Below are 57,671 nucleotides of genomic sequence, written 5' to 3' on the forward strand. Positions count from 1 at the left end.
AACTTTGGCGATGGCCCGCACAATGGCATCCACCTGGCTCTGGCTGAAGTGGGCATAGGCGGCCTGGGCGCTGCGGGCTTTGTGCATCAGGTCTTGTAACTCTTTGCTGATTTCAAGGGTTGGCTCCATGTTGTTCCTCCTTAACTGCCATCTTTCAAATGACTGCAACTGCCATCTTACAAAAGACTGCCGTTTTGAACAGTACTCTTATTTTCTAATGATAGGTATTTTCAACACGCAAACGAACGGCAAGACAGCAACAGCGACCATAAAAGAATCGCTGTTGCTGCCACAGGTAATCCATTTAGCAACCGTTCGCTTTATTTGAAAACGGCTTTATACATTCAGGGACGCAACATTCTCCCAGGTAACACCAAAGTCCGCTTCCACTTCTGCCAGAGTTTCATCCAGAATGTTCAGCATTTTATCCATGGTTTCATAGGACATGATGCCTGGCGGTTCAATCCGATTGGTTTTCGCATTATTCAATGTACCACCGGTGAGCACGCCCCGCTTAAAGAGTCCCTTGGACACTGCCCATCCCATTTCAGGAGTGGGATAGTCAAGGCCAATGAGGAAGCCTTTTCCACGCACATCCACCAGTACAGGATGCTTGGCTTTCAGTTCCATGATTTTACCCAGCATGTATTCCCCTTTTTCTGCCACCTGTGCCGGCAGATCGTTTTCAAGCATAAACTTGATGGTGGCCAGCGCCGCTGCACAGGCAAGCGGGTTTCCGCCAAAGGTGGGCGAACCAAGAATCCAAGGATTCTCCTTAATGTCTTCAGTCCACAAATGGGGACGTGCAATGATGCCGGTGATGGGCATGACGCCGCCGCCAAAGGCTTTTCCATAAATCAGGATATCCGGCACAACCCCAGATTGTTCACAGGCCCACATAGTACCGGTACGTCCCATGCCTGTTTGAATTTCATCAAAAATGAGCACCACATCGTATTTGTCACAGATTTCCCGCACTTTTTGCAAATAACCCTCCGGCGGCAGAATAATACCCGCCTCGCCTTGAATGGGTTCAAGAATGACACCTGCAACAGTTTCACCAGTTTTAGTCAGATTGCTGATGGCTTTTTCAAGTGCTTCAGCATTTCCAAAGTCGACGTGCATCACACCAGGAATCAGCGGCTTGTACTTTTCACGATACGTACCTTTTCCATTCACTGAGACTGCGCCCATACTTTTCCCGTGGAAACCACCTGTCATGGAAATATACCACTGTTTTCCAGTGGCCAGACGAGCCAGCTTCAAAGCCATTTCAACTGCTTCAGCACCGCCATTGCAGAAGAACGCATATTGAAGATCGCCTGGGGTAATCATGGAAAGAATGTTAGCAAGATAGCCCCGCAGCGGATCAATGAGTTCCTGGCTGTGGAGAGCATAGCGGTCCAGTTGGGCTTTGACATACTTCAGAATCTCCGGATTTCGATGTCCACACATATAGATTCCGTAGCCGCCCAATACATCGATGAACTCTTTGCCGTATACATCTTTGAATGTTTCTGCACTGTCTTCCCACTCAACAAATGTGGCATCTGTGGAAACAGATTTTCGATAGAGCAACCAACCGGGGTTAACATTTTCGTTGAAGTTCGCCACAGAATCCTTAACGATGGCATCCTTGTCTTCAGGTGCAAGTTCCGGTTTTTCAATATAACTCAAAACCCGACTAACTTCCTGTAATGCTTTGGCTTTATCCGCTGCCATTTTTCTTCCTCCTTTATGATAGGTAATCAATCGAATCTCCATACTGTCTCTGAATTATTGCAAGACCCATGCCAGTTCAGGAGAAAATGTTGATTCATTTAAAATATTCGCACATCGCATGCTAAAAGCCTGTTTCCATCATCTTTCACAACATTTAAAAATGACACCACATCGATTGGCTAATATGTTTAAAATTTAACAATTCATTTAAAAATTCTTACAATTGAGAATTGCACCTCAAAGGATCTGGATGGTTGTGGTATTTTTCACTTATTCTTATTTTTGATATCAATCTCAATTTCGAGAATGAATTATTGGCAGCAACTGCCCGGTGATAAATGTCCTAACAATTGAGATGTAATTGACAACAGCTATTAGTACCTGGTATTATATTATTATCGACGTTATTTAGAGGAGTGATGATCATGTCATCCATTTTTGTCATTACAGACAGTACGGCCTATCTGGAGCAAGCCTACATTGATGCCAACCCCCTCAAAATTGTTCCACTTTCTGTTCATTTTAATGGTAAAGTGTCCAAGGAAGGTGCTCCCGGCTCTTTTGATGATTTTTTCGGCCAACTGGCCGACAGCAACTCATTTCCCACCACCTCCCAACCTTCAGCAGGAGAGTTTTTGGAAGCCTATGAACAGGCACTTTCCCAGGACATGGAAATCATTGTTTTAACGATTTCATCAGGTATCAGCGGTACTTACCAAAGTGCCTGCACAGCAGCTGAGCTTTCGGGTGCCTCTCATCGCATTTCTGTCATCGACTCCCAGACAACGGCGGGAAATCTGAAAGCACTTGTTCAAATGGCCGTTACTTTGGCTCATGAAAATCGCCCACGTGAAGAAATTGTCTCTTTTCTGGAAAAGCAAAAATACAACTCAGGTATCCGGCTGACCGTAAATACACTTGATTACCTCAAGAAAGGCGGCCGACTCTCCAATGCCGGCGCTCTCATTGGAAATTTATTCAATATCAAGCCCGTTCTCGGCCTGATAGACGGCACCGTTCAACCCGTGGATAAAACCAGAGGCAAAAAGAAAGCCCTTGAAAAAATGATTGCGTCCATTCCTGCTGATGCTTCGATGATCCATGTGGCCCATGCTATGGCTTCAACAGAAGCTGAAACACTTCGCCGTCAGGTGGCAGAGCAGTTTCCTGATGCAACGGTTGTTTTATCAGAGCTGGGGCCTGTCATCGGTGCTCATCTGGGCCCAGGCGCAATGGGAATTCTCTATCTCTGGCCAGTGACCGATTAAACCTTCAAAAATGAACCATATCGCCTGCAATGGGTTTGCCGTTGACAGGTCATAACTCATACCAAATACTAAAATAAAAAAGGGGCAGCGCTTGTCGAAATGACAACACTGCCCCTTTTTTATGGGCGACGGACCTCTAAAAACTGAATGGCTTTTTCCCGATGGGGCTGATCGATACTCAAGGAATCGTTGTATTCGATGGTGGCCGTAATACCATCACCGGCCATTAAATCAAATATGAACGTTCGATGGGCCACATACCGCTTAAACTCAGATTGATCCCCAATGGCCTGCACCAGGTATGGCGGTGCCACAGGCCGCCCATTCACCTGAATATGATTGCCTGCCAGTGCCATCTCACTTCGGCCGGTAATCCGATTGCCGTTGACAGCGATGACTTCCGCCCCGTTACTTCTCAGCTCGTTTACCAGCGTCACCAGATATTTGCGCTGATACACCAAAGGCGCGATATTCTCTTCAAATATGCCTTCCAGCAAGACGGTAATCCCCGGGCCCACAACCGCTTTATGGCCTGCCAGCATTTGATAGTGCTGCACTTCCTGCATCAACACCTGAAGTGTCACGTTACCTTCTGCCCGCTCCCCTTCCAGTGCATCCACTTCCAGCTTCAAGTTCTGAATACGCTGGCGCATATCTTCATTGGCCTTCATCAAATCTTCTACTTCCTGAACATTGGTTTCTGATGGAATTGAAAAAATACCGCCAGGCGGTTCACTCACCTGTTCAGGCCCCAGATTAATTCCAATCAGCACACCATAAACCAGAAAGAAGAATGTGATGACAATTTTCGATTTGAAGCTCACGTATTCACATCCTTTTACCCTTCAGTTAAACCAGTCCCAGTCGCAGTTTCACTGTTGCCACTGTGACGGCAGCCCTTTCCCGGGCACGGTCAGCACCACTGGAATAGACTTTTTTCAACAACGCTTCATCCGCCAGATAAGCTGCATACTTTTCACGGAATGGTTCCGTTTTTCCAGTAATCAGTTCTGCCACATCGTTCTTAAAGACTCCATATCCTTTTCCTTCATAATGGGCTTCCACCTGTTCCAGCGTCCACCCGGACAAAGTGGCGTGGATAGTCATCAAGTTCTGAATTCCCGGCTGTTCAGGCCTGTATTTGACAAGGTTTTCACTGTCAGTGACAGCCTTTTTCAGTTTCTTCAGAATGATATCTGCAGGGTCAAGCATATGAATGACACCGTTCTGATTTTCATCTGTTTTGGACATTTTTTTGTCCGGTTCCTGAAGACTCATGATTCTGGCACCAATTTTTCCAATATGTGCTTCCGGAATGCGGAAAGTGTCACCATACACATTATTGAAGCGCATGGCAATATCGCGACACAATTCCAGATGCTGCCGCTGGTCATCCCCCACAGGTACCAGATCTGTCTGGTAGAGGAGAATATCCGCCGCCATCAATACGGGGTACGTATAGAGCCCCACATTGATATTATCCTTATGCTTCTCTGACTTATCTTTAAACTGGGTCATTCGATTCAGTTCGCCCATGTAGGTGTAGCAGCTCAACACCCAGGCCAGCTCGGTGTGTTCACGCACATGTGATTGAAAGAAAAGTACATTTTTTTCAGGATCAAGCCCCGCTGCCAGGTATTGAGCCAGAAAAGACAGATTTGCCTGACGAAAAGCCTGGGGATCCTGTTTCACCGTTAATGAATGAAGATCGACAATGGAATAATAGCATTGATAGTCTTTTTCAAGTTCTTTCCAGTTTTGAATTGCACCAATGTAGTTTCCCAGCGTTAAGCTCCCCGTCGGCTGCGCACCACTGAAAATGACTTTTTGTTGTTTATCCATAAGCTGCTCCTTCCTCTTACATTCTATCCTTCTTCCAGACGGCGCACCCTCTCTTCCAGCTCCCGAATGCGCTCTGTCAGTCTGGCTTCCATTTCAACATGCTGTTCTTTGCGACTAAAATGCCGAAGCAAAAGCACTGTGATCAACACCGGAGCCCCCAGCAAAACCAGTACCAGCAAGAGATTCATCACCTGATATACGAGGATGTTCATATTGCATCCCGCCTTTGATTCAGAATACGACCTGTTCTTTCACTTCTTCTCAGTTGATTAAATTCTATTATACCACAGCCCGCCGGCTCCACAAGAAAAAACCTCCTGCAAGGTGTCAAGGAGGTTTCTTCTGATCATTCATTTAGTCAAGCAGGCTGTCAATTTTCGCCTTATCTACACCGACAATCATCTCGTCGCCAATTTTAATCACCGGCACCGCCATGATGCCTTTTGCCATCAGTTCCTTGCGAGCCGAAACATCAGACTGTACATTTTTTTCTTCATACTCAACACCTTTTTGTGCCAGATACTCTTTTGCCGTTACACAATGAGGGCAAGTTGTACTGGTAAAAACCACTACTTTTTTATCCATTTTGCTGCCTCCCTTCAAATAATCAATGACTCACCATACAATGATACCCATTTTCAAATCAGTCAATCATAAACTATCATATAATCAAGTGATATCTCACAGCCTGACGGCGCCCATCACACACCGGAAAATCTGGTGATGTCTGAGTTGTCAGTGATGACTGTCAGTCATGGACATCACAAATTATACCGGTTCCTGAACCGCTTTTCGACGACCACCCTCACAGTCGTGGGGCGCCAGTTTGTAGGTAATCTCTGTGCCTTGCATTAAATTCGCATCCATGAACTGGTGAAGTTGCCGGAATCGCTCCGGGTTCAAAGCATAGAACATCCATTTTCCACGTTTTTCAACACGTACCAACTCCGCTTGTTGCAATATTTTCATGTGATGAGAAATGGTGGGTTGCTTCAGATCAAAGTTTTCCTGAATATCACAGGCACATTTCTCACCATCTGCCAGCATCATCAAAATACTAAGCCGTGTCATATCCCCCAGCGCCTTAAAACAATCTGCCTGCTCTTTCATGGAAGCACCTCGCTTAATCATTATATAATAATGTCATTATTTCTGTACATACAAGTCTACCTTACCCAAGAACCCCTTGTCAATGCATCCACCTTTTGATAGGTGCATTTTTATCGTCACACTGTCATTATCCCATGTTTCCAGCAAAAAAGCAAAAATGATTCAAAAAAAACAACAACAAAGTCATTTAAATTACTTTGCTGTGGTTGAATACAAAGGATCCGGACCGGACAGCCGACGCCAAAAGCCGTCCCTGCCTGATCCCTGTCATATTTAACTATCTATTATATTCTCACTGACGTCTTTTGCAATTCTCCTGAGCCCGCCAGCAATAATACCCTTTGGACCTTTAGTTGATTTCCACCCGTTCACCCGTCACCATATAAATGACCCGTTCTCCGATATTGGTGGCATGATCAGCAATCCGTTCCAGGTATCGGCCAATGAAGAGCAGGTGAATGGCCTGATTCATCACACCACGGTCATGAATCATCATTTCCATCAACTCTGTATAGATCATTTCATAAATCTCATCCACAGCCTCATCGTCATGCGCCACTTCACGCGCCAGATTCACATCTTCTTTCATGAAAGCATCAAGACACTTTGCCACCATTTCCTCTGATAAACGTGCCATTCGGGGAAGGTCGACCAACGGTTTGATGAATGGCTCCTGCCCGATGAGTTTCGTCTGTCGGGCGATGTTCACCGCATGATCCCCCATGCGCTCCAGATCAGTAATGGCCTTGAGTATGGTGCCGATCACCCGCAGATCTTTCGCCATGGGCTGTTGCAGGGCAATGAGATTCATGCATTCCACTTCAATTTCCAGCTCCAGGGCATCAATGCGATCATCCATCAAGTGAATGGTGTCTGCTTTTTCCATATCCTGTTGCATCAACGCCTGCAGGGATTCTTCGATGACCTGCTGCACCAGACTGCCCATTTTCAGCAGTTTGATTTTAAGGTTTTTAAGACGCTCTGTGTATTCTGTACGCATGGCATTCCCTCCCTATCCAAATCGACCGGTAACATAGTCTTCTGTGCGTTGATCTCGCGGTGATGTGAAAATAACCTGTGTGTCATCTGCCTCAATTACTTCTCCCATGAGAAAAAAGACTGTTTTATCAGAGATACGGGCTGCCTGCTGCATGGAATGGGTCACGATCACAATGGTATATTCTTTTTTCAGCTGGTCAATCAGCTCTTCGATACGGGAGGTGGCAATGGGATCAAGTGCAGATGTGGGTTCATCCATCAACAATACTTCCGGCTCCATGGCCAGTGCTCTTGCAATACACAGGCGTTGCTGCTGGCCTCCCGATAGTCCCAGGGCAGAGCTTTTCAGGCGGTCCTTCACTTCTTCCCACAAAGCGGCTTCCCGGAGGCTTCGCTCCACAATTTCATCCAGTTGATTGCGGGATTTAATACCGTAGCGCCGTGGGCCATATGCCACGTTTTCATAGATGGATTTTCTGAAAGGATTGGGGCTTTGAAAGACCATTCCAACCCTTCTTCTTAAGGATACCACATCTACATCAGGCTGGTAAATGTCTTGATCTTCCAGGAACATCTCACCGTCGATTTTCACACCGTCAATGAGATCATTCATGCGATTCAAACTGCGAATAAAAGTGGACTTTCCGCAACCGGACGGACCGATGAGGGCTGTGACTTCCCGTTCACAGATATCCAGATTTATATTTTTCAGGGCATGAAAACTGCCATAGTGGAGATTGAGGTCTTTCACAGATATTTTAGACATTGATGAAGCCTCCTGTCACATTCGTCAATTGGAAACAAAAACACATCGCAGCAATCGAAATTCAGTTTTTCATGTTATACACCGTGCCCATTTTAGCAGTGTCATTGAAAACTGCTTAACGGTTTGCCATTTTAAATCGAATTCGAATGGCTGTTGCAATGGCAAAAAAGATGGAAACAATCCCCAGAAGTACCAGTGCGGTGCCATACTTGATGCTCTCCGGCATTCCCGGCACCTGGGTTGAAATGATATACAGATGGTACGGCAATGCCATCACCTGATCAAAAATCGATTGGGGCAACCGGGGAAGGAAGAAGGCTGCCACCGTTAAAAGAATGGGGGCTGTTTCCCCTGCGGCCCGGCCAATGGCCAGAATGGCACCGGTGACAATCCCTGGTGCAGCATGGGGAAGCACCACATGGCGAATGGTCTGCCACTTTGTGGCTCCCAAGGCCAGCGACGCCTGTCGGTAACTGAAGTCAACACTCTTCAGCGCCTCTTCTGAGGCAGTGATGACAACCGGCAACACGAGGCAGGCCAGGGTAAGGGCACCTGCCAGAATGGAGCTGCCAAACCCGAGAAAGAGAACAAATAACCCTAATCCAAACAACCCGTACACCACCGAGGGCACACCTGCCAGGTTTAATATGGCCAGTCGAATGGTGCGGGTTAAAAATCCCTGTTTGGCATATTCGGTTAAGTAGATGGCTGATCCCACACCCAGGGGGAGTGCCACAATCATGGTTCCCAGAACCAGGCTGACAGTGCCTACGATGGCCGGGAATATGCCGCCTTCACGCATGCCTTTGCGGGGCATGGCTGATAAAAATTCCCAGCTGATGGTTCCAATGCCTCTAAAGATGATGTAACCAATCATCAGCAGGGTGGGAATGACCACCAGGGCTGCTGTCAGGGTAAGCAGTGAAAAGACCAGTTTTTCCCGTTGTTCTTTCTTCATGTTAACGGTCTCCTTTCTGAGCACGCCGCAGTACATAATCGGCCACCAGATTGATGCAGCTGGTCATAATGAGGAGCACAATCCCTATGGCAAAAAGAGAATGGTAATGGGTGCTTTGACGAACCGTGTCACCCATTTCTGCCGCAATGGTGGCTGTCATGGTACGACCGGATTGCAGCAACGACGTGGGAATCCGCGCTGCATTTCCCGTTACCATCATGACTGTCATGGTTTCGCCAATGGCCCTGCCAATGCCCAGCATCACACCGGCAACAATGCCGGAGGAAGCCGCCGGTACCAGTACATGGAAAATGGTTTCAAGACGCGTGGCTCCCAAGGCCAGGGAAGCTTCACGGTATTCTTTCGGCAAAGAACTGATGGCATCATCTGAGATACTGATGATGGTGGGCATGGCCATAAAAGCCACCAGAATGGAACCGGTTAACAGCGTGAATCCCGATGAAAGGTCAAAAGACAGACGCACCCAGTTGGATAACACCATGATTCCGATGAACCCCAGCACCACTGATGGAATCGCTGACAAAAACTCAATGACCACTTTCAGGCTTGTCCGGGTTTTCGGCGGTGCCACCTCCGCAATGAAAATGGCACAGCCGACTCCGATGGGGACGGATATAAGGATAGCACCTGCCGTGACCCAGAGAGATCCCAGGATCAATGGCAAAATGCCGAATTGCGGATTCACCGAGTTGGGATACCAGAAACGCCCTGTCAGAAAATCTATCAGAGGTACGTCCTTAAAAACCGAAAACCCGGAACTGATCAAAAATATAAAAATCAGGGCCAAGATCACAATGGATGTCATTCCAAGAATGAAAATGATTTTTTCTATGATAAACTCGCTCAACCGATTGGTAAATTTCGATTTAAGATTCTTGCCATGGGCAAAGCTTCTGCTGTTGGTGATTGTGTCGGTGCTTTCATTCGTTGCGTTCTGGAGTGGTTCCTGTTTTGGCGGGTTTGCATGGCCACGACTAACCACCAGACGGTTACCGGTAGTAACTGATTGCTCTTTCAAGACTGACACCTCCCCGGGGTTACCCCCGAATTCAATAGATCCGTACGATCCCCATCGTTTTCGGATATACTTGCGAAATCTTTTGTGTAACATTTCTGATGGACCGGAGCAGAACGCCGGCCCATCAGTGTTATCTTAACAGTATGCTCTTGTATGTGTAACGTTCATACCACTTACTTATTCGCTGTTTTACTGCAGAGGTACGAATCCAAGATCTTCAACAATTTGCTGGCCGTCACTGCTTAGAATAAAGTCAACATACATCTGAAGAGCAGGAGTTGCTTCACCTGCGGTGTACAGGAACAGCGGACGGGCTACCGGATAATCTCCTGCATTGATGGTCGCAAGGCTGGGCAGGAAAGCTTCTGCGCCAGCTTCCTGGGCAACAGGAACAGCTTTCACATCGTCTGTCAGATAGCCCAGTCCAATATAACCGATACCGCCGACGTCCTGAATCAGTCCTTCTACAATTGCCTGGGTGGAAGGCATCAACATAGCTTCAGGAGAGTATTCCTCATCATCCAGTACAAATTCTTTAAAGAAGGCATAGGTTCCGGAACTGGTATCACGGGAGAAAAGTGAGATGTTCATGTCTGCCCCGCCTACTTCGCTCCAGTTGGTGATGACACCGGTGTAAATGCCCTTAATCTCATCCATCGTCAGCGCTTCAACAGGATTATCTACATGCACTGCGACAACAATCCCATCACGCCCTGCAACAATTTCTGTAGCAGGATTTCCAGCTGCTTCTGCTTGAGCAAATTCGTCCTCTTTCATAGCACGTGACATTTGGGCTAAATGTGCTGTTCCGTTGATCACCGCCGCTGCACCCGTTCCTGATCCGCCGCCGGTGACAGAAATCAGCGCTTCCGGATGTGCATCCATGAAGGCTTCCGCCCATGCCTGACCCAGGTTGACCATGGTGTCAGATCCCTTCACTTCAATCATTTCACTAAAATCGACTTCTGAATTGGAAGATGTTCCGGCTGCTGCAGGTGTTTCAGCGGGTGCTGGTGTCGAAGCCGGTGCTGGAGCAGGTTCAGATTGTCCACACCCCGCCAGCAGTGAAGCAGCGACAATTAACACCATCAACAAAGACATCATTTTCTTCATTCTTTTTAATCTCCTCTCATTCCTGAGTTGTTTTGTACCAGGTTTACAGCATCCTGTTACAGTTCACATTATACCCCCCCAGAACTCGAGAGTGGTTAAGCGGGCGTAAACGAAATGTAAAGATCAGGTAAAGAAAAAATCTCCAAAAAACAAAAGGAATGCCGGTTTTCGGCATTCCTCATATTGTAGACAAAATAAGATGAAGACAAGGGATCTGGTAAAGGACAGCCTTGGAAAATTGGAATCAGCTGGCCTGGCCAGAACCCTTTGTCTTCAACCTCAGGAATGCCGGTTTTCGGCATTCCTTCACATGTTGGTCGCTATGCAAGGGGCAGGGTAATGACAAACTCTGTTCCCTTTCCCACTTCACTGTTTACCCGAATGGTGCCGTTCATTGAAAGCACAATATGCTTTACAATGGCCAGGCCCAAGCCGGTTCCTCCCATTTTTTTGGAACGGGCTTTGTCCACCCGATAGAACCGTTCAAATAACCGGTGCAGGTCTTTGTCAGGAATTCCGATTCCTGTGTCTTTCACGCGAATCACCAGACTGCGGTACTTCTCGTAAGCACTGACAGTCACTTTGCCGCCTTCAGGCGTGTACTTAATGGCATTGTCAATGAGATTGATCACCATTTGCTTGAATCTGTCTTCATTCAGGGGCATCTCCGACAGGTTTCGGGCAATTTCCCGGTGAAGTGTAACCGCTTTATGGCGGCTGATGGTTTCCATCATGGAGATCACTTCTTCCAGCAGCTCTCCAGGTGCTGCCGGCACTTTTCGTTCATGTCCCCGAATATTTTCAATCTCAGAAAGGGTCAAAATGTCATTGATAAGCCTGGTCAGACGTTCTGTTTCAATTTCAATGATATCAAGAAACCGCTGCCGCGTTTCATCATCTTCAATCTCACCTGATTTTAGAGTCTCCACAAATCCGCTGATGGAAGTAAGGGGGGTTTTCAGTTCATGGGTCACGTTGGTGACAAAGTCAGATCGCATTTTCTCCAGCTTGCGAATTTCTGTCACATCATCCATTAGAATCACCAGCCCCGTCACCTTCAGCGGGTCTTCCGGTTCGCGAATCAGGCTGGTCATCATTCGCAGCGTTTTTTCTGCCGGCTCACGCAATGTTACTTCCACCTGCTGATCTAACTGGTTCTCCAACACATCCTGTATCACATCATCCAGCTCTGTATCTCTTACCAGTTCCAACAGGTGATGTCCCTGCAGTTCTGACGCTGTCACGCCGAAAAGATTTTCAGATGCGGCATTCATCAGTGTGATGCACTTTTGCTGGTCAAGGGCGATCATGGGGTTTTTAAGACTGGTTAGCAGTGCCATGAACCGGGCGTTGCTCTCCGAAAGCTTTCCGATGGTTTCATTCAACCTGTCAGCCATGTGGTTAAAGTGATCAGCCAGTTCTGACAGTTCATCATTCGATTCCAGATAGATGTGTTTATCATAATTCCCATCTGCCATCCGCTGAGTCATATTAACAATGCCCCGGATATTCTCAATGATCCGGTCGATGAGACGGAAACCCAGTACCACTGCAATGAGCAGTCCAAAGGCAAGAGAGATGGTCAGATACCAAACGATATGCTTTGTCAGGGCGTCGATTTCCTGCAAATCCATTGCCAGACGAACCACATAGGCAATGCCGTCACTTTCACTCATGAAGACAGGCACCGCCACATACATCATTTCCTGCCCGGTGGTATTGCTGTAGCGAATTTCTTTTCCGATACCATCCCGGAGGGCACTGATCACTTCCGGACGTTGGTGGTGCAGTTCCATCAGCCCCCAGTCTGCCCGGGAATCGTAAATGACGCGCCCATGGTGATCCATCAGCGTCATCCTGACCTGGCCCTGATCTGCAAGTTCATCCGCCAGTTTTGAAAAAGCAGGGTCTTCCGGCCGAATGCCATCCGTTCCAATAAAAGCAGCAATCAAACCCGCATTTGTCACCAACCGTCTTTCCAATTCTGTCGTATAGCTTTGCTTCACCAGATTAATGGACAACAGTCCAATGATCAGTACACTCACCATCAAGATGGCAACAAATGACAAGAGAATTTTTCGTTTCATCGGCTGCGCTCCTACCTGACTTTGTATCCCACACCCCGGACGGTTTCAATCATATCTTCCATGTTGAAATCGCCCAGTTTTTTACGGATATTGCGGATATGAACATCAACAGTGCGTGTCTCTCCAAAATAGTCGTACCCCCATATTTCATCCAGCAAAAAGTTGCGCGACATCACCCGTCCCCGATTCTGAAGAAGGAACCGTAATAATTCAAACTCTTTCAGCGTGAGGTCCACAGGCTGATGCTGAATCGTGACTTCGTGCCTGGCCAAGTCCATGACCAGTTGACCCCACTCAATAAGGGCAGTGGTTTCACCCACCTGATGCTCTGTCCGGCGAAGGACTGTTTTGATCCTTACCACCAATTCTTTGACGCTGAAGGGCTTGGTCATATAATCGTCTGCCCCCAGTTCCAGGCCCAATATGCGGTCAATTTCTTCAGACTTGGCCGTCAGCATGATGATGGGCAGCATCCCATATTTTTCTGATGCCCGAATGCGCTTGCAGATTTCAATCCCGTCAAGATCAGGCAACATAAGATCCAGCACCATCAGATCCATTTGATGCATTTCCAGCAACTTAAGTGCTTCCTGTCCATTCTCTGCCATATATACCTGATAGCCTGCCTTTTCAAGATTGAACTTGAGGAGTTCAAGAATATGTTCCTCATCATCCACCACCAGAATATTTTTGGGCTGTTTTTCCATTCCGCCAACCTCCGTTTCGCCTTCATCTGTCGAATATCTTCACATCTATTTGAGAAACTGGGCAATGCGCTGGATGGTTTTATTCACTTCATCTTTTGTCATGGGCTCAGCCATGAGACAATCCGCCGCATGATCCCGGATGATCAACCATCCCACTTTTTCAACAGAGGATTTGATGGCTGTGATCTGTTGCATGATTTCATCGCAGTTTTTCCCCTCATCAATCATTTTTTCAACACCCTGCAAATGCCCCCGGATGGTTTTCAGCCGTTTAATCACATCAGCCCGTTCCTGTTGTTCCATACGTTTCACTCCTTATCCGCTTTCACTTCAATGAATGTATCGCCATTATACCACATTTTTTTGCAGGAATGACGCTATTATTTGTTTAGCACTGAAATCAGCGGGTATCATGCTTGTTGAGTTGAATAAATTATCCTGGAGAGGAGATCAAACGATGGAAAAATATGTATGTATGCCATGTGGTTATGTGTATGACCCTGCTGAAGGAGATCCAGATTCCGGCGTAGCCGCCGGCACAGCGTTTGCTGATGTTGCAGAAGACTGGGTATGTCCTGTTTGCGGTGCTGGAAAAGATATGTTTGAACTGGAGAGCTAAAAAAACAGTCTTGTTGATTGCTTTATATGACAGTGATCATCCAGAGCAGAAAGCCGTCGCTTTCTGCTTTTTTGTGTGCTAATTAAAACTCATCTGCATAATTTCATGTCATTTCCATGAATTTCGTCATTTTTTTGGGTGATTTATTTTTTCTGCATTGCTTTTCTCCTGCCGGCCCGGTATGATGATGTCAGTGAGTATCCATTTTGAAAGGAATGTGACCCATGAATCGTCAAACCAAGGCCAACCTGGCACTACTGGGAGTCTCCATGCTATGGGGCTCTTCCTTTGTCATCTCCAAGAATACCCTGGATCATTTGCAGACATTCAATTTTCTGGCCATTCGCTTTATTTTATCCGGAATGATCTGCTCCATCATTTTTTATAAAAAGATGCTGACGCTGAACAGGCGTACCATGCTCCATGGCACTATTATTGGCACCGTTCTTTTCTTTGCCTATGGGCTGTGGGCTTATGGCTTGAACTTCACCACAGCCTCCAAATCCGGCTTCATCATCGGTTTTTCTGTGGTGATTGTACCACTGCTGTCTGCACTCATCCTGAAGAAAATCCCTCCTCGCGCATCCATTGCGGGCGCTTTGGTGGCTCTCATCGGGCTGGCGCTGCTATCACTGGACGGCAGTGCACCCCTGCAGAAGGGTGACCTGTTCACTTTGGCCGCCGCTTTCTTATTCGCCCTTCACATCATTACCATCGGCAAATTCACGCTAACCGCTGATTCTTTTGCACTGGCCATTGTTCAGATTTCTGTGGTGGGACTTCTCAGCCTTCCTGTCACACTGATCTGGGAGACGCCTGTTATTCCCACCGCAGGAACTGTATGGTTGAATCTGGCTCTTTTGATTGTTCTGTCGACTGCAGTGGCTTATATTGTGATGAATCACATGCAAAAATATACCACACCCACCCAAACAGCCCTTATTTTCACCACCGAGCCGGTTTTTGCGGCGGTTTTCGCCTTTATGCTGTTGGGCGAAACTCTCAAACCCCAGGGAGTGGTGGGAAGTATTCTGATTCTCTGCGGCATGATTATTGCCGAAACCAACTGGAACAAGATTTTACGCCGCCAGCAGAACTCACTTTAGAATTAGCTGCAAAAAAGAAACCCTCTGTTTCCCACAGAGAGTTTCTTTTTTTGTCTCAGGTATTGATGGCAGTCATCTGCCTTCATTATCTGTCTTGTTCGATTGTTTCAAGATCTCGATCCATTTCATCCGGTAAATCTGTCAGCGGCTTTAATTTATCTGCCAGGGCTTCCCACACCGCTTCACTGCCTTCTTTTTTAAGGGAAGAAACCGGCAGTATCACTGCTTCCTTGGGCATTCCCAGCTGATTTCGAATCCGGCGGAGCTGCTGTGTCAGCTTGGATCGGGATAGTTTATCTGCCTTGGTGGCAATCACCACGCCTCCAAAACCGTGCTGCTGAATCCATTCGTACATTTGCTTGTCTTCACCCGAGGGGTCATGGCGACAATCCACCAGGAGCACCACTTCCTGCAGGCTGGTTCGACGGGACAGATAATTGCCGATCATCCCTCCCCAGGATTCCCGTTCTTTTTTTGACACTTTGGCATACCCATAGCCGGGCAAATCAACCAGATAGAATGTCTGGTTGATTTTGTAAAAATTAATGGTGCGGGTTTTGCCAGGTGTTGAACTGGTTTTGGCCAGTTTTTTACGGTTTAACATTGTGTTAATCAGGGATGATTTTCCCACATTGGACCGACCCGCCATGGCTATTTCCGGCATATCCGGTACCGGGTACTGCTCCATCTTAACAAAACTTCCCACAAAGGCTGCTTCTTTAATGATCATCTTTTTCTCCTTGTACCAGCGCATGTTCCAGCACCTGGTCCATGTGTTCAACGAACACAAATTCCATTTTTTTGCGAACATTTTCTGGGATTTCTTCCACATCTTTTTCATTGTCTTTGGGCAGCAACACTTTTCTGATGCCAGCTCTGCGGGCTGCCAGTACTTTTTCTTTCACTCCACCGATGGGCAGTACCCTGCCCCGCAGTGTGATTTCTCCTGTCATGGCCACATCTTTACGAACGGGAATGCCAGCCAGTGCAGAAATCACCGCTGTTGCCATGGTGATTCCGGCAGAAGGACCATCTTTCGGAGTCCCTCCTTCGGGAATATGGATGTGAAGATCCTGCTTCGAATGGAAGTCAGGGTCAATGCCAAATAATTCCACTCGTGATCGAATATAACTGATACCGGCCCGGGCCGATTCCTTCATCACGTCTCCCAGTCGCCCGGTGAGTTCCAGCTTTCCGGTTCCTTTCATGGGTGTCACCTCGATGGAGATGGTATCACCACCCACTACCGTCCAGGCCAACCCTCTGGCAATGCCCACTTCATCCTTTTGAGCCGCCATTTCATAGCGAAACTGGGGGGTTCCCAGATACTTTTTAAGGTTGCCGGGTGTTACCCGCACGAACTTAATGTCTTCCTCAACAATGCGCCGCACCACCTTACGGCATATATTGGCCACCTGTCGTTCCAAATTACGCACACCGGATTCCCTTGTGTAGCTGTTGATCATTTCCCGCAGGGCTTTTTCTGATACTTTCAGATTTTCAGGTTGCAATCCGTGATCTTTAATCTGCTTTGGCAGCAGGTATTTTTCTGCAATGGCCAGCTTTTCATCTTCAGTGTAACCGGGAATTCGAATGACTTCCATTCGGTCAAGCAGCGGCCGGGGAATCGTGTCCAACGTGTTAGCCGTGGTGATGAACATCACCTTCGACAGATTAAAGGGAATTTCCATGAAGTGATCGGTAAAATCATTGTTTTGTTCCGGATCCAGAACCTCCAGCAGGGCTGATGCCGGATCTCCGCGGAAATCATTGGCCAGTTTGTCTATTTCATCCAGCAGGAATACCGGATTACGTGTGCCAGCCTGACGGATAGAACTGATAATTCGTCCGGGAATAGCACCGATGTACGTGCGACGATGTCCGCGAATTTCAGCTTCATCCCGCATTCCACCCAGTGACATGCGCACAAACTTACGATCCAGAGAACGGGCCACCGATTTGCCGATGGAGGTTTTTCCCACTCCCGGAGGACCAACCAGGCACAAAATGGGACCCTTCATCGATTTGGACAACTGACGAATCGCCAGGTATTCCAGGATGCGCTCCTTCACTTTTTCCAGCCCGTGGTGGTCTTCATCCAGAATCTCTGCCGACCGTTTCAGGTCCAGCCGATCTTTGGTTTCTTTGTGCCAGGGTAAGTTCAGCACCCAGTCGATGTAGTTTCGAATGACACCTGTTTCAGCGGATGAGGCGGGTAGTTTGGTAAGCCTGTCGATTTCCCGTTCTATCTTCTGGTGAAGATCCTTGGGCAGCTTGATTTTTTTCAGCTGCTTACGGTACTGGTCCACCTCTTCCACGACACCTTCATCTTCACCCAGTTCCTTCTGAATCGCTCTCATTTGCTCTCGCAGGTAATATTCTTTCTGCACTTTATTGATTTGCTTCTTCACCCTTGTGTTGATCTTTTTTTCAATTTCAAGAATTTCGATTTCTTCCAGCAAAAACCGATAAAGCACTTCCAAACGCTCTATTGATTCAAATGCTTCCAGTATATCCTGTTTCTGATGTGGTTTAAGAATAATATTGGCAGCAATGCTGTCTGCCAGGCGTCCGGGGTTTTCGATTTCTGTGATGGTCATGAAAATTTCCGGTGAAATTTTATTGCTCACTTCAATATATTTCTCGAAAGCATCAATCACACTTCGCATGAGAGCTTCCGTCTCAGGATCTTCCGACGGGAGATCACTCTCTTCCCATTCCTCCACCTCCACCATGAAGTAAGGAATTTCCTGTACGAACTGCTTCACACGTCCCCGGGATATGCCTTCCACCAGCACCCTGATATTATCTCCGGGAAGCTTCAGCATCTGTTTAATTCTGGATATGGTTCCCACTTCATAAACATCTTCTGCCCCAGGCGAGCTGGTTTCTGCTTCTTTCTGTGATGACAGAAAAATCATCTGATCACTGACCATGGCTTCTTCCAGCGCGTTAATAGACCTTTCCCTTCCAACGTCAAAATGAAGGACCATATATGGAAACACCGTCAGTCCTCTCAAAGGAATCAGCGGCAGTGTCCGCTGGCTGATTTTTTCATTCTGTTCAGTCATTCTTTTCATCTCCCTTGTATCCTGATTCAAAATCCGGTATGCTGTTATCATGGCTGTTGCTCACCGGTTTATCCGGGCCTGTCATGAAGGTTTCAGTTGTATATGTACCCATAACCTGCAAAAACTATCCTTTAATGGATTGAAAACCTGGTTTATTATACCTTCATCAGCCATTAGATGCAACTTTTTTTCTCTTAGTGCCGGTTTTTTCGGCTTTATCTCCCTATATTACTTCGTCATTTAACCTGGAGGTCTTCTCATGAAACCATCTTTATGGCAATTATTTCAAATCTTTTTTAGGGTGGGTGCCTTCACCTTCGGCGGAGGTTACGCCATGGTCCCCATTATTCAGAAAGAACTGGTGGATCGGGCACACCTTATGAGCAATGAAGATTTTCTGGATACGCTGGCTGTTTGCCAAAGTCTGCCCGGTGCCATTGCCGTGAATGTCTCCACTTACGCAGGGTATCAGATTGCCGGCAAAAAAGGCGCTGCTGCCTGTGTGCTTGGTACGGTGAGCCCTTCTTTTTTCGCAATTCTCATCATTGCCCAGTTCTATCAGCAAATTCGCAACATGGCCTTTATGCAGCAATTTTTTCTGGGGGTGCGCCCCGCCATCGTTGCCTTACTCATTGTTTCTTTAATGAAGCTGTACCCTTCGGTGCCAAAGAATCCATTTTCTTATGCCATATCTGCCATCACCTTAATCTTGCTTCATTTATTAGGACTGCACCCCATTCCCATCATTATCGGGTGTATGGTGTCCGGTTACATCAGTGAACGCATCAAGGAGGGAAAAACAGTATGATTTACTTTTTGCTGGTCTACACCTTTGCCAAAATCGGCCTTTTCAGTTTCGGCGGCGGGTATGCCATGCTGCCCCTTATTGCCCGGGAAGTGGTTGATTCTCAGGGCTGGATCAGTTCTCAGGGGCTGGTGGACATGATCGCCATTTCCCAGATGTCTCCCGGCCCCATTGCCATTAACCTGGCCACCTTCATCGGCTTTGATCAAAAGGGAGTGGCAGGCGCGCTGCTGGCCACCTTTGGCGTGGTCTTCTTTACCTCCATGCTGGTGCTGGTGGCTGCCAAAGCATTGCTGGCCCATCCCGACCATCTGATTGCCCGGGGATTCTTCAAGGGGATTCGACCGGCTGTCATCTCTTTCATCGCAGCTGCCATTTTATCTCTCTACCCGGTTTCTGTTCCTGATCTGAAATCTTTTGGGTTGATGGCGGCTGCCTTTATTGCCTTTGGAAAGTTCAAGTTGCCCCCCATCCCCATTGTGCTGGTATCGGGCCTGATTGCCACCTTCATTTTTTAACGGTGACATGTTTGAGGACCCGCCATTGATTTGACTGGCACTTGCGTCGTTCCCCTCCTGAAAAACCGTCTGAAGCGATCCACACATGTGGCACTCCAGACGGTTTTTTAGATTGAATCATACATGTCATTGATTGGTGTTATGATCTGGCAGTTCTACCGGCTTCCCTTGTCATAGGGAACCCCTGCAGCTCTGGGTGCCTGAGATGTTTTGGAAGTAAAAGCAAGCACCACCAGTGTTGTAAGGTAAGGAATCATTTTGTAGACATCATTGGGAACTCCCAGTGTTGCCAGAAATGGAATTCCGGAATAGGCAGCTGCGATGGTTTTCATCAGTCCAAAGAAAAAGGCAGCCACTAAAATACGGGAAGGCTTCCACTGCCCAAAGATTAATACCGCCAGAGCTAAAAACCCATAGCCGGACACAGTGGCATTAAAGTTGGTGGAAGTGGGAATCACAAACACCAGTCCTCCGATACCAGCCAATGCACCGGAAATCAACACGCCGGCGTAGCGAATCTGATACACATTGATCCCCACAGAGTCGGCTGCCTGAGGATGCTCGCCGCAGGAGCGCAGTCGCAGCCCAAAGCGGGTATTGTAGAGAACAAACCAGCTAAGTACCAGAATGATGAATCCCAGGTAGGTGGTCAGGTAAGTATTTGTAAAGAAAAGATCTCCCACAACAGGAATTTGTCCCAGCACCGGCACGCTGGCAATACGAAACTGATTCATAAATGGAATCTGCTGCACAGTGCGCAGCATACGGGCCACATAAATGGCAAAGGCCGGGGCAAACATATTGATGGCTGTGCCGCTGATCACCTGATTGGCTTTCATATTAACCGATGCATAGGCATGGGTAAGGGAAATCAGCATCCCCGAAAGAGCTGCTACAAGAATCGCCAGCAGCAGGATAGGCTGTCCCGGCAAGGCTGCCTGAAAGGTGTTGATGAACAGAATACCTGAAAAAGCACCCACAATCATGATGCCTTCCAGTGCAATGTTCACCACCCCGCTGCGCTCGGAAAACATGCCTCCAAGGGCCACGATCAGCAGCGGAATTGAGAAAAACATGGTTTGCTGTACCAGAAAATAGATGGTATTCATTCAACGCCACCCCCTTTCTCCGTTGACCCCGCATCGGCTGCCAGTGCTTTTGCTTCTTCCAGGGGGCGGTCTTTCTTTTTCAGATATGCCTGGATGAAACCCTTCAATAGCAGTGCAAATGCACTGAAATAAATAATGACGGCAATGATGATTTCAATGACCTGGGGCACAAAATTATAGAGCTGCATGTTAAAGCCCCCCACGGTGAGATATGCCACAAAAATGCCGGAGAGCAATATGCCCAGAGGATGACTCAGCCCCAACAGGGCAACAGGTATGCCATTGAAACCTTCAATTGCCAGCACGTCCACCACTTCAATGCTTTTACCCGCTCCCGCCAGGTATAAGAGGGCGCCTCCCAGTCCTGCCAGTGCTCCGGCGATGGCCATGGACAGCACAATGCTCCTTTTTTCGTTGATTCCAGCATACCGGGCCGCATCCCGATTATAGCCGCAGGCTTTCAGTTCATATCCGAACCGGGTCTTATCAAGCACCACGTAAATCACAATCCCCGCCAGGATGGCAATAAAAATCCCCGCATTGACACTGGATGGGCTGTTGCCGGTGATGAACAATTTGTCCAGCCCTGCCTTCGGGATAACCGCAGTGGCCGCCACACGCAGTGACTGGTTCCGCAGGGAATCAAAAACGGTCTTCACCACCATGTAGTTCACAGTATACATGCCAATATAGTTCATCATAATGCAGGCGATAACCTCATTGACGTTAAAATAAGCTTTAAGTATACCGGGCACCAGTCCCCAGAGTGCCCCAGCCAGCAAAGCCGCCATCAGGGCCACCATCCAATGGGCATGACCCGGAAGGGATGTCCACTTGACACCCACATAAACAGCCGCATAGGCCCCTACAATGAACTGGCCAGCCGCTCCAATGTTAAAGAGGCCGGTTTTATTGGCAAACCCAAAGGAAAGACCAGTCATAATGATGGGAGTGGCAAAGTAAAACACCTGTCCCAGGTTTTTCATGTCAGTCAGCCCGCCAAAAAGAATGGCACCAAACCCCCGTACAGCCTGGGATGGATTGCTGACCAGCAAAACCAGGAAACCAATGAAGAGGCCGACAATAATGGCCATCAGAGAAGACATAAAACTGGAAAAGGCGTCACTTCTCACATAAGCTTTCCAGCTGAATTTCATGCCAGCTCACCTCTTTTCGATCCGGCCATGTATAGACCCAGTTCCTGTACAGTGACTGTTTTCGGGTCAAGAGAAGCCACAATTTCCCCCTCATAGATCACCAGAATACGATCACTTAAGTTCATCACTTCGTCCAGTTCCAGGGATACCAGAAGAATCGCCTTTCCCTGGTCCCGCTCCTCCACCAGCTTTCGGTGAATATACTCAATGGCACCCACGTCCAGTCCCCGGGTTGGTTGCACCGCAATGAGAAAATCCGGATTCCGGTCAATTTCACGGGCAACGATGGCTTTTTGCTGGTTACCGCCGGACATGCTGCGGGCATCTGTTCGAGAACCCCGCCCACTACGTATATCAAATTTTCCTATGAGCTCATCTGCATACTCATAAATTTTATCATATTGCAAAAATCCACTTTGCTGAAAAGGTTCACGAAAATACCGCTGCAACACCAGATTATATCCCAAATTAAAATCCAGTACCAGTCCGTGCTTGTGCCTATCTTCAGGGATGTGACTCATCCCCTTTTCATTACGTTTTCTGATGGGCAGATGCGTAATGTCTTCACCGTTCATTTCAATGGCGCCTGCATCAGGCTGTAGTAATCCCGTTATGGCATACACCAGTTCTGACTGGCCATTGCCTTCAATGCCTGCCAGACAGACAATCTCACCGGCGCGCACTTCAAAAGAAACATTGTTCACCACCATTTTGTGTGTCAGGCGGTTGCGAATGCTAAGTTCCTGTACGCGAGCGATGACATCCCCCGTCTTTGCAGGATTCTTTTCAATCATCAGGTTCACTTTTCTTCCCACCATCATTTCTGACATTTCTTCCATGGAAGTATCTGCCACTGTCACGGTTCCGATGTACTGCCCCTTGCGAAGCACCGAGCAGCGATCAGCCACTTTCTTAATCTCATTCAACTTGTGGGTGATGAAGAGAATTGTTTTTCCCTCCGATACCAGCTCTTTCATGATTTTCATTAACTCGTCAATTTCCTGGGGTGTCAGCACCGCAGTGGGCTCGTCAAAAATAAGAATTTCATTTTGACGATAAAGCATTTTCAGTATTTCCACCCGCTGTTGCATCCCCACACTGATATCAGCGATGCGGGCATGTATGTCCACTTTTAAACCATATCGCTCTGACAGTTTTTGAACACTGTCGGCGGCTGCTTTTGTTTGTAATCGTCCACCGGCAACTGTTTCGGCACCTAAAATAATATTTTCCAGCACTGTGAAGTTGTGTACCAGCTTAAAATGCTGATGTACCATGCCGATCCCCAGTCGATTGGCATCGTTGGGGTTTTCGATTCTGACCACTTCGCCATTCTTTTTAATGATCCCTTTTTCAGGTTGATACAGGCCGAAAAGGACACTCATCAAGGTGGATTTTCCTGCACCGTTTTCTCCCAGCAGTGCATGGATTTCTCCCTTTTTCAACTGCAGGGTAATGTCATCGTTTGCCACAATTCCCGGAAATTCTTTGGTGATATTACACATTTCAATGATATATGCCATCCACTTCACCCCTCACCTGCATGGTTACTCCCGTCAACTCATGGTTTCCGGTATGGATAAGGAGGGTCTGCACCGCAGTGCAGAGCCCTCCTAAATTGGTTCCAACAGCATCAGGCGTTACCCGGTCATTTTTTTAGTTCACCAATGTGACGGTAACGATCTCTGTTGGAATAGCTCCTGCTGAGTCAACATCGTTGTCTTTCAACATGCTGCTGGCAATGCCATCGCTGTCATTCACCAACATTCCGAAAATAGCGTCATAGTCGGCCTGTGAGAAAGATTCGAAACGGGAGGTTGCCATTGGCAGGGCCACGCCGTCATTGCTGGCATCCATCACAATGGTTTCTCCGCCGGGGAAGCTGCCGGCATAAAAAGCTTCCAGAGTGCTGTAAACAGATGCTCCCAACCCTTTCATGGCTGAGGTGATCACTGTTTCCGACTCGCCGGACTGGTCAATGTCAACACCTACGACTTTAGCGCCAGCCTGTTCAGCTGCGGCCATTACTGAGTTTCCAACGGCTCCGCCGCAGGCAAAAATAGTGTCTACTCCTGATTGATACCAGGATGCTGCGAGAGTCTGCACTTCAGGAGTGGCATCAAATCCACCCGTGTAGTGGTAGTTAATGGTTACATCGCCTGCAGCCAGGCCAAGTTCTTCAGCTGCGTACTCGGCACCCTGTACAAACCCATAGCCAAAACGTACCACTGCAGGTACTGCCATGCCGCCCATGAAGCCCAGGCTGCGGCTGCCATCTTTTACAGCTGCGTAGCCAGCCAGAAATCCGGCCTGTTCTTCTGCATACAGCACACCCACCACATTGGGTTCAGTTCTGAATTCGGTGTAGTCTTCATTATGAGGCACACCATCAATGAGAATGAAATGGGTGTCTGGGTATTGATCCTGAGCAATGAAGATGGGTTCTTCAAAAAGGAAGCCCGGAGTGACAATTACTTTTGCACCGCCACGCACTGCCAGTTCAATGGCAGAAAGATACGCATCAGTACTCTTTTCGCTTGGCTGATAATACTTGTGGGAAATGCCATTGTCTACTGCGTAGTCCCGCAGCCCTTCCCAAGAACCCTGGTTAAAGGACTTGTCGTCAATGGTGCCAATGTCAGTGATCAGTGCCAGTTCGAAAGTACCGTCATCTGAAACACCTTCCGCCGCTGCCTCTGTTTCACCTGCGGGCTCTTCTGACGGAGCCGGGGCGGGTGCTGGTGACCCACAGGCCGCCAGTGACAGGGTCATGATGAGAATTAAAAGCAAAGCCATTTTCTTTTTCATCTTTTCTCCCTCCTGATATTTACTGAATTGCTGGTTCTATCTATTTACCCGTCGAAAGGACGAAAGTCTTGTTTCAACGGGGCCATGCCAACTAAAACTTCAGGTCTTATCCACCTGCCGTTAATACGACGATGCACTGCCGCCTGTCAATAGCGCCACTGCACCACTGGTGCCGATCCGCTGGCACCCGGCTTCAATAAAAGCCTCCAGATCTTCTTTGCTTCTGATGCCGCCGGCTGCCTTTATCTTTACCTGTTGCCCAATATGCTTTCGGAACAAATGAACGTCTTCAAGGGTGGCTCCCGCAGTTCCAAATCCTGTGGATGTTTTGATATAATCAGCGCCGCCTTCGGTGACACACTGACACAATCTAATTTTTTCGGCTTCATCCAGGTAACAGGTTTCAATAATGACCTTCACAATTCTGTCACCTGCCGCTGCTTTCACCGCGGCTATTTCACGGGTAATGCTCTCAAAATCACCGTTCTTGACCGCGCCAAGATTAATGACCATATCCACTTCAGCTGCACCCAGCATTACCGCTTCGGCTGTTTCTGCCACTTTAACGGCAGTTGTCTGATACCCCAAAGGAAAGCCGATCACCGTACAAATGGTCAGCTTTTCGCCATACGTTTGATGAATGCGTTCCACATATGCCGGCGGGATGCATACAGATGCTGTTTGATATTCGATGGCCTCTTCACACAACCGACTGATCTCCTTCCAATCGGATAGTGGCTTTAGCAGGGTGTGATCCACATGTTTCAGGATTTGGGATTTCTCCATGTCGCTCCTCCATTATTGAACTGCTATTTGCTTTTATGGTAATGTATTTTAGTGAAAATGTCAACAAATGTTTGTGTTGATTGCCGCTTTAGTCAGAAATTTTCGTTTCGATGTTTACATTTTTATGTAGTAATGTTAATATTAAAACATAATCCTGTTAAGGTGGAGGTGGATCATCGTGGGCAAAAAAGGGGCACGCCTGACACAAATGACTCATATTTTAAAACAACGCCATTTTATTCCCATCAGGGAACTGGCGTCGCATTTTGATGTGTCTGAAATGACCATACGCCGTGATTTGGACCATCTCAAAACACGGGGGATCGCTGAAAACGCGGGCGGCACTGCCGTCTATCATCAGGGAAGCTTTGCCAAAGGCAATGACCAGGATTATAACCTGTCGGAAGAAACCGTGAAGCAGAACCTCCAAAAAAACAGCATTGGCCGCTATGCAGCCTCTCTCATCGAACAGGACGATATTATTATTCTGGATACGGGGACAACCACCGAAAAAATAGCTCCCCACATTCCTGATGATCTCAATGTCACAGCATTATGTTACACCGCCAATATTCTCACTGCTCTTCATGGCAACACCGGCATTCATTTGCTGTTTGCCGGCGGGTATTACCATCCAAAAACGCAGATGTTCGAGAGCACTGAAGGCATTGATTTCATACGCCGCATACGTGCTAAAAAAGTGTTCCTATCTGCGGCTGGTGTTCATAAAGACCTGGGGGTTACCTGTGTCAACAGTTATGAAGTACCAACCAAACATGCCATTCTCAAATCTTCTCTCCAGAAAATTTTAGTGGTGGATTCCAGCAAATTCGATAAAATTCGCCCTGCTTATTTTTGTGATCTGAACCGCATTGACACAGTTGTCACTGATGAGGCCATCAGTCAGGAATGGCGTGCGCTTCTGGAGTCCTTGGGCATCGACCTTCATACAGTGCCCTTTAATCCATAACCCTCACCACCCACATTCTTTCTCATCACTCTCTACATCACCACGGGTCTGTTGATTACTTCAATGTGCTCAAACGGTCTGCCCATGTTGTTTCATTATTTGCAAAAACTGCAAAAAAGCTGCCTCCTCCCGGAGACAGCTTTTGTTGATTTTGATGATCTTAATCAGGAAGCGGTTTCTTCCTTGATTTTTTTCTTGGGTTTGCTATCAGGTTTTTGCAGAATAATGGTGGGTGGTACATTATTTTTGACTGTTTCCTTTGTGATCATGACTTTTTCCACATCATCCCGGGAAGGAATTTCGTACATGATATCCATCATGATATTTTCCATGATTCCCCGCAGTCCCCGGGCACCTGTTTTGGTTTCTTTGGCTTTTTTGGCGATCAGCTCAAAAGCCCCTTTTTCAAAGTCCAGCGCCACCCTGTCAAGCTCAAAGAGCTTTTGATATTGCTTCACCAGGGCGTTGCGTGGCTCTGTGAGAATGCGAATGAAAGCTTCTTCATCCAGCAAATCAAGCGTGGCCACCACTGGCAGGCGTCCCACCAGTTCAGGAATCAGGCCGTATTTCAGCAGGTCTTCCGGCAGAATCATTTTAAGGAGAGCCCCAATATCCAACTCTTCTTTGCTTTGAATTTCTGCGCCGAATCCCATGGCCTTGGTGCCAACACGTTTTTGAATGATTTTTTCAATGCCGTCAAAGGCACCGCCGCAAATGAAAAGAATGTTGCTGGTGTCTATCTGAATAAATTCCTGATGCGGGTGCTTACGACCACCTTGAGGCGGTACAGAGGCCACCGTTCCCTCCAGGATTTTCAGCAACGCCTGCTGAACGCCTTCGCCGCTTACATCCCGGGTGATGGACGGATTCTCGGATTTGCGGGCAATTTTATCCATTTCATCAATGTAAATAATTCCCTTTTCTGCCTTTTCGATGTCATAATCGGCAGCCTGGATGATTTTCAGCAGAATATTCTCCACGTCTTCACCCACATAGCCGGCTTCCGTCAGAGACGTGGCATCCGCAATGGCAAAAGGAACATTCAGGAGTTTTGCCATTGTTTGAGCCAACAGCGTTTTACCTGATCCTGTGGGCCCCAGCAGCAAAATATTACTCTTCTGAAGATCGACGTCATCGGATTTCTGATCGACATTGATGCGCTTATAATGATTGTACACTGCCACTGAAAGAGTTCTCTTGGCATGTTCCTGACCAATAACATACTGATCAAGAATTTCTTTAATTTCCCTTGGTTTTGGCAGATCCATGAGATCCACTTCAATGGTATCGTCCAGTTCTTCCTGAATAATTTCCTGGCACAGCTCAATACACTCATCGCAGATATACACATTGGGTCCTGCAATCAACCGCCGGACCTGATCCTGTGATTTTCCGCAAAATGAACATTTCAGCTGCTTTTTTTCTTCATAGCGTGCCATGATTACACCTCATTTACTCATTTCCTGGACGTGATGACTTCATCAATCAATCCATAGGTTTTGGCTTCTTCTGCTGACATGAAGAAGTCCCGGTCTGTATCTTTCTGAATACGTTCCAATGGTTGTCCGGTACGCTGGGAAAGGATTTTGTTGATGATATCCCGCATTTTCAAAATTCGGTCAGTGTGAATGCGAATATCTTCCGCCTGTCCCCGGGTGCCGCCCAGCGGCTGATGAATCATAATTTCAGCATTGGGCAGGGCATACCGCTTGCCCTTGGCACCGGCGCCCAGCAGAAAAGCTCCCATGCTGGCAGCCATACCGATGCAGATGGTTGACACATCTGGTTTGACATAGTTCATGGTGTCATAAATTGCCATGCCGGCGGTAATGGAACCGCCAGGGCTGTTGATATAAAGCTGAATATCCTTGTCCGGATCATCTGCTTCCAGAAAAATCAGCTGCGCCACCACAAGCCCGGCAGTTACATCATTGATTTCTTCATTCAACAGGATAATCCGGTCTTTCAGCAACCGGGAATAAATATCGTAAGATCGCTCTCCCCGATTGGTCTGTTCCACAACAATAGGTACTAGTGACATGGTTCAATCCTCCTGAACAGCAGATTTTGCCTTCTATTCAGCTGTTTCCTCTTCTGTTTCGACAGGTGCCTCAGCTGCTTTCTCTTTAATGGTAGCATTTTCCACCAGAAAATCAATGGTTTTTCGAAGAATAACATTATCGGCAAAAATTTTGGTATCATGTTTAGCCGCTGTTTCCCTAAACTTTTCAACCTCTTGGCCGTACTGCCCAGCCACTCGGGCGATTTCTTCGTCAATTTCCGCCTCATCTGCCGTGATATTTTCCATTTCGGTGATTTTCTCGAGCACCAGTTGCTCTTTTACCTGACGTTCTGCGTCAGATCGCATCCGCTCTCTCAGATCTTCTTCTGAAGAACCGGTGATCTGATAGTACATTTCCATTCCAAGCCCCTGAGAGCTCATTTGATAACCAAAGTCCTGCATCATGCGGTCAACCTGACGGTCAATGACCGCATCGGGCATGTTCACTGCCACTTTATCGGCAACGGCCTTCACCACCGCATTTCTCAGTTCCTGCTCTTCCCGTTCTTTCGCTGCTGTTTCCTGTTTGCTGAGTAAATCGCTGCGCAAGTCTTCAAGGGTGTCAAACTCCGACACATCTTTGGCAAACTCATCGTCCAGTTCAGGCACTTCTTTTTCCTTGATTTCGTTGATTTTTACCTTGAACACAGCTTCTTTTCCCGCCAGTTCTTCAGCATGATATTCCTCAGGGAATGTGACGGTGATGGCAGCTTCATCACCCGTTGATAATCCCACCAATTGTTCTTCAAAACCAGGGATGAATCGGCCCGAACCTATTTCAAGGGTATGGCCCTCAGCCTTGCCGCCTTCAAAAAGTTCTCCCTCAACGCTGCCTTCATAATCCAGCTGCACCTGGTCGCCTTCTTTAACCGGCCGGTCATCAATGGTAATCATACGGGCATTCTTTTCCTGCATGCCTTTCAGTTCAGCTTCAATGGACGCCTCGTCTGAAGTGTAAAGCACCTTCTCCACTTCAACGCCTTTGTAACCTTCCACCAAAATTTCCGGCATCACTTCGATGTCGGCGATAAAAATCACTTCTTTTCCTTTTTCCATCTGTTCAATATCCACCTGGGGGTGATCCACCGGGTCCAGGTCAAGATCTTCAAGTGCTGCCTCGTAGGCATCGGGAAAAGCAAAATTAATGGCTTCTTCGTAAAAAATTTCCGGTCCGTAGTTCAGTTCAACAATTTTTCTGGGGGCTTTCCCTTTTCGAAAACCTGGGATGTTGAACCGACTTCGCATTTTATGATAAGCCTTGTTAACGGCTTCCTCAAATTTTTCCGGACTAACAGTGATCCGAAGGGAAATCTGGTTTTCTTCTTGTTTGATAATTTCTGAGCTCATGAATGGCCTCCTGACATGATATTCGATTTTATTTGGAACATGATTTATCTATGAAAAAAACAACCGGGCAGCAAGGCTTCCCGATGTTGGCTATCCTTATACTACCGGATTTTACAGGCATTGTCAACAAACACAGGTGATTTTTAGAACAACTGATCAGCCCATCTTGAAACCCTGAAAGCCTTCATAAATAATGCTTCTTGCCCTGACCAAATTTGACATTCCAATCTGCTTAATTATATAATCTTGATACACTCTCAAAGGAAAGGAGGACACCGGATGATCGAGTTCAAAAAATTGACAAAGTCTTACGATTCAAAAACAAAAGTGGTTGATCAGCTTGACCTGGTAATCAAAGACGGCGAACTGGTGGTACTCATCGGCGAAACATGAACAAACGACCCGCCGAACTTCTTCCCTCCCTACTATGCCGCTCCGCTGGTGCGCATGGATGTCCTTGAACAGTATCCACAACTGGAGATTCTCAATGAGTTGGAGAATCTGATTGATGATGAAACCATGGCCCAATTGAACTTTCAGGTGGATGAAATGGGAATGACCGAAGATGCTGTTGCCCGGGAATTTTTAACCTCCCTCGGCTTGATTTAGACTCAGCCTGATATCAAGAATGCCACGGAATGACACCAAAAAGACTCTTTCGAAGCTTTTTAAAAGCATTTCGAAAGAGTCTTTTTGGTGTAGCTTATGCGTTCAACTGTCAGCTGAAAGACTGCTGCAGGCATTTTTGATCACCGGGACAGACTGCCTACGAACTTTCCCGTTCAATCAGCTCATAATCCAGTACCACCTGGCTGGCCGTTACCGCTTCTCCCTGGAGGTACTTCGTTAAAAGCCGGGTGCCGATGGCTCCCATCTCATACATAGGCTGTCCAATGGTGGTGAGCGATGGGTAGACTTTACCTGCCATGTCCACATTGTCAAACCCCATAATGGCAATATCCTGAGGAATGCGCAACCCTTTCTCCAAAATAGCCCGCATGGCACCAATGGCCATTTCATCACTGGCTACAAAAATGGCTGTTGGCATTTCATCCAGCATCAGCAGCTGCCGGGCACCCTCGTAGCCGCTTTTGAACCGGTACCCGCCCTCGACCACCAGTTCTGACCGCCATGAAATCGCCGCCTCCTGAAGGGCCTGGCGGTAGCCTTCCAACCGCGCTTTACCCATAAGAGGGTCTTTCATTTTACCGGTAATGATGCCGATTCGCTGATGTCCCTTTTGAATGAGATGGCCCACCGCATCTTTTGCTGCTTTGGCATTGTCAATGGTCACCGAGGGCATGTCAGCATGCTGCGTGCCGATGAGCACCACAGGAATGCCGGCATCGGCCATTTGTTTGGCCAGTGCGTCTGAGATGAGGTTTCCCATGAAAATCAGGCCATCCACCTGTTTTTCTTCCAGTTCTGTAAAATACTGTAACTCCTTCTCGTAGTCCAGATCTGTGTTACAGAGAAAGATGGTGTATTCATACATATTGGCAACATCTTCAATACCTCTGACAACCTCTGGATAGAACTGGTTGGCAATATCCGGCACCATAATACCAATGGACTGGGTGTGTTTCACTTTCAGACTTCTGGCAATGGCATTGGGTCGATAACCCAGTTCTTCGATGGCCTCCAGCACCCGGTCTTTGGTTTTGGGCTTCACCGGCTTGCTGGAGTTGATCACTCTGGAAACAGTGGAAATGGAGACCCCGGCCCGCTTGGCCACATCTTTAATATTAAATTTCATCTTTCATCACCCCTCGATTGGTTTATTTTTTCGCTGCAGCTTCACATATTCCTGAAAATCGCCCAGTGGCAACGGTTTGCTGTATAAGAATCCCTGAATCAGGTCGCAGCCGATTTCGATGAGGAAATCCCTTTCAGATGTTTTTTCGACTCCTTCAGCAACCACCACCATTCCCAGACGCTTTGCCATACCCACCATGGCCGATACAATGGCCTGCTTGTCCTGGCTGGTTTCAATGCCCGTGACAAAGGACCGGTCAATTTTCAGTTTATCCACCGGTAATCGGCTTAAAAGGGCCAGTGAAGAATAACCGGTTCCAAAGTCATCCATTGCCACCCGAATGCCCAGCTTTTTAAGCTTATTCAATGTTTCAGCCGCAAAGTCCGGGTCAAGCATGGTTGTGCTTTCTGTCACTTCTACTTCCAGCATTTCAGGATCTGCCTGAGTCTGGCTCAGCAACCACCGAATTTGCTCGTACAGGTCTTGTTGCTGAAACTGTGTGGGTGACAGGTTAAAGGAGAGAACCATGCGGTGACAGCCGGTTACTTTCCACTCTCTTGCCTGCTGAAAGGCACGCCGCATGGTGTAGAGGCCCATGGGGATGATCAGGCCGGTTTCTTCAGCAACCGGGATAAATTCTGCCGGTGATATCAGGCCTTTTTCAGGATGCTGCCAGCGCATCAGGGTTTCTGCCGACTCAACAACCCCGCGCAACACATCCACCTGGGGCTGATAATGGAGGAAAAACTCATTTTTTTCAAGACCAATACGTATTTCGTTTTCCAGTTCAAGTTTCAGACGAGCCCGTTGATTCATGGCGGTGGAATACAAGCGGTAATTGTTCATTCCATATTTTTTAGCCTGGAACATGGCCACTTCCGCATTTTTAAGCAGCGTTTCCGGGTCCTTTCCATCTTCAGGGTACAGTCCAATGCCAATGCTGACGGTGATATGTATTTCATGTCCCTGAATACGAAAGGGCTTCATCAGTGATTTGATAATTTTATTGGCCACTGTTGCCGCCGCTTCATCTCCTGGAACCATCTCCAGCAAAACCACGAACTCGTCGCCCACAACCCGTGATACAGTGTCACCATCGCGCAATGTCTCCACCAGCCGCTGTGAAAAGGCCTGAATCAGCTCATCGCCCACCACGTGCCCCAGGGTGTCATTGATCCGCTTAAAGCGGTCCACATCCAAAAACATCAGCGCCAGCATCCGTTTTTCCTGGTACGCACGAGAAATAGATACTGATAACCGGTCCATCAACAAAAACCGGTTGGGCAGTCCCGTCAGGCTGTCATGATATTTTTGGTGCCGCAGGAGCTCTTCTGTCTTGATCCGGTCTGAAAGGTCATTAAAGACCGACACATACTGGATGGTGATCCCCGCTTCATCCCGAATGGCATTGATGGTCAGCAGTTCAGGATATACCTCGCCATTTTTACGCCGGTTCCAGATTTCTCCCCGCCAGAATCCCTCTGCCCTCAATGAGTCCCACATATTTTCATAAAAGACAGGTTTGTGCCGTTGAGATTTCAAAATACGGGGATTTCTTCCCATCACTTCCTGAAGTGAATATCCGGTGATATCGCTGAAAGCCGGGTTCACCCACTGAATCAATCCTTTGGCATCCGTCACAGCCACGCCTTCGTTGGTATGCTGTAAAATGGTGTCGGCCAGTTTCAGTCGCCGGTATGTCTCGCCGGTGGCTGTTAAATCAATCACTGTTCCAATGACAGCCGGCTCATTTCGAAAAATGATACGATTTCCCAGCACCTCCACATCCACCAGGTGGCCTTCCTTATGAATGTTTCGGTAGGTTCGGCTGACTCCCGGTTCTCCTTCAATACGCCTTCGGATGTTTTCAAGCATAAGATCTTCATCTCCAGGTTTTGCAATGATGGTAGCCGGTTGGTTCATCAATTCATCAGGTTCGTATCCAAAAATATGGGCAAACCGCTCATTGACATATACAAAGTGATTGTCCTGTATAATATAAATGCCTGCCAAACTGCTGCCTGTTAGTTTTTCAATATGATCTTCCGCTTCCTGCAGCTTGTTTTCCATGTGTTCATACCGGGTAATATCCATCAGGTAGCCCTCAAAGCGGCTTCCTTCGCCATTTTGCTGATAATAGGTGCCGAACTCTGCCACGCGACGTGTCGAACGGTCTGCTGTCACAATCCGATACTGAAGGGTATATTGTTTCTCCTGGCGGTTCATCACAAGGTCCATCCCATTTCGCAGTTCTTCCAAATCATCCGGATGAACCAACACATCATAATGCCAGCCTTGATCTGCCATCTGGTGAGCATTATAGCCCCACTGAGCAATATTGTCGGAGAGAAACTGGATAGGCCACCGATAATCAGCTCCCCGCCGAAAGAAGATGGCAGGTCCATGCAATTGTCCTTTGCAGGGGATGTTGTCCATTGTTGTCGCTCCTTGGCATTTTGATTTCCACAAGCCTTTGCGGGTCACACAGGGTACAGATACCCAACAATTGTCTTATTAATCTGAAAAAGAAGCTATGCCTCGCTGTTCCACCCCTTGCAGACATCTATCCAATCCTGACTGCCGGCAGTTTCATACAACTGTTCACAAGTAAGTTCGATGGCGCTGTTGCCACTTCCACAGGCGGGAAAAACCGTCTCAAACCGTTTCATGGACACATCGGTAAAAACCTGAATACCTGGTTCTTTCAAGGCAAAGGGACAAACACCGCCCACCGGGTGGCCCGTCAGCGCCACCACTTCCTCAGGCGACAGCATTTTTGCCTTCATGCCGAATCTGGCTTTGAATTTGGCATTGTCGATCTTGGCGTCTCCTGCTGTTACAATCAACAGACAGCCATCACCATTTTTAAAAGACAGGGTTTTGGCAATTCTGGCGGGAATCACTCCCACCGCTTCGGCTGCCAACTCCACAGTCGCACTGGAAAGTTCCATTTCCATTACCTTTTCTTCAAGGCCCCATTGGCCGAGATAGTTTCTGACGTCCTGAACAGCCATCTTGTCACATCCTTATGAATAGATAATATATGCCTCTATTTTCAACGAAACCCACTGGTTTCATGAACCAGTTCAAGTTATTTCCCCTATTATACCATGATGTCTGCCTGTATTAAATCCCATGGGCAGTTATTAATACTTCCTGTCCGATTAAAACTGTTTTGTGCCTGTTGGAGAAAAGCCCCACCGTTAGGAGCCTTAACAGAGGCGCCATCGGTGGGGCTTTATTGATCATTCCCGTAACATGATTTTAAATGCCTGTCAGGGCTTCTTTGATGGCATTGAGAATGCCTTCGCTGGAGCCGGTGGCTCCGCTGACCAGATCAACACCTTCTGCCGACTGGTTTGCCAGCACGGCTTCAATCACGGCGTCAAAGGCTCCGTCTGAAAGCCCCGGTGTGTCATCGGATTCCACCACTTCAATACCGGTGATGGTGCCGCCATCCATGGTTACTTCAACGGTGATCTGGCTGGCATATCCCTGCCCGCTTCCGGTGAGCACCTGTGCGCCGCCGGCTGATTCGCTGCCGGCTGATGCCAGGGCTTCTTTGATGGCATTCAGAACGCCTTCGCTGGAACCGGTGGCCCCGCTGACCATATCAACACCTTCTGCCGACTGGTTTGCCAGCACAGCTTCAATCACTGCGTCAAAGGCTCCGTCTGAAAGCCCCGGTGTGTCGTCGGATTCCACCACTTCAATGCCGGTGATGGTATCGCCATCCATGGTTACTTCAACGGTGATCTGGCTGGCATATCCCTGCCCGCTTCCGGTGAGCACCTGTGTGCCGCCGGCTGATTCGCTGGTGGCATCTGTTCTTCCTGCCAAAGACAGGGATCCTAAAATGACAAAAGTTGCCACAAGAAGTACCAATACGCCTCTGATTTGCTTTTTATCCATGATTCGCCTCCTGATATTCTAAGCTCAATTATTTGAGCTTATTCGGTTTCATCAATCAGTATATCTTATCATGCTTCGTGAAACAACTCACAATCCTTTTTTCGGAACAAACGCCATTATGACTGAATGGCTTTCTCAAGTTGAATCCCGGTTTTGTGGCCATTCAGGTTCTGCTCCTCCAGCCCTTCTTCGCTGGTGGATTCCATGGAAACCGCCAGGGTTTCTCCCATGATGTACTCCCGGTGCAGGGTCATGGCATGAGTCACTGCTTCATTTCCATGATAGATGATGCGGATGTTGTCCATCATCTCGTAGCCATTATTTTTTCGCATCTGCTGCACTTTTGAAATAAACTCACGGGCCAGCCCTTCATTCACCAGTTCATCTGTGAGGGTGGTGTCAAGAATAACAAAGCGGTTGTTTTCCATCTCCACTGTAAAGCCTTCTTTTGCATCGATGGCGATCATCACCATTTCCTTGGTGACGACGGTGGATTCTCCCTCCAAATCAAGGGTGATGGTCTCACCGGCTTCCAGTTTGGGGGCGATTTCATTGGCATCCAACGCAGCCAGCGCTTTTCCAAATGCTTTTATTTTTTTGCCCAGCAACGGTCCTGCGTTTTTAAAATCCGGTTTAAGACCAAAATTCATGAACTCATTAAGGTTCTTTTCAAACACCACTTCTTTGATGTTCAGTTCTTCCTTCAACAACGGCACCAAGTGGCTGATACCGGATTCATACTTGCCGTCGACCAGAATTTTCTGCAAGGGCTGCCGCACTTTCAGCCGGTTTTTCTCTCTTGCTGCCCGGCCAAGGGTGACCAGGTCCCGCACCAGATCCATTTTGGCTTCTACTTCAGGGTCTTTCAACCTTTCGTTCACTTCAGGCAAATCAGACAGGTGCACCGACAGTTCACCGGTAAGATGACGGTAAATCTCTTCTGTCATGAAGGGGGCAAAAGCTGCTGCCAAACGGCAGACACCCACCAGCACTTCATAGGTGGTGTTGTAGACGGCTTTCTTGTCATCAGAATGCTCCGAAGCCCAGAATCGTCCCCTGGCACGGCGAATGTACCAGTTGGAGAAATCTTCATTTACAAAGTCCTGAATTTTTCGAACGGCACGTGTCAGGTCAAAGACAGCCATTTCATTGCGCACTGCTTCTATCAGATGGTTATATTTGGACAGTATCCAGCGGTCGAGCTCGGGCCGCTCCTCTTCAGGGATGCAGAAGGTGCGGGGATCCACTTCATCGGTGTTGGCATATAAGGTAAAGAAGGTATAGACATTTTCGAAGGTGGAGAAGAACTTGCTCTTCACTTCCTTCAACCCTTCTATGTCAAACCGGGTGGGCGTCCAGGCCGGCGAGACATAGAGCAGGTACCAGCGGAGTACGTCGGCACCAAACTCGTCAAACAGCTGGAAAGGATCGACGGTATTACCCTTGGATTTGGACATTTTTTGTCCGTCTTTATCCAGAATCAGGTCGTTTACCAGTACGTTCCGATAAGGGGACACGCCTTTGATGAAGGATGAAATGGCAATCAGAGAGTAAAACCATCCCCGTGTCTGGTCAATGCCTTCACAGATATAGTCTGCCGGGAACAATTCTTCGTCAAACCGTTCACTGTTCTCAAAGGGGTAATGATGCTGGGCAAAGGGCATGGCCCCACTGTCAAACCAGCAGTCAATTACTTCCGGCACCCGCGTCATGGTGCCGCCGCATTTATCGCAGGTGAGGTGCACATCGTCCACATAGGGTCGATGCAGCTCAATGCTTTCGTCAATGGCTTCCACTGCCCGCTCCACCAGTTCTTTCCGGGAACCAATGGATGCCAGCTCACCGCAGGTGCACCGCCAGATATTCAGAGGTGTTCCCCAGTAACGGTTCCGGGACAGTGCCCAGTCGTTCAGGTTTTCCAGCCAGTTGCCGAAACGTTTTTCGCCCACAAAGTCGGGATACCAGTTGACGCTGTTGTTATTGGCAATGAGTCGATCCTTGATGCGGGTCATTTCAATGTACCAGCTGGGTTTCCCATAATAAAGCAGGGGGGTGGCGCATCGCCAGCAGTGGGGATAATTATGGGCCAGCCGTTCTTTTTTAAACAGCTTTCCTTCTTCCCGAAGCCACTTGACAATGTCTGGGTCAGCATCGATGACAAACTGCCCTTTCCAGGGAGTTGCCGTGTATTTTCCTTCTTCGTCCACTGGTTGCAACACAGGCAGACCGTAGGCCCGGCCGATGTTATAGTCGTCTTCCCCAAAGGCAGGAGCCATATGAACAATGCCGGTGCCGTCTTCGGTGGTGACGAAATCTCCAAGGGTTACGAAGAACGCTTTTTTGTCAGGCTCCACAAATGGCATGAGCTGCTCGTATTCCACGTGCTCCAGTTCTTTTCCCTTTAACTCCTGCAACACTTCATAGTCGTCACCCAACACTTTGTTTGCCAGTTCTTTTGCAACATAATAGATGGTTTCCTGGGCTTTCACCTTAAGGTAATCCACATCAGGATGCACACAGAGCCCCACATTGGAAGCCAGTGTCCAGGGAGTGGTGGTCCACACCAGAAAGAATTCGTCGGCATCTTTTCGTTTAAAGGCAACAATGACCGTTTCGCTCTTGATTTCCTTGTAGCCCAGTGACACTTCATGGGATGCCAGACCGGTTCCACAGCGGGGGCAGTAGGGTAAAATCTTGTGGCCGTCGTAAATCATACCTTCATTGAAAAACTGCTGCAGAATCCACCAAACAGACTCAATATAGTTGTTATCCAGCGTGATATAGGGATTGTCCATATCGATGGCGTAGCCCATGCGCCGGGTCATTTCCCGCCACTGCTTCTCGTAGGAAAACACGGATTCCCGGCATTTCTGGTTGAACTCGGCGATGCCATAGGCTTCGATATCCTGTTTGCTTGAAAGCTTCAGCTGCTTTTCCACTTCTATTTCCACCGGCAGGCCATGGGTATCCCAACCGGCTTTTCGTTTCACCTGTTTGCCCAGCATGCTGTGGTAGCGGCAAACGGCATCTTTTAACGTTCGGGAAATCACATGGTGAATACCCGGCCGGCCATTGGCCGTGGGAGGCCCTTCATAAAACACAAAGGAAGGTTTTCCTTCCCTGTTTTCAATGCTTTTCTGAAGGATATCCACTTCCTCCCAGAAGGCATTGATCTGGTTTTCCCGTTCTGCCACCGGCAGGCTGGGAAGTGATTGAAATTTATTCATGCAATCATCATCCTTTCCAGTTTTCCAATCAAAAAAACCCTGAGCTTCTTAGCCCAGGGACGATTTAATCGCGGTACCACCCTGATTACAGAGTACCTGAGAGGCGATACTCCAAAAATGGCCGCCCAAAGTAATCTGTCACTTCACTGCATGGTAACGCATGCCTGCGGGTTCCCCTGTTTCCAGTGAAGCGGAGTCGAAAAACCGGCTTTGAGGTGATGGGTTCTGCCGGATCCGTGCCAATCTCACAGCCTTGGATTGACTCTCTGTTGCCGGATTTCTCGGGAACCGTCCTCATCATCGCCATTTTCATATGGCCCATTATATAACTTCTATGGCTCAGGGTCAAGCCCACAGCCCCGCTAACCCACTGCCGCTTCTCTGGGGTCATGAACCCGTTCAATCATGATGGTTTGTTCAATCAGCAAATCACGCACCGTTCCTTTTCGCGGCACTTTCACCACCGGACGGGTTGGATACCCATCATGCAGCCTCACCACGATCCCCTCTTCCTGATTGTTGAGGGTGACCCGGGTGCCCAACGGGTATACCGAAATATTTCGAACAAACTGGGTTGTCAGCGACCGGTCCAGGTGTTTATCCACAATGGTCATTAAAAACTCCACGGCTTCGTGGGGCAGCATGGCTTTCTTATACACCCGTTCCCCGGTGATGGCGTCGTAAATATCACAGACAGCTGCCATCTTGGAGTGCAGATGCAGCTTTTCCCAGTTCACCCCATGGGGATAACCGGTGCCATCCATACGTTCGTGATGTTCCAAAGCAGCACAGGCAATATCAGCCGGATAACGTAATTCTTTCGTTAGAATTTCATGACCAATGCGGCTGTGTTCCTGCATCACCCTCATTTCCTCATCGGTCAGACGGGCGGGTTTCAACAGAATATTATCATGGATTCGTGTTTTCCCAATATCATGGAGAAGACCGGCCATGGCTGCCCGTTCCTGCTGCTTTCGGTCGAGTTTGAGGCTTTTCCCAAGAACAATCATGAACACCGCCACATCGATGGAATGGATGTAGGTGTAAAAATCTTTCCGCCGAATGCCTTCCAGCCCCAAATACACCTGCTGATGGCGTCCAATGCTTTCCACCAATTCATGGGCGGTTTCTTCAACCACTTTTTTGTCCAGGTTGCCAATTTTGCGCATGCGTTCAAACTCATTGCTGATATTCTTCACCGACTCAGTATATACCTTGCGCACTTCTTCGATTTCTTTGACTGTCTCCATCTCAAAGTGTTCCAGGTAGTGATCCACCTCATTAAAGCCGGTGGCGTCAAGCAAAAAATATTCGATGTTGCTGCGCAGCAGCTGCTGCCTTAGCCGGGGTGTCATGATTTTCCCCTTGGGTACTAAAATAGCACCGTTCGAATTGAACAGATCTTCATGCAAGGGTTCACCATTGGGTATTTGAGCCAGATAGAGCTTTTTCATAGACTTCGGCCTTTCGGGTATGAATGGTGAGTGGAAGAGTGCTATGCCAGCGAAAGGGCAATTTCAATCATTTGCTTAAAGGTGTTCTGCCGCTCTTCTGCAGTTGTCAGTTCGTGGGTCACAATATGGTCGCTGACAGTGAGAATGGCCAGGGCATTTACCCCATATTTGGCTGCCAGCGTGTAGAGTTCTGCCGTCTCCATTTCTGCCGCCAGCACCCCGTAGCCTGCCCAAAGCTTCCAGGCGTCAGGATCATCGTGGTAGAAGGTGTCAGAGGTGACCACAGCGCCCACCCGGGGAGTCATCTGCTTTTCTTTTGCCGCCTCAACAGCTTTTGATAGCAGTTGATAACTGGCGGTGGCTGCATAGTTCATGCCATTGAACCGCAAATGATTCACATTTGAATCGGTGCAGGCACTCATGGCAATAATCACATCCCGAAGGCCAACGTCTTGCTGCATGGCGCCGCAGGTGCCAATACGAATCAGGTTTTTAACATCGTACTCCCGAATCAGTTCATTGACATAGATGGAAATGGAAGGGATTCCCATACCCGTTCCCTGAACCGAAACCCGTTTCCCCTGCCAGGTGCCGGTAAAGCCATACATACCTCTAACCTCGTTATAACAAACAGCATCTTCAAGGAATGTTTCTGCAATCATCTTTGCCCGAAGGGGATCTCCCGGCAACAGGATGGTTTCAGCAATGGCACCTTTTTCTGCTCCAATGTGCACGCTCATGTTTTCACTCCATTTCCTAGTATCAATTGTCGTTGCACAGCTGAGTCTGATGGCAGCACATGAGCACTCCGCCAGTCATTAAATACTGGCCAGCGCTGTGATCAAGGCTGCAAAAGTGGATAGTATCATCATGAATGCGATGACAATTGCGATCATCTTTTTTCCTCTGGCTGTCAAAACCAATTCACTCCTGACTGGCAGTGTTTAGGGTAGATCTGCCGAATTTCTACTGATCATTGTATCATATTCCCCTCGAAAGAAAAAGGGATGTGCGCAGTGAATTGAGTGGTGTACAGGGCGGCAAAGCATCGGGTGTTGCTTCACCGTGATCCCCAGGTGGGGCGATTCATGGAGCACCTGCAGATGAGTGCCCTCAGGAAAAAACATGATTGGCTGCCCTTCCTTTCTTCCCATGGGCAATACATGGTTACCCTCATAGGCCACCATCAGCGTGATTTCCCGATGGGACCGTTGACGGTAGTAGTCGGCATATTGCTGAATCGACTCTGACGAATAGATCATGGTAGCCAGATGATCGATGGAACGACTGGCATACAGGTAGTTTAACAGGTCAATAAAATAGTAATTGCCGTCATGGTACACATAGTTGAACACATGTCCTCCCATTCGATCAGCAAGGGCCACAAATCCGACTGATTCAAATTTGCCGCATAATAAATAGGCCATCAAACTGGAAACACCACCACAGTTTCCCCGATTCATGCTGATGGTTTCGGGACCGGTGCGGTTATGGTGCCAGAGTAAATGCTCCTCCCGAATGCGTATGTCGCCTTTCCGGGGCCGAAAATAGGCAGCACGTAGATAATGAATCACATCAGACACTGTGTGCAGATGGTCTCGGAGAAAAACAGGTTCTTTGGGAAAGTGAAAAAGGTCTGTTTTTTTGTAATTGACCGCACCCAGCTCGTCTGGCGATACATAGTAAACCCCGTCTGCCAGTAAAGAAAGCCTGCGAATCATTTCTTGCTGCAGTTGTCGAATGGATACCAGCAGTTTCATAGAATCACCTCATTTCATGATGATTTTCCCTTGTAGTTGTCACGGTTTTGTCATGGATTCATTTGTTTTGATGGTATTATGTTACCCCCTCAGCCGCTTTTTAACCCTTTGCATCCCCAAAATCATCTTTCATCATGACAACCAAAAGGCGGGTCCCGGAAGCTTATTTTCGCATCCGGCGACCCGCCTTGAATGATTCTTTTCAGTTTTATGGAACGAAGCTGCCTTCGGGCGTTTCGGCATCTGTCATGTTCTGCGCCGACGCCTGGGATGATTCATCGGCTTTCGCCGGCGTTTCCGGCTCCCGCTTGAACCATTTTCGAAGTTTGCGTTTAAAATCATCCATAATGGTATACAGCACCGGTATGAAGACCATGGTCAACAGTGTGGACATGATGAGGCCACCCACCACCACGATGGCCATGGGCGCCATGGTTTCTGCTCCTTCGCCGATACCCATGGCCAAGGGGACAAGTGCCAGAATCGTTGTCAGGGCCGTCATCAGGATCGGCCTGAATCGTATGGCCACTGCTTCTTTCACTGCCTCATTCCGATCCATTCCCTGCTGCCTCAGCTGGTTGATGTAATCCACCAACACAATGGCATTGTTCACCACAATCCCTGCCAGCATGATCATGCCGATGAGGGCCGGAACCGAAAGGGATGTGCCGGTGAGGAAGAGACCAATAAAAGCCCCTGTAAATGCAAATGGAATGGAAAACATAATAATGAAAGGATACAGCAGACTCTCAAACTGCGAAGCCATGATCATGTACACCAGCACGATGGACAGCATCAGCGCCAGGCCCAGGTTTCCAAAAGCTTCTGCCATGTCTTCCTGTTCCCCTGTCATGCGGTAATTGTACCCAGGAGGCATGGGGTAGTTTTCCAGCTCTGCCTGAATCTCCCTCGTAACCGACTGAAGGTCTCTGCCGCTGAGCTGAGAGGAGATCACCACTGTCCGCACCTGGTTGATGCGGTTGATCTGTGCCGGCGAGGCGCCGTATTCGATGGTGGCCACCTGCCCCAAAGGCACTGCTGTGCCATAATTGGTGGGTATTAAAATCTGCCGCATGTTTTCAATGGACTCTTTGGCCCGTTCGTCCAGGGATAATGTGATGTCAATATCTTCGCCTCCCAGGTTAAGACTGGAGGCCCGTACCCCATCCAATGATGCCCGCAGCGCATTGTTAATCTGTGCTGCCGTGACGCCGTAGCGGGATGCCATGTTCCGCTGAATCACCACCCGTGCTTCCGGTTCGCCTTCTTCGACGCTGAGGGAAACTTCACGGGTTCCCGGTACATTTCTCACCATCCGCTGAATGTCGCGGCCCATGGTTTCAAGCATTCGTAAGTCATCACCCTGCATCTGAATGGCAATGGGGCTGCCACCGGTGCCCCCCATTCCCATGGACGAGGTTTCCTGCACAGTTATATCCACGCCTGCGATTCCCTGTACCATTTCCCGAATCAAATCGGCAATTTCACCGGTGGAGCGCTGGCGTTCACTCTGGTCAACCAATGTGATGTCAATGCTTGAACCGCTGCCGCCACCCATCCCCATCATGCCACCGCCTCCGATGGTAACCAGAACCCTTTCACTTTCAGGAATTTCAAGGATCAGGTTTTCCACCTGCTGCACCTGACGGTCTATATCCGCAAGTCGCGTGCCATGGGGGGTGTCAATGGACACTTGAATGGTTCCTTCATCCATTGATGGAAAGAACTCACCACCCACCACTCCCAGCATGACGATGGAACTGGCAAAAATGACCAGGGCAATGACCACAGAAATAATGCGATGCCTTAATCCAAACCGGAGACTTACCTGGTAGAACCCTGAAAACTTTCGAATCATTCGATCGAATAGATCCAGGAACCAGCCGATGGAAAGCAGGCGTCGTTTGCGAATTTTAGCTTCTCCCACTTTCAGAATTTTGGAAGACAGCATGGGGACGACTGTCAGGGCTATCAGCAGCGAAGCCGTCAGGGAAAACGCCACTGCAAATGACAACTGCCTGAAAATAATGGCTGTAAAACCCTGTACAAAGACGATGGGCAAAAAGACTGCCACCGTCGTCAGGGTGGAAGCCGTAATGGCCATGGCCACCTCTGAAGCACCATTCACTGCAGAGTCACGTCGATTTTCTCCCAACTCCCGGTACCGGTAGATGTTTTCCAGCACGACAATGGAGTTATCCACCAGCATCCCGATTCCCAGAGCCAAGCCGCCCAGCGAAATCAGATTGATGGTCAGACCACCAAAGTACATCAGCGCAAATGTGCTGATGACCGAAACGGGAATGGCAACGCCCACAATAATGGTGGATCGAAGATTCCTTAGGAATAAAAAGAGAATCAGAACAGCCAGCAGACTTCCCATCACTGCATTGCGGAACACGTTGCTGATGGAGTCATTGATAAATTCAGAGGTGTCAAAAGCGACTGTCAGCTGCAAATCCGGATAGTCTCTGCGCAAATTGTCCAACTCACGGTGAATTCGTTCTGCCACCCGTACGGTATTGGCAACAGACTGTTTGGTAATGGAAAGAGTGATGTTAGGCTCTCCATTAAGCCGGGCGATACTGGTACGCTCTTTGTAATCCACCGAAATATCGGCGACCTCGTGAAGCCGGATAATTTCCCCCGACTGGAGAATAATGGGCATGTTTTTGACATCATCCACACTGGTGAATTCTCCCAGTGTCCGCACCGTCATCTCCTGGTCGCCCTTAAAAACCTGTCCCCCTGGGAGATTCAGATTTTCTGCCATAATCTGCTGCTGAATCCTGGATATATCCAGGCTATAGCCTGTCAGCTTTGACTGATCAAGGCGTACCCGCACCTCCTGCTCCACACCTCCAAAGACATTGGCTGAGGCAACCCCGTCAATACGTTCCAGACGGGAGAGCATTTCATCTTCGGCAATCCGCTGCAGTTGTGTAAACTCCATGTTTCCTGAAATACCCACCTGCATGATGGGAAAAGCGTTGGGGTCAATTTTCAATACCATGGGATCCGAAGCATCTTCCGGTAAAAAACCCCGGATCAAATCCACTTTCTCCCGCATTTCCAAAGCAGCAATATCCATGTTGGTTCCATACTCAAAGAGCACCACCACGGTACTCGACCCGTCACTGGTGTAGGACTCGATGGAGCTGAGACCGGAAACCGTGGCCAGGGTTTGTTCCAGGGGAATGGTAATCAGGTTTTCAATTTCTTCAGGTGCTGCCCCCGAATAGCTGACAGTGACCACCGAAACAGGCACGTCAATTTCGGGGTAAAGGTCCACCGGGAGCAGATTGGTGGACACGATGCCCAGAATCACTGCCACCAGCATCAGCATAAAGGTGGTCACCGGTCGTTTCACAGCCAGTGCTGAAAGCTTCATGATGCATCACTTCCCTTACCGTTGACATCGTTGATGAGGCTGCCGTCTTCAAGGAAGTCCTGACCACTGAATATAATCCTGTCACCGGCATTCAGCCCATAGGCAATTTCTGCTGTTTGGCCGTTATCAACACCTACAATCACTTCCCGCATCACAGCACGCTCTTCTTCCACCAGAAACACCACCGTTCTCCCTTCCCTGATAACAACTGCCTCTGAGGGGATGGTGATCACATTTTCACGGGTTTCCATGGTTAGCTCCACTTCGGCAAACATCCCAATTTTAATAACGCCATCAGGGTTGCTGATTTCCATTTCCATGGGATAGGTCAGAGACCCGGTACCCGGAGCAGGTGCAATGGTGCTCACCGTTCCCTGATAAGCCTCCGTCTGAGCTGCAGGAATTTTGACAGATACTTCCTGGCCGATCTCAAAACGATTGATCAGATATTCGGAAACGGTGGTTTTAACCACCACCGGATTCAATTGTGCCACAGTCACCGCAGGCCCGGATATGCCTTCGCCCAGTTTCGCATTCACTTCTGTCACCACCCCCTCGATGGGTGCCCGAATCACGGTGTCTTCCAGGCTGGATCGCGCCACTTCAATCGTTACCTGGGCCTGGTTCAATTGAGCCCGCGCCTGTTCCACCTGTGCCTGGGAACTGTTCAGTGCGTTATCAGAGGCTGCCATTTCTGCCTGTTCCAGCTGCTGCTTAGTGGCAGCTCCCTGCTGATAAAGCGTTTGAATTCGGTTCAATTCCCGAAGTGCCTGCTGGTGCTGCTCTTCGACTGCTGCCAATCCCGCTTCAGCCGTCGCCACGCCTGCTTCTGCAATGCCTGCTGCCGCTTCTGACTGTCGAATGCTGTTCAGCAAATCTCTTTGATCAAGTGTTACCAGCGTTTCACCGGCTTGTACCCGGTCACCCACCGAGACGTATACCTGTCTCACTGTCCCGGGCATTTTCGGTGCCAGGCGCACTTCTTCCAGTGGATGTACCTGGCCGGTCAATGTGGTGCGCACTTGCAGGTCTCCGTAAGATACTTCCATGATTTCAACACTTAGAGCTCTTTCTGTCGGTATTTCCACCTCGGAAGGCTGGCAGGCGCTTAACAGTAACGTGGTTAACAGTACGATCATCAGCAGTCTCTTGCTTATCTTGCCAGTTCGTGCCATGGTATTGCTCCTTTCATCGATCAATGATCTGTAACGCTGGTTGTTGGTCATCTTTCACTACGCGCGTCAGGACAACTTGTTTCATCTGTTTGGTTTATTCTCTCCAAAAATATATGTTGTTCATGCCGCTTCATCCATAAAAACAAGAGCCGCTCATGGCAGCTCTTCATTGGTGAGGGTGTCTTTAAATGATAAAATTAATGAATGACCCGGTCGCCATCATCTTCTTCGTACTCTTCTTCAAGCCAGTCTTCCAGCATTTCTTTTATTTCAAGGGTGATCATCATTTTGCGTTCAACTTTCTGAACTTCCTTTTCCAAAAGTTCCATGATTTTCTGCGCATCGCCCTCGGACAATGAGCTGTTAATCTGCTGTATCTGCTGCTTCAGTTTAATCCGTTCCCGTTGTTCCATTTGTTTCCCTCCTTTGCCCGAAAGCGTGGGGTTTTATATCAGGTACTGCATAAACAGGGTGGCCACCGTGAAGTAGATGGTCAACCCCACCAGGTCATTAATTGTGGTAATGAAAGGACCTGATGCCACCGCAGGGTCAATTTTCATTTTTGCCATGATAAGCGGTACAATTGTACCGGCCAGCGTTGCAAAAAACAGTGTGACTGACAGGGACAACCCAATGACAAAACCTAACATGACACTTTTTTGCCAAATGGCTGCCACCACACTGATGAGCACACCATTCACCAGCCCAATTAAGATGCCCACCACTGCTTCACGGCGAATCAGCCGCCAAACATCTTTTCCTTTAAACTGGCCCATGGTCAAGCCCCGCACCACCACCGCCAGTGATTGTGTGCCGGTGTTCCCGGCCATGTCGGCAATCATGGGAATAAAAACGGCCAATACCACAACGGCATCTAAAGTGTCTTCAAAATAAGCGATGATGTTACCCGCCATGACACCGACGCCCAACAGCAAAACCAGCCAGGGAATTCGGCCCATGGCCGATTTCAGGGGACCAACACTCAAGTCCTGCATGCCGGCATCTGTGCCGGTAATCCCCCCGAATTTCATCATATCTTCAGAAGCTTCTTCTTCCAGTACGTCAATGGCATCATCCACGGTGATCACACCCACCATCTGATTGCCTTTCACCACCGGCATGGCCAGAAAACCGTAGTTACTCATGGTGCGGGCCACTTCTTCCTGGTCCATGTCCACCGGAACAGAAACGACTCTTTCAGACATAATTTGCTCCACCGGTGTTTCAGGCGGTGCAACGATCAGTTCCCGAATGGAAACCACGCCGGAAAGCTGGTGCTTTTCGTCAACCACATAAAGGTAGTAAGCACTTTCGGCGTCCGGTGCCAGCTCCCGCAGACGCTGAATCGCCCGTTCCACCGTATCTGTGGCATACAGCACAAAGAATTCGGTGGTCATCAGGCCCCCGGCGGTGTTTTCCGGGTACCGCAACAATTGGTTGATATCTGCCGCAAAGGCGGGATTCAATCTGCTGATGATTTCTTTTCGTTGAGATTCTTCCAGTTCGCCCAGATAATCCACAGCATCATCCGGTGCCATTTTTTCGATGATTCGAATGCCCCTGGCAGGGCCCAGTTTCTGAAGCAGCGACTGCTGTTCTTCATAGTCAAGCTCTTCGATCAGGTCAGCCAGCTCTTCATCTGTCAGCTTATGAAAAAGAATGCGTTCATCTTCATCCAGCTGCAGCAACGCCTGCGCCATGTCATAGGGATGAATTTCGTCCAGAAACTGCCGGAGGGTATGGGTGTCTTCATTTTTGATGGCTGCAATAATTTCATGTAGCAATGTTTCCTGTTCTTCCATCATCCGACCCTCCTCTGTCAAAAATCACTATGATTCTAACACACTTAACTGCGAGGGTCAATGGATGCCAACAACCGCTTCTTCATTCATGATGACGTTCCACAGGCTCTGAGGTTTCATCTTCAGGCAGATTTCGGGTATGGCTGATAATTTTTTTAACCAGAGCTTCTGTATCCACCGGTTTGGTTAAAAAATCGTTCATGCCGGCCTCCAGGCATCGCTGCCGATCCTCTTCTCCCACATAAGCGGTGACGGCTATCACCGGCGTGTGGTTCAGGCCATCTGCCTTTTCTCGTCGTCGAATCTCCCGGGTGACTTCAATTCCATTCATGGATGGCATCTGCAGATCCATGAAAATAAGCTGATAAAAATACTGTTGATGTAACGCCAGCGCTTCCATTCCATCTTTGGCCACATCCACCGTCAGTTCTTCCATCCTTCTGAAAATGCGGCGGATCAGTTCCCGACTAATATCGTTGTCTTCTACAAAAAGGATGCGGGGTCGGTTCACACCTCCCCCCGGTAACGAAGCGGATTTCTGAAATGTCATGTCGGCTCACCACACTTTCTGCCGGAATCATTCCTTTCTTCCGGCCATGGGAATCAGTTTGTCTTCTCCTTTTTATACCCTCGAACCATCTGTTCAAGCGTTTCTATGTGTTTCTATCTGCTTCTTCCACCGAATCATTCGTGACGGGGGCGTCTGTTTTTACAAGTGGCTCTTGATGGCGCTGCAGCTTCACCTGAATTTCTGCCAACACCCGTGCCAACTCAATGATAAACTGATGTGCCAGCGGGTTCCATTCATCATTCTCGCCACCCGTCAGTGCGTCCTGAAGTGCCGCTGCGCTTTTTCGGAGTTCGATTGCGCCAATGTTGCCTGCACTGCTCTTGATCTTATGAATGGTTTGAACAGCTGCCTCAGTATCCTCTGCCTCCAGCTGCTGCTTTAACATTTCAGCTGTGCCTTCATTTTCTTCCTGAAATGAATCCAGCACCAACCGATAGAGTTCCCGGTTGTTTCCAATGCGCTGCAGCGCATCTGATTCATCCAGTGATGAAGGGTTGTCCTCTCCAGTCGTTTCCGGTTGTCTGGAAGGCTCTTTTTTATCCAGTACCATTATCACGGTCTTAACAAATTCCGGCGGATCATAGGGTTTACTGACATAGTATGCCATCCCCGCCTGGCGGCATTTTTCCTCAACGCCGGTGATGGCGTCTGCCGTCATGGCAATCATTGGAACCTGTTCATTTTCTTTGCGTATAAGGGCGGCGGCATCCAGTCCGTTCATAACAGGCATGTGCAAATCCATAAGGATGACATCCACTGCATCTGCCATTTTTCGGTACATTTGAAGCCCTTCCAGTCCATTTTCCGCCACTGACACCGTAAATCCGGCTTCTTCTAAAATGGATTTGGCTATTAACTGATTTGTCCGGTTATCTTCCACCACCAGCGCATGCGCTGGTGCCTGCAGACGTTGGACACTCTCAGATCCAGGTGCCATGGCATTCCGATGCTTTGTCATGACCTGGTCATTAAACAGTTGGAGAATCCCATTGAAAAGCACAGACGGTATCACTGGTTTTCCAACCCCCATGTCAATTCCGTAATCCTCCAGCCGATCAAAGATCTCATCCCTGTCGAGGGGTATAAATCCCATGACTTTCAGTGGTGTGCCCAGTGGTTGTTCAGCGATGACGCGTCGGGTGAAATCAGCCGTTTCCTTGTGGAGATGATCCAGATCCAGGATAAGCAGGTTATAGGGTTTGTGACCCTTTTGATCAGTGGATTTCACCAGTTGAAGCGCCTGGTTCTCCGAGGATGCAAATTCTGCCGACAGATTGAAGGCTTCCAAATAAGTGGCCAATCGCTCCCGCTGCTGTGAATTTTTTTCCAGCACCAGCACCCGCAAATCTTTGAAGTACAAAGATGCCTGACGCTGCTTCTCTTCAAAGGCCTTTTCTCTGTCTTCTGTCATGGGTATGGTAATCAGAAAGGTGGTTCCTTCTCCCGGAGAACTATACACCTTGATTTCACCCTTCATCAAATCAACCAAATGCCTGACAATGGACAGTCCCAGGCCTGTACCGCCGTAGCGGCGGGTAATGGTGACATCCGCCTGGTCAAAGGGCGTAAACAGCCTCGTCACTTGCTCTTCATCCATACCAATTCCCGTGTCTTTAACACTGAACTCAATATAATGTGTATCTTCCCGAACTGCCACTGATCGTACTGACATGGCAATTTCACCCGTGTCTGTGAATTTGACGGCATTGTTCACCACATTAAGCAGTATCTGCTCCACCCGGGTGGGGTCTCCGTGGAAATAAATGGGCAGCCGCGGGTCCCGGTTCAGATGAAAGGCTATCTTTTTTTCCCTGATCTGGTGGGTCACCAGGTTCACCACCTCCTGCAATACTTGATCCACATCAAAGGAAATATGTTCAATGTCAATTTTACCGGCTTCTATTTTGGCGAAATCAAGAATATCATTGACGATACTCAACATGGTTCGTGAAGCTTCTGCAATTTTGTCCAGGTGCATCTTTTGTGTGGTGGTCACATCAGATTTTTTCATCAGGTACGTCAGACCGGTGATGGCATTTAGCGGTGTGCGAATCTCATGGGACATTCGGGCCAAAAACATTGATTTAACCTGGTTGGCTGATTCTGCTTCTTCCTTTGCCAGCTTCAGTTCCTGCTGAATGATGTTTTTTTCAGCGATTTCTTTTCGCAACCGCACAATCCAGAAAAAAGAGACGCCTGTAATAAGCAATGCAGCCACGACAACTGCCATCACATTTCGAATGATGTCACTATAATCAATTTGCTGCTCCAGGCCAACCCACCGGCTGTTGATGGTCATTCGTTCTTCATCGGTGATGGTTGCCAGTGCTTTGTTAATAATCTGATGGAGTTCCGGCCAGTCGTTCCGAATTGCCATGTGCAGAAACTGCCGCTCCCCCATCTCCACAGGAATATACTTTAATTCAGTGAATCCCAGCTGACGGCTGAGATAGCTGACGGTGGCCAGATTGCCGATAAACGCGGTTTCACTGCCCCGGTTCACTGCCGCAAGAGCTTCCTCGACGGTCTGATACAAAACGGGCTCGATGCTTTCATACTGACCGAGAAATCCGTGGTGGGAGCTGTTTACCTGCACCGCCACGGATTTCTGAAAAAGATCACCCAGTTGTTCAATGGTTTCATTCTTGCGCTCCACCACAATCACCCGGTCAAAGGTATAGTAGGCATCCGAGAATAGAAAATAGGTTTCCCGCTCTGCTGTTCGTCCCACACTGGGAAGCATGTCAATTTCCCGGTCAACCGCTTTCTGGTACGCTTCTCTCCATGTCAGGGAAGGGTCCATGATAAAGGTGATGCCGGTTCGCTCACTGATCATCTGAAGGTAATCAGCTGCAATTCCCTGATAATTTCCCGATGCATCCACGAACTCAAAAGGAACAAATCGGGGATCAATACCAATGCGTATTTCTGGATTCCTTTTAATAAACTCAGCTTCTTCATGACTCAGCTCTATCAGAGGGGTTTCGGCCTCTGCGTTCCCCTTCTGAATGCTGCCGATTATCACCACGAGCATCAACAGCATTCCTGCCATCCACAGGCTCCTGAATAACCAGCGCTTCCATTTTTTTGGTTGATCGATGCTTTTCCTGTTCATTTGATCACCCTCTACAGGCAAACCTGGCTTCTGTACCGTGGGTCAGCCTGCGAAACTCTTCTGCCACTGCTTCAAAAGCCGCGACAACAGCCGGGTCAAATTGACGGCCGCTTTCAGATCGGATCAAAGCCACTGCCGCCTCATGGGTGATGGCTTTTTCCTGGTCTGCAGGGCACACAGCTGTGTCGTATGCATCTACCAGCGCAAGTATCCGCCCGCCCAGTGGAATCGCCTCCCCGGCAAGTCCCCGGGGGTAGCCGCCGCCGTCATAGTGCTCGTGATGGGTTTCAATGAGTTCCACGGCTGTCTTGAGAAAGGCATTATCATCTGCTTTCTCCAGGTATTCTCTCAATGCTTCCACTCCAAATGTCACATGCTTCTGATGTGTCATGACAGCCTTTTCAGAAGTGGTTTCGGATACAAATAGGGCTTCGTCGGTTAACCCGGCTTTTCCGATATCGTGTAAGGGTGCCGTTTGACAAAGCGTCATGATTCTAACTGGGTCCAGCTGTGTTGAAAAGGCCGGGTCAACAGCCACCTGCCGGCAAAGCACACCCATCAGCTCCTGAATACGCCCGGAATGATTGGCTGTTTCGGCATGACGAAACTCCAACAACCTTGTGAAGGCTCGAATGGTCATGTCCCGGGTGTTCATCAGTTCACGTGTTCGATCCATGACCATTTGCTCCAGAATTCGGTTGTGTTTCTCCACATTTTTACGGACATTACGCACATTCAGATGCACCTCAATCCGTTTTTTCAGCGCATCAATGTTCAGAGGCTTTCTGATGTAATCCACAGCCCCCAGCATCAGTCCCTTTACCTCATTTTCCACTTCTTCCAGGTTGGTGAGAATAATGGTGGTGACTGTCGCATATTTGGGATGCTGCTGCATGGCCAGAAGCACATCAAAACCATTCATGCGGGGCATATTAAGGTCAAGAATCATCAAATCAATTCCCGGCTGCCTGTCCAGCATTTCCATCGCCTCAATGCCATCCTGAGCTCTGAAAAGCTCATGCTCTTCCAGCATGCTGCTGATAAAAATCATATCAGTTTTTGAATCGTCGACAATCAGTATTCTGGCCATTTTATCCCTCCGTTTCAGCTGTTACTCTCCATTATGCTTGTTCGGATGTTTCATGCGTATCAAAAAGAGCTGTAAAGGAAAACGTGCTTCCCACATTTTTTCGGCTTGTCACCTGAATGGTGCCCCCCATTTTCTCCACCAGCATTTTTGCAGTGGTAAGCCCCAGACCTGTTCCCCCATAGCGGCGGGTATCCACCGGCTCCACCTGACCAAATCGCTCAAAAATCATCTCCAGCTTTGATTCATCAATGCCAATGCCGGTATCTTTAACCGTGAAAATCAGCTGTTGCTTGTTTGACTCCATTTGATTACCCTTATCAAGGGAGACGGTTATGCGCCCACTCCGGGTAAATTTCACGGCATTTCCAATAAGATTGGACAATACCTGTCTTAATTTAAAGGGATCACCCCACAAGGTGAGGGGTATTTCTTCTGCAACGTGCATGATCATCTCATTGCCCTGATTTTTTGCCGCTACCTCAAAGAGTTCCACCGTTTCCTGCAAGAGCGCTGCGGGCTGAAAGGCTGCCGATAAAAACGCTATCCGTTCTGCTTCAATACGGGAATAATTCAGAATATCATCCATCACCCGCAAAAGACGGTCTGCCGCTGTTTGCGCATAGGTCAAATATTCTTCCTGCTCATCTGTCAGCTCAGTCATCTGCATGAGCTGCAACATTCCCTGAAACCCATTCATAGGCGTTCTGATTTCGTGAGACATATTGGCAAGAAAATGATTTTTGGCCTGATTGGCCATTTTTTCGGCCCTTGCTTCTTCTTTCACCCGATGAAGCGTTTCGTTGCGCAACACATTCACCAGCAAAAGGGCGAAAATCCCCCCCACCATCTGGGCAAGGTCCATATAATAACTCAGGTAGGCCGGCACCGGTATATCATCAATCTCCATGTAGCCGATCATCTGCTCTTGGTGTCGGATCCCCATGATAAAGCCGGTTCCGTTGGCCGTTTGTCGATACTGAGTAAACTCAGGTTGTTCAAGTATGGCGTCCAACTCTGACGCATAGTGTTGGTGGCGGTAGTAGTAAGTGGTTCCCACCTGATAATCACCGGCAAATCGAAAGGCCATTCTGGTGGCACCTGTCAATGTGGCAAAAATATCAAATCCCCGATCCATCAACTCGTCCATCTGATTGATTGAGGCTGCCTCCGGCAGTTTTTCAAAAAACAAGGTGTACGCTGAAATCTGCCTGGTCTTTTGCTTCATTTGTGTATTCGTTTGACTCATGCGCCATTGACAATGGTAGTTCAGCAGTTTTTCCCGATAGTAATCCATCCCCACAGGCAAGTAAGCCACCTGAACGTCCAACGCTTCCTGAAAAGCTGCACAATGCTGATGAACCTCGGGGTATACGCCACTATCCAATAGGCGTAGTGACCCCAAAGACTTCACATAGCTTTTGTGAACCTGAAGATCACCTGTGCCTGTCATTTCTGAAAGCTGTTGCTGCCAGTTCATCAGCCAGCCGGGGCTCACCAGCACTTCTCCACGTTTAATCAGATGCGAGGCCAAAGTGCTGCCCAGGAGCAAAAACGCACAGCGCTGCAACACAGGTGATGTCGTTCTCCCCATCTGGTTATAGACCTGGGTTTCGATACGCATCATTTGCGTGCTTGATAAAAAGTCGGGGTCTGTGACTTCGCTCTGCGCAAGGCGGCAATTATTGCAACCCGCCTTGGTGAATTCCAAATCAACGTCACTCAGTTTTTCTGTTTCGATGATGTGGAGGGCCTCAGCATAAAAGAATCGACATGTGATCAGTTTCATTCGGTCTTCCACTGACATGCTCCTTCCCGTCAATTCACTGGTGTCGGTGTACCGTTTTCTTCTGCATATATCTCCTATGATACCCCATGAAGCGAATTAATAAAGAAAGAAAATTGCATCACTTTCAAAAAGAAAAGCCCGCCCCTGCTATTTAGGGCAGGGACAGGCATTGGCGATGATTTAAGATGTTTCTTCCACTTTCAAAAGCAGCATTACCTGACCAAACGCTGTCTGTAAGGGTACTTTTATCCATTCATCACCGCTGATATCCGGCAGTGCTGTCCATTTCGTCGGCGGTTCCAAAAATGGTCTTATCTCATGATCTGAAAGCCAGATGGAATAGAGGCCATTGTGCAGATTCAAAAACTCCAGCACAGAGGCATCCATTAATTCCTCAGATTCTGCCACAGGCATGCGCGCATGTTTTTCAGCCATCTTCTGATAAACCTCTTTTTCCATCATCAAAGCCGTTTGTATGTTAATTCCCATGGAAAAAGCCTGTTTCACCGCAACCATGTCTTCTGTGGGCAACTGCTGGCTTTCAATGTCCAGTACCGTCTCATGGTCAATGAAGCGAATCATATTGCGCAGAAACAAACTTCCGTAAGCTGTGAGAGCTTCGGTTTCCGTTACTCCCGCCAACTGACACTGCAACACCATATAGGGTGCCAGCAATCCCTCAACATTGCCGCGTTCCAGTGCCTCTTCCTCATCGGCACTTAACTGGTTATATTCTCTGAAACCCTTCAGAACAGCTTCCAGTTCATCGTAAGTGAACAACTGATGATCCAGCAGCAACTGGGTCAGACGAGCGGTGCTTCTTTTCTGAAGCTGCAAAAGTGAATCCACTGTCTCCTGGTTTAAATAGCCTTTCTGAACAGCCACTTCACCAAAAAGGGCGTCTACCCGCCGCTGAATGTCATTTATCTCTTTCACCTGCTCTGCTGTCATCAGGCCTTCCTGCATGGCCAGCACTCCCAACCGCAAGTGTGTTTCCCGCTGAACTTTCAGAAGTTTTCGCAGTGTTTCCGGGTCAATAAGCCGCTGTTGCAGCAAATAGCTACCAAAGTATAAATTGAGCATCCTCCAGCACCTCCTATGTGCTAATATAAGTCAAGTATCCGGTTGATCACTTTTTCTGTCCAGGGCTTCTGAATGAAGTCCAGTGCACCGGCTTCCAATGCTTCCAGTAGCGTTTCTCTGTTTCCCACAGATGACAGTACAATAATTTTGGCCTGCGGATCAAGTTTCCGAATACTTTTCAGGCATCCAATACCGTCCATTTCAGGCATAACAATATCCATGAGCACCAGGTCAGGTCGTTCGATAGCATATTTTTCCACAGCCTCTATTCCATTCACCGCTTCAATCACTGTTACATCTTTACGTTGTTGGGAAATATAATCTCTCAGTTGGCGACGAACAAGCATGGAGTCATCACATAGCAACACTTTTTTCACTATTTTGCTCCCCCTTTGTGTGCCTATTGATTCCCGTTCAGTTGATATTTCTCTCTCATGCCTATTTTACCATTGTTTTATCCTGCCGTGTCATAAAGTTTCATCCAAATCTGACATCTTAAGACATTGAAATAGAATTTCAGTGAAGTGGAATTTCAGCTGACGTGTGATCCCTCTCAGTTCATCGCCGTGTCGACATGAAACATCTTCAATTGGCATGATATAATAGAGGTCAGTTCATCTGAGGTTGAAGACAAAGAGATTTGACCGTCTTTTGTCTACAGTCTGAGCAGGGAGGGTCTGACCTTGAAAACGTTGCCGCGTATCGTGTTCTTAGTGGATATGAATGCCTACTATATTACATGCGAAATGAGCCGGCATCCCCATCTGAAAGGGACGCCGGCTGCCGTCGCCGGTGATCCTCAAAAGCGTACCGGCATTATTTTGGCAGCCAATTATGAGGCCCGGGCATGTGGCGTCAAAACGGCCATGAGCCTTCAGGAGGCACTGAAACGCTGTCCCGGCTTAACTACAGTGCCTCCTGATCACCATTATTACAGCGAAAAATCACGGGAGGTGATGGCGCTTCTGGCAGAATTTTCTCCCTGCATTGAACAGAACAGTATTGATGAGGCCTGGCTGGACATGACCGGCAGCGAAAAAATCTTTGGGCCGCCCGAAGCCGCTGCCCAGCAAATTATGACTGCACTGGATGAACGTCTGTCACTCTGGTGCTCCGTTGGCATTGCCCGGAATAAATTCTTGTCCAAGATGGCGGCCGACTTCAAAAAACCGTTGGGTATTTCCACCCTCTGGTCAGAAGAGGTGGCTGACAAATTATGGCCTCTTCCCGTTGAAACGATGTATGGAATCGGTCAAAAAACCGCTGGAAAGCTTACGAGTCTGAATATTTCGACCATTGGAGATCTGGCAGCAGCTTCGCCGGCTCTTCTTATGCAGCATTTTGGGGATGCCTTTCTGGAACTTCAGCGAAAAGCTTCCGGCATCGACACCGCCCCCGTAGTCCCCTCTCTCAGGGAAAATATGAAATCCATTGGCCGCTCAACCACACTGGCGGAAGATGCTCATGACATCGACGAGATTCGCACCATTTTTATGGGATTGGCAGAGGATGTGGCTCACCAGGCCAGACAATATGGAAAACCGGGGAACGTGGTTCAAATCACCATAAAGTTCAACGAT

Annotated in this window: 49 protein-coding genes and 1 pseudogene (1 of these 50 running past the window's edge); 8 read left to right on the forward strand and 42 right to left on the reverse strand. The window is 48.3% G+C overall.

The features are described 5' to 3' along the window. Window positions 1-336: 336 nt before the first annotated feature. Window positions 337-1,722, reverse strand: a complete 1,386-nt coding sequence (locus QOL74_RS11650) for a putrescine aminotransferase (protein WP_283409661.1) — start codon at window positions 1,720-1,722, stop codon at window positions 337-339. 425 nt (window positions 1,723-2,147) lie between these two features. Here QOL74_RS11650 and QOL74_RS11655 point away from each other — a divergent pair, with 425 nt between their 5' ends. Further along, window positions 2,148-2,990: a DegV family protein gene (locus tag QOL74_RS11655; RefSeq protein ID WP_283409662.1), complete on the forward strand. Its 843-nt coding sequence runs from the start codon at window positions 2,148-2,150 to the stop codon at window positions 2,988-2,990. Between the two features lie 119 nt (window positions 2,991-3,109). Here the strand turns inward: QOL74_RS11655 and QOL74_RS11660 are convergent, their stop codons facing one another. The 13 genes from QOL74_RS11660 to QOL74_RS11720 all read right to left on the reverse strand — a co-directional run bounded on the left by QOL74_RS11660 (window position 3,110) and on the right by QOL74_RS11720 (window position 13,914). Beyond that, entirely contained in the window at window positions 3,110-3,814 is a 705-nt protein-coding gene (locus QOL74_RS11660; RefSeq protein ID WP_283409663.1) for a DUF881 domain-containing protein, read from the reverse strand. A 25-nt stretch (window positions 3,815-3,839) separates the two neighbouring features. Then, the gene (gene trpS, locus QOL74_RS11665) at window positions 3,840-4,832 is read right to left on the reverse strand and encodes a tryptophan--tRNA ligase (RefSeq protein ID WP_283409664.1); all 993 of its coding nucleotides are present in this window, start codon (window positions 4,830-4,832) and stop codon (window positions 3,840-3,842) included. 23 nt (window positions 4,833-4,855) lie between these two features. Beyond that, window positions 4,856-5,044, reverse strand: a complete 189-nt coding sequence (locus QOL74_RS11670) for a hypothetical protein (protein WP_283409665.1) — start codon at window positions 5,042-5,044, stop codon at window positions 4,856-4,858. A 142-nt stretch (window positions 5,045-5,186) separates the two neighbouring features. Further along, the gene (locus QOL74_RS11675; RefSeq protein WP_283409666.1) at window positions 5,187-5,417 is read right to left on the reverse strand and encodes a glutaredoxin family protein; all 231 of its coding nucleotides are present in this window, start codon (window positions 5,415-5,417) and stop codon (window positions 5,187-5,189) included. A gap of 183 nt (window positions 5,418-5,600) precedes the next feature. Next, on the reverse strand, window positions 5,601-5,942 hold the full coding sequence (locus QOL74_RS11680) for an ArsR/SmtB family transcription factor (RefSeq protein ID WP_283409667.1): 342 nt from the start codon (window positions 5,940-5,942) through the stop codon (window positions 5,601-5,603). 349 nt (window positions 5,943-6,291) lie between these two features. Further along, window positions 6,292-6,942, reverse strand: a complete 651-nt coding sequence (gene phoU / locus QOL74_RS11685; RefSeq protein ID WP_283409668.1) for a phosphate signaling complex protein PhoU — start codon at window positions 6,940-6,942, stop codon at window positions 6,292-6,294. Between the two features lie 12 nt (window positions 6,943-6,954). After that, window positions 6,955-7,707, reverse strand: a complete 753-nt coding sequence (pstB, locus tag QOL74_RS11690; protein ID WP_283409669.1) for a phosphate ABC transporter ATP-binding protein PstB — start codon at window positions 7,705-7,707, stop codon at window positions 6,955-6,957. A gap of 115 nt (window positions 7,708-7,822) precedes the next feature. Beyond that, window positions 7,823-8,665, reverse strand: coding sequence for a phosphate ABC transporter permease PstA (gene pstA / locus QOL74_RS11695; protein ID WP_283409670.1), 843 nt, complete (start codon window positions 8,663-8,665; stop codon window positions 7,823-7,825). 1 nt (window position 8,666) lies between these two features. After that, the gene (gene pstC / locus QOL74_RS11700) at window positions 8,667-9,704 is read right to left on the reverse strand and encodes a phosphate ABC transporter permease subunit PstC (RefSeq protein WP_283409671.1); all 1,038 of its coding nucleotides are present in this window, start codon (window positions 9,702-9,704) and stop codon (window positions 8,667-8,669) included. Window positions 9,705-9,893: 189 nt separating this feature from the next. After that, window positions 9,894-10,817 (reverse strand): PstS family phosphate ABC transporter substrate-binding protein, encoded by a 924-nt coding sequence (locus tag QOL74_RS11705; protein WP_283409672.1) that lies wholly within the window; start codon window positions 10,815-10,817, stop codon window positions 9,894-9,896. A gap of 320 nt (window positions 10,818-11,137) precedes the next feature. Continuing rightward, on the reverse strand, window positions 11,138-12,904 hold the full coding sequence (gene pnpS, locus QOL74_RS11710; RefSeq protein ID WP_283409673.1) for a two-component system histidine kinase PnpS: 1,767 nt from the start codon (window positions 12,902-12,904) through the stop codon (window positions 11,138-11,140). Between the two features lie 11 nt (window positions 12,905-12,915). Then, a complete protein-coding gene (locus QOL74_RS11715) occupies window positions 12,916-13,611 on the reverse strand; it encodes a response regulator (protein WP_283409674.1) in 696 nt (231 codons plus the stop codon). Between the two features lie 45 nt (window positions 13,612-13,656). Next, window positions 13,657-13,914, reverse strand: coding sequence for a metal-sensitive transcriptional regulator (locus tag QOL74_RS11720; RefSeq protein ID WP_283409675.1), 258 nt, complete (start codon window positions 13,912-13,914; stop codon window positions 13,657-13,659). Window positions 13,915-14,068: 154 nt separating this feature from the next. Between QOL74_RS11720 and rd the strand changes: the two genes are divergently transcribed. After that, window positions 14,069-14,230, forward strand: a complete 162-nt coding sequence (gene rd, locus QOL74_RS11725) for a rubredoxin (RefSeq protein WP_283409676.1) — start codon at window positions 14,069-14,071, stop codon at window positions 14,228-14,230. 224 nt (window positions 14,231-14,454) lie between these two features. Beyond that, window positions 14,455-15,336 (forward strand): DMT family transporter, encoded by an 882-nt coding sequence (locus QOL74_RS11730; protein ID WP_283409677.1) that lies wholly within the window; start codon window positions 14,455-14,457, stop codon window positions 15,334-15,336. Window positions 15,337-15,421: 85 nt separating this feature from the next. Here QOL74_RS11730 and yihA read toward each other — a convergent pair whose 3' ends face one another. Both yihA and lon read right to left on the reverse strand, forming a co-directional pair. Then, on the reverse strand, window positions 15,422-16,066 hold the full coding sequence (gene yihA / locus QOL74_RS11735) for a ribosome biogenesis GTP-binding protein YihA/YsxC (protein WP_283409678.1): 645 nt from the start codon (window positions 16,064-16,066) through the stop codon (window positions 15,422-15,424). Then, a complete protein-coding gene (gene lon, locus QOL74_RS11740; protein ID WP_283409679.1) occupies window positions 16,056-18,407 on the reverse strand; it encodes an endopeptidase La in 2,352 nt (783 codons plus the stop codon). Before lon ends, yihA begins: the two co-directional genes overlap by 11 nt. Window positions 18,408-18,666: 259 nt before the next feature. Between lon and QOL74_RS11745 the strand changes: the two genes are divergently transcribed. Together QOL74_RS11745 and QOL74_RS11750 are read left to right on the forward strand one after the other, a co-directional pair. Next, window positions 18,667-19,215 (forward strand): chromate transporter, encoded by a 549-nt coding sequence (locus tag QOL74_RS11745; RefSeq protein WP_283409680.1) that lies wholly within the window; start codon window positions 18,667-18,669, stop codon window positions 19,213-19,215. After that, complete coding sequence (locus tag QOL74_RS11750; protein WP_283409681.1) at window positions 19,212-19,730, forward strand: chromate transporter; 519 nt, start codon at window positions 19,212-19,214, stop codon at window positions 19,728-19,730. The genes QOL74_RS11745 and QOL74_RS11750 overlap by 4 nt, the downstream gene beginning before the upstream one ends. Before the next feature lie 155 nt (window positions 19,731-19,885). On the opposite strand, the gene QOL74_RS11755 is transcribed toward QOL74_RS11750, so the two are convergent. From QOL74_RS11755 to deoC, 5 genes are all read right to left on the reverse strand, one after another. Beyond that, window positions 19,886-20,839, reverse strand: coding sequence for an ABC transporter permease (locus tag QOL74_RS11755; RefSeq protein ID WP_283409682.1), 954 nt, complete (start codon window positions 20,837-20,839; stop codon window positions 19,886-19,888). Then, a complete protein-coding gene (locus tag QOL74_RS11760; RefSeq protein ID WP_283409683.1) occupies window positions 20,836-21,996 on the reverse strand; it encodes an ABC transporter permease in 1,161 nt (386 codons plus the stop codon). The genes QOL74_RS11755 and QOL74_RS11760 overlap by 4 nt, the downstream gene beginning before the upstream one ends. Further along, window positions 21,993-23,519, reverse strand: a complete 1,527-nt coding sequence (locus QOL74_RS11765) for an ABC transporter ATP-binding protein (RefSeq protein WP_283409684.1) — start codon at window positions 23,517-23,519, stop codon at window positions 21,993-21,995. The genes QOL74_RS11760 and QOL74_RS11765 overlap by 4 nt, the downstream gene beginning before the upstream one ends. Window positions 23,520-23,652: 133 nt before the next feature. Beyond that, window positions 23,653-24,804: a BMP family ABC transporter substrate-binding protein gene (locus QOL74_RS11770; protein ID WP_283409685.1), complete on the reverse strand. Its 1,152-nt coding sequence runs from the start codon at window positions 24,802-24,804 to the stop codon at window positions 23,653-23,655. A 120-nt stretch (window positions 24,805-24,924) separates the two neighbouring features. Next, a complete protein-coding gene (deoC, locus tag QOL74_RS11775; protein ID WP_283409686.1) occupies window positions 24,925-25,590 on the reverse strand; it encodes a deoxyribose-phosphate aldolase in 666 nt (221 codons plus the stop codon). 178 nt (window positions 25,591-25,768) lie between these two features. On the opposite strand from deoC, the gene QOL74_RS11780 reads away from it, so the two are divergent. Further along, window positions 25,769-26,560 (forward strand): DeoR/GlpR family DNA-binding transcription regulator, encoded by a 792-nt coding sequence (locus tag QOL74_RS11780; protein ID WP_283409687.1) that lies wholly within the window; start codon window positions 25,769-25,771, stop codon window positions 26,558-26,560. Between the two features lie 164 nt (window positions 26,561-26,724). Here the strand turns inward: QOL74_RS11780 and clpX are convergent, their stop codons facing one another. From clpX to tig, 3 genes are read right to left on the reverse strand one after another with little or no spacing between them, the layout of a single operon-like run. Further along, on the reverse strand, window positions 26,725-27,999 hold the full coding sequence (clpX, locus tag QOL74_RS11785; RefSeq protein WP_283409688.1) for an ATP-dependent Clp protease ATP-binding subunit ClpX: 1,275 nt from the start codon (window positions 27,997-27,999) through the stop codon (window positions 26,725-26,727). Between the two features lie 17 nt (window positions 28,000-28,016). Further along, complete coding sequence (gene clpP / locus QOL74_RS11790) at window positions 28,017-28,601, reverse strand: ATP-dependent Clp endopeptidase proteolytic subunit ClpP (protein WP_283409689.1); 585 nt, start codon at window positions 28,599-28,601, stop codon at window positions 28,017-28,019. A 33-nt stretch (window positions 28,602-28,634) separates the two neighbouring features. Continuing rightward, the gene (gene tig / locus QOL74_RS11795; protein ID WP_283409690.1) at window positions 28,635-29,969 is read right to left on the reverse strand and encodes a trigger factor; all 1,335 of its coding nucleotides are present in this window, start codon (window positions 29,967-29,969) and stop codon (window positions 28,635-28,637) included. A 411-nt stretch (window positions 29,970-30,380) separates the two neighbouring features. Between tig and QOL74_RS11800 the strand changes: the two are divergent. Further along, window positions 30,381-30,578, forward strand: a pseudogene (locus QOL74_RS11800) (glycine betaine ABC transporter substrate-binding protein); the annotation flags it as partial. Window positions 30,579-30,735: 157 nt separating this feature from the next. Here QOL74_RS11800 and QOL74_RS11805 read toward each other — a convergent pair. The 18 genes from QOL74_RS11805 to QOL74_RS11890 all read right to left on the reverse strand — a co-directional run bounded on the left by QOL74_RS11805 (window position 30,736) and on the right by QOL74_RS11890 (window position 56,468). Continuing rightward, window positions 30,736-31,725, reverse strand: a complete 990-nt coding sequence (locus QOL74_RS11805) for a LacI family DNA-binding transcriptional regulator (RefSeq protein ID WP_283409691.1) — start codon at window positions 31,723-31,725, stop codon at window positions 30,736-30,738. Between the two features lie 6 nt (window positions 31,726-31,731). Beyond that, on the reverse strand, window positions 31,732-34,161 hold the full coding sequence (locus tag QOL74_RS11810; RefSeq protein WP_283409692.1) for a sensor domain-containing protein: 2,430 nt from the start codon (window positions 34,159-34,161) through the stop codon (window positions 31,732-31,734). A gap of 95 nt (window positions 34,162-34,256) precedes the next feature. Beyond that, window positions 34,257-34,739, reverse strand: coding sequence for a YbaK/EbsC family protein (locus QOL74_RS11815; RefSeq protein WP_283409693.1), 483 nt, complete (start codon window positions 34,737-34,739; stop codon window positions 34,257-34,259). Between the two features lie 250 nt (window positions 34,740-34,989). Further along, window positions 34,990-35,637, reverse strand: a complete 648-nt coding sequence (locus QOL74_RS11820) for an FMN-binding protein (RefSeq protein WP_283409694.1) — start codon at window positions 35,635-35,637, stop codon at window positions 34,990-34,992. Between the two features lie 116 nt (window positions 35,638-35,753). Beyond that, window positions 35,754-38,864, reverse strand: coding sequence for an isoleucine--tRNA ligase (gene ileS / locus QOL74_RS11825; RefSeq protein WP_283409695.1), 3,111 nt, complete (start codon window positions 38,862-38,864; stop codon window positions 35,754-35,756). Window positions 38,865-39,226: 362 nt separating this feature from the next. Further along, window positions 39,227-40,318 carry an HD-GYP domain-containing protein gene (locus tag QOL74_RS11830; protein ID WP_283409696.1) on the reverse strand — a complete coding sequence of 364 codons (1,092 nt, stop codon included), beginning with the start codon at window positions 40,316-40,318 and terminating at the stop codon, window positions 39,227-39,229. 41 nt (window positions 40,319-40,359) lie between these two features. Continuing rightward, window positions 40,360-41,058 (reverse strand): purine-nucleoside phosphorylase, encoded by a 699-nt coding sequence (deoD, locus tag QOL74_RS11835; protein WP_283409697.1) that lies wholly within the window; start codon window positions 41,056-41,058, stop codon window positions 40,360-40,362. 204 nt (window positions 41,059-41,262) lie between these two features. Further along, window positions 41,263-42,078, reverse strand: a complete 816-nt coding sequence (locus QOL74_RS11840; RefSeq protein ID WP_283409698.1) for a hypothetical protein — start codon at window positions 42,076-42,078, stop codon at window positions 41,263-41,265. A gap of 208 nt (window positions 42,079-42,286) precedes the next feature. Beyond that, on the reverse strand, window positions 42,287-45,469 hold the full coding sequence (locus tag QOL74_RS11845; RefSeq protein WP_283409699.1) for an efflux RND transporter permease subunit: 3,183 nt from the start codon (window positions 45,467-45,469) through the stop codon (window positions 42,287-42,289). Next, complete coding sequence (locus tag QOL74_RS11850; RefSeq protein ID WP_283409700.1) at window positions 45,466-46,644, reverse strand: efflux RND transporter periplasmic adaptor subunit; 1,179 nt, start codon at window positions 46,642-46,644, stop codon at window positions 45,466-45,468. The genes QOL74_RS11845 and QOL74_RS11850 overlap by 4 nt, the downstream gene beginning before the upstream one ends. A gap of 197 nt (window positions 46,645-46,841) precedes the next feature. Further along, window positions 46,842-47,057, reverse strand: coding sequence for a hypothetical protein (locus tag QOL74_RS11855; RefSeq protein WP_283409701.1), 216 nt, complete (start codon window positions 47,055-47,057; stop codon window positions 46,842-46,844). Between the two features lie 33 nt (window positions 47,058-47,090). Beyond that, window positions 47,091-48,446 carry a magnesium transporter gene (mgtE, locus tag QOL74_RS11860; protein WP_283409702.1) on the reverse strand — a complete coding sequence of 452 codons (1,356 nt, stop codon included), beginning with the start codon at window positions 48,444-48,446 and terminating at the stop codon, window positions 47,091-47,093. 82 nt (window positions 48,447-48,528) lie between these two features. Then, window positions 48,529-48,996, reverse strand: a complete 468-nt coding sequence (locus tag QOL74_RS11865; protein WP_283409703.1) for a response regulator — start codon at window positions 48,994-48,996, stop codon at window positions 48,529-48,531. 103 nt (window positions 48,997-49,099) lie between these two features. Beyond that, complete coding sequence (locus QOL74_RS11870; RefSeq protein WP_283409704.1) at window positions 49,100-52,069, reverse strand: ATP-binding protein; 2,970 nt, start codon at window positions 52,067-52,069, stop codon at window positions 49,100-49,102. 67 nt (window positions 52,070-52,136) lie between these two features. Beyond that, window positions 52,137-53,222, reverse strand: a complete 1,086-nt coding sequence (locus QOL74_RS11875) for an HD-GYP domain-containing protein (protein WP_283409705.1) — start codon at window positions 53,220-53,222, stop codon at window positions 52,137-52,139. Window positions 53,223-53,253: 31 nt separating this feature from the next. Next, on the reverse strand, window positions 53,254-55,020 hold the full coding sequence (locus tag QOL74_RS11880; protein WP_283409706.1) for a sensor histidine kinase: 1,767 nt from the start codon (window positions 55,018-55,020) through the stop codon (window positions 53,254-53,256). Window positions 55,021-55,188: 168 nt separating this feature from the next. Beyond that, window positions 55,189-56,091 (reverse strand): hypothetical protein, encoded by a 903-nt coding sequence (locus QOL74_RS11885; protein WP_283409707.1) that lies wholly within the window; start codon window positions 56,089-56,091, stop codon window positions 55,189-55,191. A gap of 20 nt (window positions 56,092-56,111) precedes the next feature. Then, complete coding sequence (locus tag QOL74_RS11890) at window positions 56,112-56,468, reverse strand: response regulator (RefSeq protein ID WP_283409708.1); 357 nt, start codon at window positions 56,466-56,468, stop codon at window positions 56,112-56,114. Window positions 56,469-56,774: 306 nt separating this feature from the next. On the opposite strand from QOL74_RS11890, the gene dinB reads away from it, so the two are divergent. Further along, a protein-coding gene (gene dinB, locus QOL74_RS11895) for a DNA polymerase IV (protein WP_346771747.1) crosses the window boundary here: on the forward strand, window positions 56,775-57,671 show its 5' portion. The gene runs 330 nt beyond the window's last position; 897 of the gene's 1,227 nt are visible here — the first part of the coding sequence; the start codon lies at window positions 56,775-56,777; its stop codon lies beyond the right edge, outside the window.

The sequence above is a fragment of the Anoxynatronum buryatiense genome (assembly GCF_900182905.1).
Classification (GTDB): domain Bacteria; phylum Bacillota; class Clostridia; order Peptostreptococcales; family Tindalliaceae; genus Anoxynatronum; species Anoxynatronum buryatiense.

Excerpts from the sequence above, each read along its gene's own strand:
- QOL74_RS11805 (WP_283409691.1), bottom strand. The coding sequence starts at position 31,725 with ATGAAATTTAATATTAAAGATGTGGCCAAGCGGGCCGGGGTCTCCATT.
- QOL74_RS11815 (WP_283409693.1), bottom strand. The coding sequence starts at position 34,739 with ATGGCTGTTCAGGACGTCAGAAACTATCTCGGCCAATGGGGCCTTGAA.
- QOL74_RS11845 (WP_283409699.1), bottom strand. The coding sequence starts at position 45,469 with ATGAAGCTTTCAGCACTGGCTGTGAAACGACCGGTGACCACCTTTATG.
- QOL74_RS11810 (WP_283409692.1), bottom strand. The coding sequence starts at position 34,161 with ATGGACAACATCCCCTGCAAAGGACAATTGCATGGACCTGCCATCTTC.
- deoD (WP_283409697.1), bottom strand. The coding sequence starts at position 41,058 with ATGAGCGTGCACATTGGAGCAGAAAAAGGTGCCATTGCTGAAACCATC.
- rd (WP_283409676.1), top strand. The coding sequence starts at position 14,069 with ATGGAAAAATATGTATGTATGCCATGTGGTTATGTGTATGACCCTGCT.
- QOL74_RS11755 (WP_283409682.1), bottom strand. The coding sequence starts at position 20,839 with ATGAATACCATCTATTTTCTGGTACAGCAAACCATGTTTTTCTCAATT.
- pstA (WP_283409670.1), bottom strand. The coding sequence starts at position 8,665 with ATGAAGAAAGAACAACGGGAAAAACTGGTCTTTTCACTGCTTACCCTG.
- QOL74_RS11820 (WP_283409694.1), bottom strand. The coding sequence starts at position 35,637 with ATGGATAAAAAGCAAATCAGAGGCGTATTGGTACTTCTTGTGGCAACT.
- tig (WP_283409690.1), bottom strand. The coding sequence starts at position 29,969 with ATGAGCTCAGAAATTATCAAACAAGAAGAAAACCAGATTTCCCTTCGG.
- QOL74_RS11655 (WP_283409662.1), top strand. The coding sequence starts at position 2,148 with ATGTCATCCATTTTTGTCATTACAGACAGTACGGCCTATCTGGAGCAA.
- phoU (WP_283409668.1), bottom strand. The coding sequence starts at position 6,942 with ATGCGTACAGAATACACAGAGCGTCTTAAAAACCTTAAAATCAAACTG.
- QOL74_RS11830 (WP_283409696.1), bottom strand. The coding sequence starts at position 40,318 with ATGAAAAAGCTCTATCTGGCTCAAATACCCAATGGTGAACCCTTGCAT.
- clpP (WP_283409689.1), bottom strand. The coding sequence starts at position 28,601 with ATGTCACTAGTACCTATTGTTGTGGAACAGACCAATCGGGGAGAGCGA.
- clpX (WP_283409688.1), bottom strand. The coding sequence starts at position 27,999 with ATGGCACGCTATGAAGAAAAAAAGCAGCTGAAATGTTCATTTTGCGGA.
- pnpS (WP_283409673.1), bottom strand. The coding sequence starts at position 12,904 with ATGAAACGAAAAATTCTCTTGTCATTTGTTGCCATCTTGATGGTGAGT.
- QOL74_RS11770 (WP_283409685.1), bottom strand. The coding sequence starts at position 24,804 with ATGAAAAAGAAAATGGCTTTGCTTTTAATTCTCATCATGACCCTGTCA.
- ileS (WP_283409695.1), bottom strand. The coding sequence starts at position 38,864 with ATGAATAAATTTCAATCACTTCCCAGCCTGCCGGTGGCAGAACGGGAA.
- QOL74_RS11850 (WP_283409700.1), bottom strand. The coding sequence starts at position 46,644 with ATGGCACGAACTGGCAAGATAAGCAAGAGACTGCTGATGATCGTACTG.
- QOL74_RS11730 (WP_283409677.1), top strand. The coding sequence starts at position 14,455 with ATGAATCGTCAAACCAAGGCCAACCTGGCACTACTGGGAGTCTCCATG.
- QOL74_RS11650 (WP_283409661.1), bottom strand. The coding sequence starts at position 1,722 with ATGGCAGCGGATAAAGCCAAAGCATTACAGGAAGTTAGTCGGGTTTTG.
- QOL74_RS11885 (WP_283409707.1), bottom strand. The coding sequence starts at position 56,091 with ATGCTCAATTTATACTTTGGTAGCTATTTGCTGCAACAGCGGCTTATT.
- QOL74_RS11875 (WP_283409705.1), bottom strand. The coding sequence starts at position 53,222 with ATGGCCAGAATACTGATTGTCGACGATTCAAAAACTGATATGATTTTT.
- QOL74_RS11680 (WP_283409667.1), bottom strand. The coding sequence starts at position 5,942 with ATGAAAGAGCAGGCAGATTGTTTTAAGGCGCTGGGGGATATGACACGG.
- QOL74_RS11760 (WP_283409683.1), bottom strand. The coding sequence starts at position 21,996 with ATGAAATTCAGCTGGAAAGCTTATGTGAGAAGTGACGCCTTTTCCAGT.
- QOL74_RS11765 (WP_283409684.1), bottom strand. The coding sequence starts at position 23,519 with ATGGCATATATCATTGAAATGTGTAATATCACCAAAGAATTTCCGGGA.
- mgtE (WP_283409702.1), bottom strand. The coding sequence starts at position 48,446 with ATGGAAGAACAGGAAACATTGCTACATGAAATTATTGCAGCCATCAAA.
- QOL74_RS11670 (WP_283409665.1), bottom strand. The coding sequence starts at position 5,044 with ATGAACATCCTCGTATATCAGGTGATGAATCTCTTGCTGGTACTGGTT.
- QOL74_RS11855 (WP_283409701.1), bottom strand. The coding sequence starts at position 47,057 with ATGGAACAACGGGAACGGATTAAACTGAAGCAGCAGATACAGCAGATT.
- QOL74_RS11720 (WP_283409675.1), bottom strand. The coding sequence starts at position 13,914 with ATGGAACAACAGGAACGGGCTGATGTGATTAAACGGCTGAAAACCATC.
- QOL74_RS11750 (WP_283409681.1), top strand. The coding sequence starts at position 19,212 with ATGATTTACTTTTTGCTGGTCTACACCTTTGCCAAAATCGGCCTTTTC.
- pstB (WP_283409669.1), bottom strand. The coding sequence starts at position 7,707 with ATGTCTAAAATATCTGTGAAAGACCTCAATCTCCACTATGGCAGTTTT.
- yihA (WP_283409678.1), bottom strand. The coding sequence starts at position 16,066 with ATGATCATTAAAGAAGCAGCCTTTGTGGGAAGTTTTGTTAAGATGGAG.
- QOL74_RS11675 (WP_283409666.1), bottom strand. The coding sequence starts at position 5,417 with ATGGATAAAAAAGTAGTGGTTTTTACCAGTACAACTTGCCCTCATTGT.
- QOL74_RS11715 (WP_283409674.1), bottom strand. The coding sequence starts at position 13,611 with ATGGAAAAACAGCCCAAAAATATTCTGGTGGTGGATGATGAGGAACAT.
- QOL74_RS11870 (WP_283409704.1), bottom strand. The coding sequence starts at position 52,069 with ATGGCAGGAATGCTGTTGATGCTCGTGGTGATAATCGGCAGCATTCAG.
- trpS (WP_283409664.1), bottom strand. The coding sequence starts at position 4,832 with ATGGATAAACAACAAAAAGTCATTTTCAGTGGTGCGCAGCCGACGGGG.
- QOL74_RS11705 (WP_283409672.1), bottom strand. The coding sequence starts at position 10,817 with ATGAAGAAAATGATGTCTTTGTTGATGGTGTTAATTGTCGCTGCTTCA.
- QOL74_RS11745 (WP_283409680.1), top strand. The coding sequence starts at position 18,667 with ATGAAACCATCTTTATGGCAATTATTTCAAATCTTTTTTAGGGTGGGT.
- deoC (WP_283409686.1), bottom strand. The coding sequence starts at position 25,590 with ATGGAGAAATCCCAAATCCTGAAACATGTGGATCACACCCTGCTAAAG.
- QOL74_RS11840 (WP_283409698.1), bottom strand. The coding sequence starts at position 42,078 with ATGAAACTGCTGGTATCCATTCGACAACTGCAGCAAGAAATGATTCGC.
- QOL74_RS11865 (WP_283409703.1), bottom strand. The coding sequence starts at position 48,996 with ATGACATTTCAGAAATCCGCTTCGTTACCGGGGGGAGGTGTGAACCGA.
- lon (WP_283409679.1), bottom strand. The coding sequence starts at position 18,407 with ATGACTGAACAGAATGAAAAAATCAGCCAGCGGACACTGCCGCTGATT.